The organism is Siminovitchia jepli (assembly GCF_047228825.1).
Classification (GTDB): Bacteria; Bacillota; Bacilli; order Bacillales; family Bacillaceae_C; genus Siminovitchia.
Genome location: NZ_JBFEGN010000013.1, coordinates 1 through 57,671, shown reverse-complemented (window position 1 = coordinate 57,671; position 57,671 = coordinate 1). Strand labels below are relative to the sequence as shown.

Sequence of the window (57,671 nt, the reverse complement as noted above, 5' to 3'; positions counted from 1 at the left end):
TGTAGATCTGTCGCACTCTTCGTGAGTGCGTGGATTGAAATCCGCTGAAACTCATACAGTTTCCACGTCAAATGCGTCGCACTCTTCGTGAGTGCGTGGATTGAAATTGAAAATCTTTTGTGTTTAGCCGGGAAACCAAACTGTCGCACTCTTCGTGAGTGCGTGGATTGAAATATTTGTACCTCTTATTTACGTAGGATACGAGATAGTCGCACTCTTCGTGAGTGCGTGGATTGAAATCACTACTATACAAATCGTCAGGCCTGTTCGGTACGTCGCACTCTTCGTGAGTGCGTGGATTGAAATGCTTTAAACCGTTCAGCGTTCGATTATCATTTGTCGCACTCTTCGTGAGTGCGTGGATTGAAATAAACTAAACAATCCCCTGTCGCTTGATGTTATGGTCGCACTCTTCGTGAGTGCGTGGATTGAAACAAAGATATGCACGGATGTCGGTTTCCCCACCGCCAGTCGCACTCCCATGAGTCTGTGAATTGAAAAGTTCTGAAGCTTTTAGAGACCACACGTACCTCGAAAATTAAAGCGTGGATCCTGGAATAAATCCCCTCCCCCATTGACAACTCCCCTCCCTCTATGTTATTTCAATAGTGGATTAGCACTTTTGCTGTGAGAGTGCTAAAATGTCATCAGTACGAGGAAAGGGGCAGATGCATAATGGTGAAGCAGGCGTTTAAGGCGGAGTCGAAGCGGTTGTTGGAGATGATGATTCATTCGGTTTATTCCAACAAGGAGATTTTTTTGCGGGAGCTGATTTCCAATGCGAGTGATGCGATTGATAAGATTTATTATAAAGCGCTGACGGATGATTCGTTGACGTTTGATAAGGACCGTTATTTTATCAAAATTACGCCGAACAAAGATCAGCGGACGCTAACGATTGCAGATACCGGGATTGGCATGACGCAGGAAGAGCTGGAGTCGAATTTGGGGACGATTGCGAAGAGTGGTTCGCTGGCGTTTAAACATGAAAATGAGGTGAAAGACGGGCATGATATTATCGGCCAGTTTGGTGTCGGGTTTTATTCGGCGTTTATGGTGGCTGATCATGTGACGGTGATCACGAAAGCGTTGGGAAGCGACCAGGCGTACAAGTGGGAGTCGTCCGGGGCAGATGGGTATACGATTGAGCCGGCGGAAAAAGAGTCCGTCGGAACGGAGGTAATTTTAAAAATCAAAGAGAATACCGAGGATGAACAGTATGACGAGTACCTCGAAGAGTATCGTTTAAGGGCGATTATTAAAAAGCACTCGGATTTTATCCGCTATCCGATCAAAATGGACGTGACCGAACGCAGGCTGAAGGAAGGCAGCGAGGATGAGTACGAAGACTACATAGAAGAACAAACGATCAACAGCATGGTTCCGATTTGGAGAAAAAACAAAAGCGAGCTCACCCCTGAGGATTACGAGAATTTTTATCATGAAAAACATTACGGTTTTGACAAGCCGCTTAAGCATATTCATATTAAAGTCGATGGAACGGTCAGATATAATGCCATTTTATACATCCCCGAGAACATTCCTTTCGATTACTATACGAAGGAATTCGAAAAAGGGCTGGAGCTGTATTCGAATGGTGTCCTGATTATGGAAAAATGCGGGGACTTGCTTCCGGACTATTTCAGCTTTGTAAAAGGAATGGTTGATTCCGAAGACCTGTCGCTCAACATCTCGAGGGAAATTTTACAGCAAGACAGGCAATTAAAATTTATTGCAAAAAATATTAAGAATAAAATGAAGCGGGAACTGGAAAGCTTGCTGAAGGACGATCGGGAAAAATATGAGAAGTTTTATGAGGCGTTCGGCAGACAGCTTAAATTCGGCGTATATAACAATTTCGGACAGGATAAAGAAGTCTTGCAGGACCTGCTATTGTTCTATTCGTCCAAGGAAAAGAAACTTGTTACGCTGGATGAGTATGTATCCAGAATGCCGGAAGACCAGAAATATATTTATTATGCGACGGGTGAATCGAAAGAAAGAATTGCCAAGCTGCCGCAAACCGAGCTTGTCGCAGATAAAGGGTATGAAATTCTGTACTTTACCGAAGATGTCGATGAATTTGCGATCAAAATGCTCATGAGCTATAAAGAAAAAGAGTTTAAAAACGTATCCAGCGGTGATTTGGGCCTAGAAGAAGATCAGGATAAAAAGCAGACGGAATCGGAAGAAAAAGAGAACAAAGAGCTGATTGATTATATGAAAGAAGTGCTTTCCGGAAAAGTGAAGGACGTTAAAATTTCAAAACGTTTGAAATCCCACCCGGTCTGCTTGACGGCTGACGGTGAAGTGTCCATCGAAATGGAAAAGATCCTGAATGCCATGCCGAACAACGAACAAGTGAAAGCAGACAAGATCCTGGAGATCAATGTAGATCACGATGTATTCCAATCATTAAAATCGGCCTTTGAGCAGGACCGTGAAAAAGCTTCCTTATATACAAACCTTTTATATAACCAGGCACTCCTGATCGAAGGACTGCCAATCGAAGATCCGGTTGAATTTACGAATAATATTTGCAAAGTGATGGTCTAACAAATGGACCTCCCAAGTAGAACAAGGGAGGTCTTTTTATACATAATAAAATCTTGTAATGGGGTAGGAAGCCATGGGGAAAGAGCTGGCTACCCGCCTCCTTAGAGCTTGGAGGATGGTGGTTGTAGACCGTGATCCTTCCAACAAATCGGATAAGCAGCGTACGCCCGAACTGCGGTGGAAAAAACGTTAAGCCTGGTTCAAGACGTCGAAATCCGTTGGAAATCGTGTCATGACTGATTCATAATGATCGAATTAAGCTGAAAATCCTGTCGTGGTAAAAATCATTTTCCCGGTCTGAATGTTTGTTTCACAATCCACTGCCAGTCAATGGACAAAAATACACATGCAATAAATAAGAAAAACCCGGCAAAAAGGTACTGCACCCCAAAAGTTTGGTTTTCACTCTAACTTTGGGGGTCACCACCAAACCGCCCGGTTTTTCTTATTTTTTTTGAGAGGAAAGTTTGGCATAGAAGTCTGATAATAAGAGCAAATTAAAGGCAAATCATGACGGGAAGGGAAACGAACCAATGGATGTGTACAAAAAAGACAGAGCTGCAGCAGCGAACTCTAAAATACAGCAAAACAAAACAATGGACATATATAAAATCGTGGAACACAGGCCTTGGCCATTGCCCGTGAACAGATGGATTATGCGGCAAACTTGGCGCAACGTATTGTTTCTCCATTGGCCAATCCAGCCCGGGTTATTAAGACCGCATATTCCACCCGCTTTGGAGATTGACACATTTAAAGGATGTGCCTGGCTGGGGATCGTGGCGTTTACGATGAAGGGAATTTATTTTCGGGGGCTGCCTTTCTCCGTTGTTCCGTCTTTTTCGGAGGTGAATGTACGTACATATGTCACATACAAAGGGAAACCCGGCGTATTTTTTATGTCTCTGGATGTAGACGACTGGGCTTCCCTGAATATAGCAAAAAGATGGTATCGCTTGCCGTACCATCCGGCAAAGATATCAGTTCAGGATTGTGGCGGTGTTATCCAATATCAAAGTGTCCGCAAAGCCGGAAACCCGGTAGCATTTAAAGGAAGCTGCATCCCATCGAATGATGTTTACTTTCCTGACAGGGGGACATTGGATCATTGGCTTACCGAAAAATACTGCTTCTATACAACCCGAAACGGCAAGGATATTTATCATGGCGACATACATCACCCTCCATGGCCTTTGAAAAAAGCGGACATTCAAATTGATCAACATACGCTTTTTTCCCCTTGGAATATTAATATTTCCAAAGAGGGGCCAATTGCTCATTTTTCGGAAGGGGTGGATTCGCTCATGTGGAATGGAAAACCATTGAAATTAGATTCATGACAATAACGAAAATTGAAGGAAGGGGAACCGGCTTGATTCGAAATGTTTAAGAAGAAACGAAAAAAATGCGTAAATTCCTGGTTGAAGGCTCCCTGCAGTTAAAAAAATAACGGTGCATGCTCCGCTGCATTGGCCTATCGTCTTTTTTAAAGTTAAAAGTATAAATTTAGACGAATCTGATTCTGCTCTGACTTCCTAAGAAAGAATTGCGTTAGCGTTTTTTCTTAAAAAACTCCCGTACGAGGTAACCGGATTGGGGGAAGTGAAGTCCGAGCTGCCACGCGCCAATGCCTCTAATCCGGTATTGGACTGCCAGCTGAAACTTGGCGGCCCGCGCCCTAACGTCTTCAAACCAAACGACATGCCTCCTGCCTGATTCATCCCAATAAGTGTAGTGCGGCTGCTCGAATTCGGCGGAGTATTGGATCGGGACCTGGTATCTCATCGCGGTTGCAACTGCATCGGATACGGAAAAAGCCCTTTGCCCTCTCTATTAGAAATAATAGAGTAATTAAAGTTGCAACTGCATCGGATACGGAAAAAGCCCTTGCACTTATGACATCCCCGTTGGACATCGTCCAGTTATAGCCGTACCGCGGAACCCCAAGCACAATTTTATCCCTTCCCATTTTGGTCAGTGCATAATCCAGCGTTCTTTTTACTTCTGTAATGGGTGCAACCGGGCCCGGAAGACTGCCCGCTTCGTGAAAGTCATAGGCCATGATGAAAACAAAATCAACCGCGGCGCCGATGCCTCCGTAGTCAAAGCCCCGGAGCCAGGGAATATCGTCGGATGTTTTTGGGGGGACGGCAACGGAGAGCTCGTATCCCTCCGGCTTTAAACGGTCCCGGAGTGCTGCCAAAAAGCCTGTGTACAAATCCCTTTCACTTTCAAGGATCCTTTCAAAATCAATATTGACACCAGCATAATTTTTTCTTTTGACCAAATTGTAAATATTGTTGATAACCCGCTCTCTTAATTGAGGATCATTTAACACTCTTTTCGTCAGCTCGGGGCTGAATCCTGTTTCTGTCAAATTGGTGATGACGACGATGGGTCGGGACTGGTTTTCCCAAACAAGCGAGATAAGCTGCTCATCGTTTAAGGTGCTTAAACTCCCATCCGGTAAAATGTGATACTCAAAGATGCCAAAGTTGGAAAGGACCGGTGCAAAGGTTTGTACGTTTATCCGGTTCCTCTCGGGGGTGGAAGGCGTCAAATAACTGAGCCCTTCTTCAGAATATTTTTCCCGAGGAGGCAAGTATAGCTCCATGCCGACCGTTAATGCATCAGATTGAAGACCGTTAAAGAGACGGATCGTTTCCGCCGGGATGAATGCCAGCCGGGCAATCGAATAGAGACTGTCCCCGGGCTGGACAATATACAAATTGGAGGGAATCAACAAATCTTGTCCGGGAACCAGCTGGTCCGTTCTCAATCCGTTTGTAATCCGCAGGCTCTCTATGGTGATCCGGAACTTCGCGGCGATTGAGAATAAGGAATCTCCTATTTTTACCACATAAATAAACATATGGCACCCCATTTCGTTACAATCGGTACTTGTGTTATCAACATATATATTCGTCCGTATTTTTCTTATGAACAGAATGAAGCGATGAAAGGTCCGGGAATCAGGAAGCCCTTCTTCAAGCAGTCTGCAAGGGGTTGTCCAAAAGACTGAAAAAAGACAAAGCGGGCGTGGGCCCGTTTTTGTCTCGATTAAAATGATAAATCTCGCACCTGTTAATCATTTGTGATCATACTGAGGCTTATATTTTTCTCACAATAAATTGATCCTCAAGCAAGAGCCAGTTTTGCGGAAAAGGATAGCCCAAAACCCAGTAGCTGATGCCCCGCAGTCCATATTCTTTCACCAGGTTAAATTTGGCCTGGGCGCTCCGGGCGTCTTCAAACCACACTTCATGACGCCGTCCCTGTTGGTCTGTATATCGGAAAAACGGACTTTGCGCCCTTTCGTCGTATTGAATGGAGGCACCTTGTGCCAGTGCGCGGCGCATGGCCTCCTGCATGTCAAATGTTTCCGCTTCCTGTCCTTGAACGTGGGGGAGAAGCCAGTCCCGGGCGTAAAGCTGGAAGCCCATCAATATTTTATTTCTTGGAATGACCGTAACGGCATAATCAATTACACGGCGCATTTCATTGAGAGGCGATATGGCCATCGGCGGCCCAAGCCGATAACCCCATTCATAGGTCATGAGTATGACAAAGTCGACAATTCTTCCGTGGGCGGGATAGTCGTGCGCTTCGTATAAAAGCCCTGTTTGTGTCCCGCTCGTTTTGGGGGCGAGGGCCGTCGAGACGAAATAACCAAGCGGATGCAGGCGATTCACAGCCCTTTGTAAAAATTGATTGTATAATTCCCTGTCTGTCTGCCTCACATTTTCAAAATCGATGTTCAAGAGGCGGTATCCCTTATCATTCATGATTTGAATGACATTGGTTAAAAGGCGGTCCTGAAGTTCCGTGTTGGACAAGATCGTATGTGCCAATGTCGTTCCGGGGTCCCTGAAAGTAAAATTTGTAATACACATCATCGGAGCAACGCGATTTTCTATAGCAGCTTGAATGGCCGGCGCATCGTTGATGGATTCAAGGCTCCCGTCAGCCCTCATAATATAGGCAAAAGGAGTCATGTAGGTAAGATGTTCGCCGACTTCTTGAACTTCCCGCGCACCGGTTTCGCCCATATTAATAATATAGGCATTCACATCAATCACCGGTTTTGGAAACGGAATCGTCAGGACTGTGCCGACAGTAATCAGATTCGGATTTTCAATTTGATTTTGCCTGACAATTTGCTGTACAGTCGTCCCATACCGTTGGGCGATCTGCCATAAAGTTTCTCCGGCCTGTACTGTGTGCACCCGCGCAGGAATGATCAGCACCTCTCCCACTTGAATGGCGGAAGGATCGGCCAATTGATTTGCACGAATGATGGCATTCAGCGGAACCATATACCTCTGGGCGATTTGCCAAAGCGTTTCACCCCGTCGAACGACATGTTGAATGGACGGAACCGGTATCACAATTGCCTGGCCGACTGCGAGCCGATCCGGATCCGGCAGCTCATTCGCGGAAGCAATTCGCGAAACAGTACTCCCATAGCGACGGGCAATCTTATTTAACGTCTCCCCTCGTGCAACGACATGAATAATCATACATATCCACTCCTCAACAAGTTCATATGAATAATGTATGCGGAATGAAGCCCGGCAAGAATAAAAAGAACAGCAGCAAGGAGATTGCACGGCTGTTCTAAACGTGGCATCCCGCGGATAACGGAGGAGTACCCGCGGATAACGGTGGAACCCGCGGATACCGGAGGAATACCCGCGGATAACGGAGAAATACCCGCGGACAACAGGAAATACCCGCGGACAACAGGAAATACCCGCGGATAGCAGGAAACACCCGAGGATAACGGTGGAATACCCGCGGATAACGGAAAATACCCGCGGATAGCAGGAAATCCCCGCGGATAAACGGAAAATCCCCGCGGATACCGGAAAATACCCGCGGATACCGGAAAATACCCGCGGATACCGGAAAATACCCGCGGATACCGGAAAATACCCGCGGATAACGGAGAAATACCCGCGGATAATGGAGAAATACCCGCGGATAACGGAGAAATACCCGCGGATAGCAGGAAATACCCGCGGATAGCAGGAAACACCCGCGGATAACAGGAAATCCCCGCGGATAAACGGAAATCCCCGCGGATAAACGGAAAATACCCGCGGATAGCAGGAAATCCCCGCGGATAGCAGCAAAAGCGCACGGCTCCCAAGCCGTGCGCTTCCTTATGAATCAGTCCTTATCTTATACTCATATAGACGACCATGATCACCGTTGCCAGCAATATTCGGTAAATGGCAAAAGGAATCAGCTTTATCCGGTTAATGAGCGCCAAAAAGAAGCGGATGGAAATCCAGGCGAAAATGAATGCGCTGATAAAACCGACTGCAAAAAAAGGGATGACATCCGCTGTCAGCACGTCCATTTTTTTCAATAAAGAAACGGCGCTGGCCCCGGCCATGATCGGTACGGCCATAATAAAAGTAAAATCTGCGGCAGCCCGGTACTTTAATCCGAGCAGCACCCCGCCTGAAATCGTTGAACCGGAACGGGAAAAGCCTGGCCACAGGGCGATGCACTGAAATAAACCGATCAGAAAAGCCTGTTTGTAATTGATGCCGTCAAGTGGAACACCTTCATAGGCTCCTTTGGTCCGAACCTCCCGCCGAACTTTCAAGTCCGCAAGGATCATCAACACGGCGCCTCCGACGAGCCCGATCAGGACCGTTTCAACCGAAAACAAATATGTATCGATGAAATCTTCGAACAGCAGTCCCAAAATCATCGCAGGAATTAATCCTATAATTACATGCGTCAAGCGCAGGCGCCTTCCCTCTGTCGGCACTTCCGATGAACCACTCGTCTGAATGCCGATCAAACTTAACAGCCGCGGCCAAAACACGATGACGGCCGCCATGACGGAGCCAAGCTGGATCACGACTTTAAATGTATTTGCCACTTCCTGGGAATTCAGCAATTCTGCAGATTTTAATAACATATCATCCACGATGATCATATGGCCCGTCGATGAAACAGGTGCAAATTCTGTAAGCCCCTCCACGAGACCCAATATCAATGCAACGATTAAATCCCAAATATTCACGGCATAAATTCCTCACTTTCTGCACGGATTCTATCATTATATCATTCTACACTTTAATATATGGTGACAAAAAGGGAAATTGTCTATAAGGTTGATAAACTTGAAATGAACAGAGTATGATGAAGAGGACAACAATATTCGGAGGTGCAAGAAAAATGAGATTGTATTTCGATCTGTTTGAAAATGACCAGCCGACAAACTATTCATCCTGAGTCGAGGGGTGAATAGGTTCGGTCCCATTCAAGCCTCCTCGTCTCGGGAACCCATTTTCCCATTAAAGAGACGGAGGTATTGAAACGATGAAGAAAAGTGTCATTGGAGCGATCTGTTTATCACTGGCCGCAAGCCTGTGGGGCGGCATGTATGTCGTCAGCAAATATGTGCTCGATTTTATTCCGCCGTTTACGCTTGTCTGGCTTCGTTACATCATTGCGTTTCTCTTTTTGTATACAATTCTGCTTGCCGTTCGAAAAAAAAGCGGCCAGCCCCGAGCGATGGCAAAAAGGGATTGGCTCTTGCTCGTCTGGATTGGTTTTATTGGCTACTTTGTCTCGATCTCTTTTCAATTTATCGGGACAAAATTATCCGACGCCCATACGGGGTCTTTAATCACTTCGGCTACGCCGGCGTTCATCGTCATTTTTGCGAGGTTCGTTTTAAAGGAACCAATCACGCTGCGAAAAGTCATTTCCACGTTCCTGGCTACATTGGGCGTCATCATCGTCATTGGCTGGGATGTTCATGTCGGCGATTATTTCTGGGGCAGCCTCATTCTCGTTGGAGCTGCCGTTACGTGGGCATTGTTATCGGTTTATGTAAAAGTTGCGTCTGAACGGCTGTCGTCATTGGCCATCACAACCTATGCGATTTTTTTTGCACTCGTTTTGACTACACCGGCCATGCTATGGGAACTTCAGTCCCATGGGATTTTTTACGAAAGCCCGCTCATTATTTTCGGCATCCTTTACTTGGGAATTGTTTCGACTGCCGGCGCCTTTTTTCTTTGGAATAAAGGTTTGGAACTGATGGATGCGGGAATTGGTTCACTGTTTTTCTTTTTCCAGCCTGTTGTCGGATCTTTCCTCGGCTGGCTGCTCCTAAACGAACAATTAAACGCAAACTTTTTTATTGGCGGTGCGTTTATAGTGGCGGGTGTAGTTATCGTCAGTTTCCAAAAAGAAGGGTGAAGCCGATCACGGTTTCCCCTTTTTTACAATTAAATAAAGTATAACTTGCTAAGAAATTTTTTCTGCGCCTAGCCCCTCGAGGTCAGTAAAAACACTCCAGAGGCTGGGGCCTCCTGCGTGTTTCGCCTTATGCTTGTCGGGGCTGAAGCAAGGCACGTGCGCTTTTCTTTAAAGTTAAGCGTATAATTTAAGGTCTGCCCACGGTCATTTAGACTGTGGTATTTTAGGAACATACGATCCAGTTTTGCAAAAATACGATCCGGAAACCCCGAAATACGCTCGAGTTTTAAATACGATCCGTGAACCTCAAAATACGCTCGAGTTTTACGCAAGTACGATCCGGGAACCTCAAATTCTATTCCATTCTAAGCTTGCACCGACAACGCAGTACCCAGCGCATCTCCATAACAACGTGTGGAACCGTCACATATCTCCGTTAAGATATTTTGCTCCGCTTTGATGCCGCTAAACAGGCACTTTCCTTTTTTGTTTTTTTTGTAAAAAAACCATTTGTTGAAAAAGAAAAATGATATATTTATAAAAACGGAAATGGAGGCGTTACGATGTCGGAGAATTGGGAAGTTTATTTTGGTTATATTGAAGATCGGTTGGCTTCGGTTCTTTTGGATATGGATATTTGGCAGGAAATTGATACGGAAAAATTCAGGCATGCCTCCTGCCTCAGGGTGAAGTTGAAGAACCCGAACGAAGATGGTTTTCCGATGGATGCCGAAGCGGAACGGTTAAACAATATGGAGGATGACATCATTGAATGTCTGGCCGGTAAAAATTTTATCCATGTTGGCAGGGTTACAACTGACGGAGCAAGAGATATCATTTTTTATTCAAGCCAAAAGGAAATGGACGACTTAATCGATGCGACGGAGCGGTTTATGAAGCCGGCCGGATACGAGTTTGACATTTTTGAGATTGAAGAGGATGAAACATGGGAATTTTATTTCGAATTCCTTTACCCCGATCTATATCAACAGCAGCACATGGGCAACCGCCAGGTGATCGATGCTTTGGTGGAATCCGGCGATTCGTTGACAACCCCGAGAAAAGTGGAGCATTGGCTTTATTTTGAAAATTCAAAAATGATGAAGCGGTTTGCCAAAGCGGTTAAAAAAGAAGGTTTTTCCATAGAACAGGAAACAAAAGACATGAATGAAGACGGAAAATATGAAATAACCATTTCCCGGGAGGACCGTGTCGATTTCGATTCAATCAATGAAGTAACTGACCTGTTGGTTGAGATCTCTGAAAGGTATGAAGGGGAATATGATGGATGGGAAACGTTTGTCGTCAAAGCATGAGGAGCGTGTCCCTAAAGCTTGGAAAAAGAATTTTTTTTACAAAATAAATCATAAAAATGCAGATGTTTTCCATATTCATAGTATAATATATGTATTAAGAATGTGCGGTTCACGCCGGACAAAATTTTAATAATCAGGAGGTGTACACCTTTCTTTGAAAGGTGATCCATTTGGACGTTGTCAGTTTATTGTTGATTGCCATTTTGATTGGATTAACCGCATTTTTCGTTGCGACGGAGTTTGCCATCGTCAAAATCAGGAGTTCACGGGTTGATCAGCTCGTTGAAGAGGGGAAACCGGGGGCGAAGGCGGCCAAGCATGTGGTCTCGCACATGGATGAGTATTTATCCGCATGCCAGCTCGGCATTACGGTCACGGCTTTGGGAATTGGCTGGCTGGGCGAACCGGCGGTTAAAGCATTATTGGATCCGCTGTTTCAAAAAATGGCGTTCGGAGCTTACGTTTCCCACGTTTTATCGATTACGATCGCGTTTTTGATCATTACTTTTTTGCACGTTGTCGTTGGGGAGCTGGCGCCAAAAACCTTTGCGATCCAAAAATCCGAGACGGTCACGCTGCTTGCTGCCAAACCGATGCAATGGTTTTACAAAATCATGTTCCCATTTATTTGGGCATTGAATGGATCGGCCCGACTATTGGTGAGGATGTTTGGACTGAAGCCTGTAGCCGGACACGAAGTGTCCCACTCCGAAGAAGAACTGCGAATCATTCTTTCTGAAAGTTTTAAAAGCGGTGAGATCAATCAGACGGAACTGACGTATGTAAATAATATATTTAAATTCGATAACCGGATTGCAAAGGAAATCATGGTTCCCCGAACGGAAATGATCTCGTTTTCAACGGAAGATCAAATGGAAGATTTGCTCGGGGTCATCAAGGAAGCCAAATTTACCCGTTATCCCGTTTATGAAGGCGACAAGGATAACATTATCGGGATTATCAACATAAAAGATATGCTGCTTGAGCAAATCAAACACCCCGAGAAGAATATGAAAGCGGATATTACGCAGTATATAAAGCCTGTGATCGTCGTGATCGAGACGATCCCGATCAGTGAGCTGCTGTTAAAAATGCAGCGGGAACGCACGCATATGGCAATTTTGCTTGATGAATACGGCGGAACGTCAGGTCTCGTCACGGTCGAAGACATCGTCGAGGAGATCGTCGGCGAGATTCGGGATGAATTTGATGCTGACGAGGTTCCAGACGTGACACAAATTGCGGAAGATCATTATTCTTTTAGTGGAAAAGTGCTCATTCATGAGGTAAATGATTTACTTGGAATAAATCTCTCGGATGAAGAGGTGGATACGCTCGGCGGCTGGATTTTATCGCAAAAATTTGATGCGCAAGAGGGCGAAGTGCTTCATTTTGAAGGCTTCAGCTTTAAAATAAAAGAACTGGACGGGCACCAAATCCAGTTGGTCGAGGTACTAAAAGAAAGTGCCCCGAAACTGGAAGCGTTGCAATACCAAAATGAAGGTTGATCACATTAAAGGAAAACGATGTTCAAAAGGCGTTTTCCTTTTTTGTTGTTAAGCGTACTATGTCAAATACTTTTTTTACCATTTTGAGTATAGGTAATACCCTACCACTACTGGTTACCAAAAAATGGACTAGTAAGTAGCAACTGACAGTGAACTTTATATTCATTAACCACACTTTCTCGGATCTGAAGTGGAAAATGCCTCGTTTTCAATTTTGCAGAAAGTACATCCTGGCATAGTACAATTTTCATTTAACGTGCTGCTCGCATTTGCAGGACGAGGTGGATAATGCTAAACACCGAGGTCAAAGAGCCTCCAAGGAAACTACCGATCTCACCTCGACCCCAGAAAATGTGGTTAACTCTTGTAGGCTTGACATGGAGCCTCTGCAGGCAGATTTTCTGGCAAAGCGGCAAGGGTAAACGATTTGCCACGCCGGCCAAGGCTATCATGCCCGCCACTCCATATAAAGCCGGTGATCTAGCGTTTGTTTTGTGGAAAACCTACCTTAAGCAACAGACTTACTTTCTACCGTTTGAGAGCTCATATTATTGTGCAAAAATGGCTTCTTATCACGTAGCATTGCAAAAGCAATTTTAATGAATTTGTTCCCAGTGCGGAGTCATAAGTTAAAACATCCAGGAGGCGGGGGACCTCCTGCGTGTTTAACTTATTTTCCCGTAAAAATTTAGACCAATCCGGCTTAACTAGAAAGAACGCGCCAGCGTTTTTCTAACCCATCATGGCCCGTTCGTATACTAGCCGGTATGCCTGCTGCTGCATCGGCTTATTCCCTCTTTCCTTTTCCGCCCGAGGCTTGAAATGTGAACGGTATGCCGATCATTCTCGCGGTCAGCTCGTCGTAAGAAGTTAAATCCTTCCTGGACAGCTCTCCCAGTGACCGTTTCCCCATAGCCCTCAAAGCCATTTTCATTTCTTCGGCACTTGAGGTCAGAAATTTCTCGGCAGTTTTCGTTCCTTCTTCGATGTTGAATTTATTTTTGAATTTCCCTTCATGCCAAACGACCTGTGTCGGCGGTTCGAAGGGAAGGGCGTTGGTGACTTGAGTATGGGCAACGGTGAATAAAATGGCCGAGCCAAGGTAAACAGCGTCGGCCCCCAATGCAAGCACTTTTAAAAAGTGCCCGGGAACCAACAGGCCGCCTGAGACAATGAGGCTTACCCGGCCGTTCATTTTTCTTCTTTTTAAATGATTGGAGGCCCGGACAACTGCATGCAGCGTGGGGATGCCGAAATCGTCCGCCAAAATGGGCGCGCCCGAATGGGTCGCCGCCTGGGCGCCGTCCACTGCAATATAATCAACACCCATCTCCAGCAAATGATCAATATCTTCTTCAATCTTCCCGCCAGCCCCCATTTTAGCGCCGATGGGAACTCCGCCTGACAAATCACGCAGCTCCCCGACAAGCTCCTTTAAATCTTTCAATGTCTGGTTTTCAAAGAAATGCTCATGGATGACGGCATCATCTTCTTTTTTCAGCCCCATGATATCTCTTGCCTTGCCCGTCAGATTTTTCGGAGAGATCTTTGCGCCCATTCCCATTTTCGCACCTTGCCCCAGTTTTATTTCAATCATGTCCGCGCGCTTGATGAATTTTTCATCTTTCCCCCATTCTGTCTTGGAAAATTGCAGAATATACTTTCCAGCCGCGTCCAATTCCTCATCCATAATGCCGCCTTCACCGGAATTGATGGCGGTTCCCGCCTTCTTTGCTGCCCCTGCCAGCGCCACTCTAACCTGCCGGCTGAGCCCGACTCCATAAGCCATCCCGCTGATCATGAGGGGAATGTCGATTTGCATCGGCTTTTTCGCTTTCGGTCCGATCGTGACACTGACATCCACCTCATCCTCGGCGGAGGTAGGAAATGGCGAGGTCTGTGCAGGCAAAAACGTGATCGGATCCAAATGCGGCCAGGATTTTGAGGAACCAAGGGGACGGTGAAGCACACCGCCGGTTTCGGCGCGCAAATTATTCTCGAGCGTGTGCTGTACTCCCATATGCTTTAATCCGGGCAATATTTCAATGATGTTTTCCTCATAGCTGTCGGTAAAAATAATTTTCCCCGCCTGTTTTACAATCAGCTTCATGATCCGGCGCCATCCAAATAACAGAAACAAAAAGACGATCAATAAAAAAACAACGATTCCAAAAGTAATATAGGACAAAATATCCGCCATGCGCTTGTCCTCCAAATCAATTTTATTCTGGCTTGATTGTATTGTTTCCCAGATTCCAAAAAACGATGTTTACTCAATCGTTCCGGTACTTCTGATTTTCACATTCACGGACACATCAAACACCAGGTTCGGGTATATCTTCTTCCATTCCTGATATCTTTTTCCGTTGTCTATTCTTGTTGCTTTATACCGCAAACCAAAACCAAGCGGATCCGCTTTCTCCCTCTGCAAGTGCTTCAAAACCTTCAAGACCTCTTTTTTTGTATGTTTGGAGGTCATTTTACTATAAGTATCAAGGTTCGCGGGCGACATATTAAAGTTTGCCTCTTCAACGATACCGGTAAACATAATATCCATTTTTAAAACAGGCTTTTTTCGCGGGGCTGTAATGATTTTATATTTTACTTTTGCAGCTTCCACTGCCATTGTGAACCCTTTATTTTTGTTCTGCACTTCTATGTCCAGCTTCTCTGTCTTATTGGCCAGCAAGTTGTAAAACTTTGTCCGCTTCGGCCCGAGTTTCAAAGCTTTTTTATGCTCGGTAAATATATATGACCGGTTCACAATCAGCTTAGTACGATCTTTATCCGACCTGATAATGGGAAGAATGGGGTCAATTCCGGCTTCCAATATTCTTCTTCTTGCATCAAACAGATAGGTGGAAACGATATAGGCGTTTTCCACACCATTATTTGAAAAAAGGTTGGAAAGAGCACTGGAGCCGGACATTTCGGACTTGGGCTCAACTTTTAGCACTTTTTCTGCAGACGGCCTGCCAACCGCTACCCATGAGATCATTTGAATGTCCCTTCTTCTGAAAAAAAAGTCCATTGTATCTTTGAAATCCCGCTTCAAAATACCTTCCCCGAAAATGATCAGTTTTGTATGGCCAAAATCCAGTTCCTTGTCTACATGAGTTTTTAAAAAACGGATGGCACCGGCCAAAGACGATTCTTCCTTTGATAAATAAACATATTTGGTTCCCGTTTCTTTCAAAGAACCGGAAGGGACAGCCAGTTTTAGCGTAACCTTATACGGTTTCTTTTCATTGCCGGAGTAATCTACCCCGATCCCCAATACAAAAATCCGTTTATCGATATCTTTAAAGCCGCAGCTCGATAAGAAAAGAAAGGCGATGCCTATCATGAATGCTTTTAAAAACCGGGCTGTATTCATCATTTTGCCCTCCTTTTTATAAACCAAAGGCTAATAAAGAAAAGAAGACTAAAGGGCGGGATGAGATTATAATAATACTTGGAATATAAAAGCAGAGTATGCTCCGAAAGGGACCTTACCAACATTAAAGTGAGCATCCAAAATACAATTAAATAAAGATAAGGGGTCAAGTTTGTTTTTTTCCATTCAAACCGTTTAAACCAAATGATGTTCTTGCATGACTCAATGGCTACATGCCAATGGATCAAAAGATTCAGGAAAGAAATCGCCAAAAACAAAGGCAGGAACAGATACAGCAGACGTTCAATGATCCCGTACTTCATCCGGAGTGTATCACTGGTCGTAATGGCGGGATAGACAAGATCGTCTATATTTTCAAACCCGTTCAATCCTATCGGGACAAAATAAAGGGTTGCCAGGACGGCTGTCCCGATGGTGCCAATCAAGAACAAGTGCTTCCAGGTAACACGCGTACTTTTATGTGTAAACGCACGGTTTAGAATCACGATATTTGACATGCCGACAAATACAAAGGAGGCTGCCGAAAAAGCGTTATAGTTGGGAAGATGATTAAAATGCATGACAGCCTCCCTGACAAAATCCCATTCGAATTGTTCGCTAAAAAAGGCTTTAAATACGATAAAAATGACAATGGGCATCGTAAAAAAAATGACATTTTCCATTGTGTACAGGACACTTTTTGTGTTCATCAAAACAGCGAAAGAAACAATGATCAAAAAGCTGACGGCAATCCACGTGACCGACATGTCCGGTGTCAAAAATCGCTTAAGCATGAATGAATAGGTGACTAATGTCATAAGGCCGGCTGCAAACCAGATAAAGGCGATCAGCATGGTAAATGGCAGGTACATCCAGCTAGGAGTGTATTCCTTCAGCAATGCAGGAAGATCCTTGCCCGGAAATTGATTGAAAAAGTTTCCGTTAATGTAAATAAGGATCAAGCCGAAAAAAATGGCCAGAAGCATGGAAACGACCGCGCCCTTCATGCTTTGATCCAAAAGAATTTTCGGAACGGCCGAGATCATGTTTGCGGCCATGTTGATAAAAATCGAATAGTACAAAAAACGGTTCATGTCTCGTTCCCCTTAATCTCTTCTTGCCGCCCTTTATAGTAAAATTTTAAATAGGGCTCCCCGAAGCTCCTCTTATTCGTCAAATACATGACAAATCCGATGAAGCTCAGCATTAAACCGGCCATTCCCGAGATTGTGGAAAAAAAGAGAATAACATATCTGAACACCCTGATGGCAAGGCTCATCTCATTAATGGGAATGACGAAAGTGGAAATGGCTACTGCGGAAATCAGGATAATCATGACATGTGACGTTAAGGCAGCTTCCGTTACCGCAGTGCCCAGGATCAGCCCCCCAACCGTGGTGGCCGTTGCACTGACCGCTTTTGGGAGCCGGATACTCGCTTCTGTCAGCAGTTCCATAATGATCAACATGAATACAACCTCGACATACGAAGGATAGGGGACCCCGATCCGGCTGCCGGCTATGGACAGCGCCAATTCCGTTCGAAAGACATCAGGATTATAAGAAATGACGGCAACATATAAACCCGGAAGGGTCAAACAGTTGAACAGGCCGATATAGCGGAGCATGACGGCAAATCTGGACACCCAGTACGTATGATAGCTGTCTTCCGACGATATCATAAAATCAAAAAACACAGCTGGAGCCATGATCCCGTTAGAATCGCCGTCAAGAAGCAAAAGTACTTTTCCGCCGGTCAGATTATAGATCATGCGATCTGTCCGTTCTGTCATCATCATGCTTGGAAACAAGGAAAATCTTTTGTTGTTCAGCATAAACAGTAATTCCGAACTTGATTGAATGATATCCCTGTCAAGTGACTTGATTCTTTTTTTGATCTCTTTAAGAACCTTTTGCTTTACATCATTCTGATCATAAATCACCGCCAGTGATTGGTTTGATTTTTTTCCAATCGTCAGCATTTCAATCCTGAGGGACGGCTGATGGTAGCGCTGCCGGATCAAATTCAGATTCGTCATGAGGCTTTCACTCAAAGCGAGCTGCGGACCTTGAATCGTCGGTTCAATATTGCTTTCCAAAATCGTGTCATTACTTACAAGGTTCAAATCAAACAAAAGCAACGAGTCATTGACGTGGATCAAAACGCTGCCTTTTGTAAGCTCCAGCAAAATTTGCTCCTTGGATTCAATGTCGATCTGATTGGGCAGGGAAGTCAAATAAGCTTCCACATCCCCCATGGAAGGCAGCTCGAAAAAAGGCTTGATAATGTCTTGTTGCAGCCTCTGAACATCTACTACCGTCTTTATATATATGAGCATGATCCTTTTATTGTTGATTTCGAGCGGCTTATGTACAAAATCAAACGATGTGATCTTTTCCTTCACCCATTCGATCGTTTCGGAAGCAGTGTAAATAATCGGGATTTTTTTGCGCATAGATGTTTAATCTCCTTATGTTCAGCCCGTGATTGTGTATAAAAAATCCTGCGTGATTTGCGAACTGGTTTGCCGAAAGACCGGCTTACCATAGTTTGTCACGTCTCGGCATTATATATGCACGGACGAGGCGTGGGCAAATATTTGCGGACAGATATGATAGGGATCGTACAATGCATGAGGCGGATCGTATTTTGCATGAAGTGGATCGTATTATTATTGCATTTGAAGCGGGAAAAGCAACGGCCCTCCCAAGAGGCGCTTCCCTTTTCTCAAGTCCCGGGGCCTCGGCATTCGCCTCTTGTATGTTGTCAAACTGTTTTCCATTGACATCATATATGATTTTAACTATGATAAAAGTATGATGAAAAAAGAAAATAAACAACAAAGAGCCTATCGAATTATTAAAGCGAGAATTGTGGAAAAGGTTTATGCACCGGGCCAGAGAATTGTCATTGATCAACTGGCAAGGGAACTTGCGACAAGTTCCATTCCGATCAGGGAAGCGCTCCGCCAACTGGAAGCAGAAGGGCTGATTGAATACAAGCACAATATCGGTCCGGTCGTTGCGCCGATCAATGAGTCGGAATATTACGACAACCTCAAAATATTGGGCGTTCTTGAAGGATATGCTGCGTCATTGAGCGCTCCCCATTTTCCGGCGGCGAAAATCATGAAATTAAAGGAATTAAATGAGCGAATGAAGGAGGCGCTCGAAAACTTCGATATTTATTTGTTTGCAAAGCTGAATGCCGAATTTCACAAGCTGATCACCGAGGAATGCCAAAGCAAAATTTTATACGACACGATTGCCGGGGTTTGGAAAAAGCTCGATTCGATCAGGGGAATTGGTTCGACACTATATTCGGTTCGGGTGAAAGAGTCGATCGGGGAACATGAAACGATCATTTCCTTACTGGAAAAAAAATCGGATATAAAGGAGTTGGAAATGTTTGTTCGTGAGCACAAATTTAAAACAGCGGACGATTTCGAAAGACGCCGTTCGCTGAGAATGGAAACGGCCGGTGAGAATTAAGGAGCATGGGGATGCTCTTTTTTCCAAAATGGTAATGTAAGCGCTGCCAGTTTGCCGGCAAAAATGATTAAAAAGCATTTGACATAATATATGAAATCGTATATGATTTGATTGTTCAGAAAAATAATCCATAAAAAGCAGGAGGATGGGAAAATGTCTTATGAAGAAGCCCGATTAAGATTAAGAGGATCCATGGCTCCGGTTGTGACTCCGTTTCATGAAGATGAAAGCCTTGATTTGGAAACGTTTAAAAGTTTGATTGATTGGCAAATTGAAAATGGCAGCCACGGTATTTCCGTTACAGGAACAAGCGGGGAACCGAGCTCATTGACAGTGGATGAACGCCTGATCGTTATGGAAACCGCTCAAAAAGCGGTTGCGGGGAGAGTGCCATTCGTTCCGGGTACGGGCTCCGTCAATCACAATGAAGCATTGAAACTGACAAAAGCGGCACAGGAAATGGGTGCGGACGCAGCGCTTGTCATCGTTCCCTACTACAACCGCCCGAATCAGCAGGCACTTTACAACCATTTTAAAACAATTGCCGATTCCGTCGATATTCCGATCATTCTGTACAATATTCCGGGCAGGACAGCCGTCAATCTTGAAGTGGAAACGATTGCCCGCCTTGCGGAAGATTGCCCAAACATTATCGGCATTAAGGAATCAAACAAAGACTTTGAGCACGTTAACCGTGTTTTATTAAGAGCGGGGCGCAACTTTAATTTATATTCGGGAATCGAACTGCTTTGCTATCCGATGCTGGCCATCGGCGGTGCGGGCCACATCAGTGCCACATCGAACGTAGCGCCGAAGCAGGTTGCCGAAATTTACAACGCCTGGGCAGCAGGTGACGTTAAACGCGCGCAAGACATGCACTTTGAAATGATGGAATTAAACGACGTGCTGTTCAAAGATACGAACCCGGCTCCGGCAAAAGCGGCGCTTGGCATGATGGGTAAAATCAAGCCGGTATTGCGGAAGCCGATGGCCCCTCCTTCCGAAGAACTGCAAAAAGAAATTCGCCAAGTGCTGAAAAACTACGGAATTGCGCTAAAAGACGAAGTAAATGCCTGAAACGGGACGCCAATCGTTTAAAGGAAGGTGAAAATCTTGGAACAAAAAACAGCGGAAAAATCAGCTATCCGGAAACATGAAAAACAGCCTGATATTCAACAATATATCAATGGGAGATTCACAGAGTCGGAGAGCGGCGCCTGGTTTGACAATCACAGCCCATTCACGAACGAAGTGATCAACCGGGTTTCAAAAGGAAGCAAGCAGGAGATCGACAAGGCAGTGGCTGCGGCGAAAAAAGCGTTTAAAGAAGGCCCGTGGGGAACAATGAAAGTTTCCGAACGGATGAAATACATTGAACGAATTGCCGATCTCATCGACGAAGAAGCGGAAGAACTTTCATACCTGGAATCACTGGATACCGGGCTGCCCATTGCCCAAACACGAAATATGGCGGCCCGTGCGGCGGAAAATTTCAGGTTCTACTCCCGCATGGTACAAACGAGAATGCACGGCGAAGCCTTTATGCAAGACAGCGAGTTTGTCAATTACACGGTGTACAACCCGCTTGGCCCGGTCGGATTAATCACGCCTTGGAACGCCCCGTTCATGCTCACGACATGGAAAGTGGCACCGGCACTCGCAACAGGCAATACCGTGATATTAAAACCGGCGGAATTGTCACCGCTTACTGCGAACAAACTTGCCGAAATCATTCATAAGGCAGAACTTCCGGAAGGCGTTTTTAATATCGTCCATGGATTCGGGGAGACAGCGGGTGCTGCGCTTGTAGCCCACCCCGATGTGGAAGCGGTCTCATTTACGGGGGAAACGGTAACAGGTTCAACGATTATTAAAAATGCGGCGGATACTTTGAAAAAAACCTCCATGGAGCTTGGCGGAAAATCTCCGCTCATCGTCTTTGACGATGCCGATTTTGACCGTGCCCTCGATGCGGCCGTCTGGGGAATCTTCTCCTTTAACGGCGAGCGCTGTACGGCGAACTCAAGAGTGTTCCTGCACAAAAATATAAAAGATAAATTTGTCGAAGCGCTCAAGGAAAGGGTGCAAAACATTCAGATCGGTGATCCGATGGATCCCGCAACGCAGTTGGGACCGCTCATTGACAAAGGCCATTTTGAAAAAGTGAAAAGCTATATCGAAATCGCCAGGGAAGAAGGCTGTGAAGTCATCCAGGGGACTGTCCCCGAGGAACTGAAAGCCGGAAACTATGTGCCGGCAACACTTCTTCTTAATGCTACAAACGATATGAAAATTGCCCAGGAAGAAATTTTTGGCCCGGTCATGGCTGTTATCGAGTTTGAAACGGAAGAAGAAGTGATTGAATATGCAAACGACGTCAAATACGGCCTTGCCGGCTATGTCTGGACAAATGACATCAAACGGGGACATCGTGTTGCCCAGGCGGTCGAAGCCGGAATGCTTTGGATTAATGCGCAAAACGTCCGCGACCTCAGAATTCCGTTCGGCGGCATGAAAGCAAGCGGAATTGGGCGTGAAGGCGGACATTACGCCATCCTCGAATTTTACACGGAACCGAAAGTTATCCATGTTGCGATCGGCGACCACCGCATTCCCCAATTCGGAAAAAAGAAATAAGGAGAGTGAAATCCCATGCCAGCAAAAACAGGCAAACAATATATCGAGCGACTCAAAAAAGCAAACAACAATGTGTACATCCACGGGGAGAGAGTCGATGATGTCACCGAGCATCCCGCTTTTAAAAATGTCGTGCAATCAATGGCTTACCTGTACGATCTGCAATATGAAAAGCCGGAAAAAATGCTCTATACTTCCCCGACGACAGGAAATAAAGTGGGCATGACGTTCAAAGTGCCGGAAACAATTGATGATTTGATTGCACGCCGGGAAGCGATCCAGGAATGGGCCCGCACGTCCGGCGGCATGATGGGACGCTCCCCGGATTATATGAATGCCGAAGTCATGGCAGCCGGTGCGGCAAGCGACTTTTTCGCAGAAGGCGACCCGATGTTTGCAGAGAACGCCAAGAAGTATTACGAATATGCCCGTGAAAATGACTTGAGCTTGACCCATACACTGATTCATCCGCAGGTAAACCGCGCCAAAGCACAGGCGGAGCAAAAAGATGCGAATGTCGCTTTGCATCTTGTGGAGAAAAAGAGCGACGGCATCATCGTAGACGGTGTGCGCCTGCTCGCGACCCAAGGCGGCATCACAGATGAAATCATCGTCTTCCCGTCAACCGTCAACAAATCCGGCGCACAGGACGATCCGTATTCATTGGCTTTCGCCATCCCGAACAATACGCCCGGCCTGAAATTCCTTAGCCGCGAGGCATTTGATTATGGCAAAAATACGTGGGATCATCCGCTTTCCTCCCGCTTTGAAGAAGGGGATGCGGTTGTATCGTTTGAAAATGTGTTTGTACCTTGGGACCGCGTCTTCGTGTGCGGAAATTCTGCCATCTGCAACCGGACGTTCAAAGAAACAAATGCGGTTGTCCATATGTCACACCAGGTTGTTTCCAAAAATATCGTCAAAACGGAATTCATTCTCGGGGTCGCTTTAAGCATCATGGACGCGATCGGAATCGATCAATTCCAGCACGTACAGGATAAAGGCGCGGAAATCATGCTTGTTCTGGAAACGATGCGCTCCCACATGTATAAAGCAGAACACAATGCCAAGATTGACAAATGGGGCGTAATGACGCCGGACTTCGCGGCGCTTGATGCAGCACGCAACTGGTATCCGCGCATCTACCCGCGGCTTGTGGAAATTGTCCGCATCCTTGGCGCTTCCGGACTGATGGGCATTCCGACGCAGGCTGACTTCAATCATGAAGAAATCGGGCCGATTCTGGACCGGGGACTTCAAGGCAAGCATTTGAACGGCTATGAGCGGGTCCAATTGTTCAGGCTCGCCTGGGATTTGACACTGAGCGCGTTCGGTGCCAGGCAGATGCATTATGAATACTATTTCTTCGGAGATCCGATCCGGATGGGAATGACTTATTTTAACGGATATGAAAAAGAACCATATAAAAATTATGTAACAGAATTCCTGAAAAAAGATCAATCAGCCAAGCCGCATTTTATAAATGCTTAAGGGGGGAATATCATGAATTTTAATATCATTCGTTGTGCGAGAACGGTTTTGCACGTGACCGATCTGGAGGCATCCAGAAAGTTTTACGTCGATACATTGGGATTTATTGAAACGGAATCGGATTCCGGGAACCTTTATTTGCGGGGATTGGAAGAACACAACCATCACAGCATCCATTTGAAAAAAGCCGAAAAGCCCGCTGTGGAGGCGCTCGGCTATAAGGTGGCATCAGATGCCGACCTCGATGTCCTTGCGGACTTTTACACAGAAAAAGGATATAAAACGAAGTGGATCGAAGAAGGCGGGCAACGTGCCCTTGGCCGCGCCCTTCGCGTGCAGGACATATCCGGACTTCCGATTGAATATTTTGCCAAAATGGATCATGTCGAGCGCCTGCTGCAGCGCTATGACCTGTACAGGGGTGCACGCGTTCAAAGAATCGACCATTTTAACTGCGCGGTGCCGGATGTACAAAAAGCGCAAGATTTCTATATGAATGAGCTTGGATTTGCCTGCTCCGAGTATACGGATACGAAAGAAGGACAAGTGTGGGCAACATGGCTTCACAGAAAGCAAAATGTCCACGACCAGGCGTTCATGAACAGTGTGGGGCCGCGCGTCCACCATATCGGCTTCTGGCTTCCGGATCCGCTGGCACTCATCCATGCCTGTGACGTCCTGGCTGCTTCGGGTTACAGCAAGAGCATTGAAAGAGGACCGGGACGCCATGGATTGTCCAATGCCTTCTTCCTCTACCTGCGTGATCCGGACGGTCACCGCATTGAGCTATACAGCGGCGACTATTTGACGAGCGACCCTGATTTTAAGCCGATTCGCTGGGACATTGACGATCCGATGCGCCAAACGTTCTGGGGGCATGCGGCGCCTGACAGCTGGTTCAACGAGGCATCGACTGTTTTGGACGTCATCAGCGGGGAAGAAGTGCCGACAAAGCAGCCGACGCTTGAAAAGCGCAAGCCCGAATTCATCATATAAAGAATGGAAGTATTTGAAAAAAGGGGGAGTGAACGTGGAAGATCGCCTTTTTAGGACAGCCATGGGAAAATTTGCAACTGGTGTAACCGTTATCACCACAAAGGTGGGCGACACCGTTCATGGAATGACAGCGAACGCCTTCATGTCCGTTTCGCTGAACCCGAAGCTTGTCCTCGTTTCCGTCAGTGAAAAAGCAAACATGAACCGCCTCATCAAAGAGTCCGGGACGTTTGCCGTCAGTGTTTTGAATGAGCAGCAGCAAGATTTGTCCGCCTACTTTGCCGGCCAAAGCAAAGAAGAAAAAAACATCCGCTTTGACACCTTCAACGATATGCCGGTCATTCCGGACGCATTGGTGAATGTGACGTGCAACGTCCACCAATCGGTCATCGCGGGAGACCATACACTGTATATTGGTGAAGTGACCGATTTGCGCGTACAGGACGGAGAACCGCTCGGATTTTTTGAAGGCAAATATAAAAAAGTCATTTAACGCAGGATCCCGCCCGTCTTCCGCAAGACGGACGGGATATTTCTGCTGTAAAAAGGCGCTAGTCGCGAGTATCCGTTTTGAACTCGCAAGTAAATCGGAAAAGTTGCGAGTATTCGTATCTAACTCGAAAGTAAATTCAGAAAGTCGTGAGTAAACCGGAAAAAGTCGCGAGTATCCGTCTCGAACTCGATAGTAAATTCAGAAAGTCGCGAGAAAACTGGAAAAGTTGCGCGTATTCGCATCGAACTCGATAGTAAAGTCAGAAAGTCGTGAGTATCCGTCTCGAACTCGATAGTAAATTCAGAAAGTCGCGAGTAAATCGGAAAAGTTGCGAGTATTCGCATCGAACTCGATAGTAAATTCAAAAAGTCGCAAGTGAACCGGAGAAGTCGCGAGTATTCGTCTCGAACTGGATAGTAAATTCAGAAAGTCGTGAGTAAACCGGAAAAGTCGCGCGCATCGGTCTTGAACTCGATAGTAAGTTCAGAAAGTCGCGAGTATCCGTCTCGAACTCGATAGTAAATTTAAAAAGTCGTGAGTAAACCGGAAAAAGTCGTGAGTATCCGTCTCGAACTCGAAAGTAAATTCAGAAAGTCGCGAGTAAATCGGAAAAAGTCATGAATATCCGTCTCGAACTCGATAGTAAATTTAAAAAGTCGTGAGTATCGTCTCGAACTCGATATTAAAATTCAGAAAGTCGCGCGTATCCGGTTCAACCTGGAGAGTAATGGAGAAAATTTGGCCAGTCACCGCTGGCAACTTTGACAATGCAGGGTTTTTTTTCGGAATGAATGGATGCGGCTTTTTATATGAAATAAATATTTTTTTCCCAAAACCGAGGAGTGAGAACATGAGTTTTGTAAAAGCAAGCCTTCAAGGGCTTGGCGTTTGGGATGAGGTACAGGCTGATCTGGCCGGGGCAACGGTTGAACTGCACGGGAAGAAGCAGCCGGTTTCCAACGTATCCTGGAACCCGCCTGTTAATGGTACTGTCTACGGCGTTTTATTGAACTATCAAGGTAAGTACGATGAAGTAAAAGATCAATTCAATGAGCCGCCGTACAAACAGCCGCCCAAAGCACCGATCCTTTATATTAAACCAGCCAATACATTAATCGGGTGCAACGGTAAAATCCTGATTCCTGCCGGCGAAGAACAGCTTGAAGTGGGGGCAGCGCTCGCTGTTGTGATCGGAAAAACGGCGACCCGCGTTAAAGCGGGAAATGCCATGGATTATATTGAAGGCTACACGATTGCCAATGATGTCAGCATCCCGCATGAAAGCGTGTACCGCCCGGCGATTAAGCAAAAAGCCCGGGACGGATTTTGTCCGATCGGCCCATGGATCGTTGCCAAGGACGATGTTGCGTACCCCGGACAGCTCGACATTCGTGTTTTTATAAACGGCGAGCTGAAGCAGGAAAATAATACGCGCAATCTGATCAGGTCGATCCCGCAATTAATCGAAGACATCACGGATTTCATGACTTTGCAGCGGGGAGATGTATTGCTTGCCGGTGTGCCGGAAGGAGCCCCGCGGGCACGAAAAGGCGACCGTGTCCGCATCGAAATTGCGGGAATTGGCGTCTTGGAAAATAAGATTGTGCCGGAGGAAGGGGAAGAGGCCAAATGAGAAAAGCAAGAGTAGCATGCTTCGGTGCGATCCATGAAGCAGTTGAAAAAGATGGCAAGCTTGAACTGTTGGACGGCCGCCTTGTTTCGCAGGACGAGGTCGTTTGGCTGCCCCCGGTTGAACCGAGAACCGTATTTGCCCTTGGCTTGAACTATTCCGACCATGCCAACGAGCTGGATTTTAAAGCGCCTGAAGAACCGCTCGTCTTTTTAAAAGGGCCGAATACATTCATTGGCCATAACGCCCAAACACGCCGTCCGAAAGATGTCACGTATATGCACTATGAATGCGAGCTCACTGTTGTCATTGGAAAAAAAGCGAAACATGTAAAGCGTGAAGACGCCTACCAATATGTAAAAGGCTATACCATTGCAAACGACTATGCCTTGCGCGATTACCTGGAAAACTATTATCGTCCGAACTTGCGCGTGAAAAATCGCGATACGTGCACCCCGATCGGTCCGTGGTTTGTTGACGCTTCGGACATTAAAGATCCGATGAACCTTGCCCTCCGTACATATGTAAACGGCGAGCTGAAGCAGGAAGGATCGACGAAAGACATGGTTTTTGATATACCTTTTCTGATTGAATACTTGAGCAGCATCATGACACTTGATGAAAATGACCTGATCCTGACAGGCACGCCAAAAGGAACGGTCGACGTTGTTCCGGGAGACGAAGTCGCAACCGAAATTGAAGGACTCGGGCGGCTCGTTAATACCATCGTTGGCGATGAAGCTTTTTCGCTGTAAAGGGGGAGAACATCCATGCCTCACGTCACTGTGGAGTATACGGACAATATAAAAGGAGAAGGACGCATTCGCGAACTTCTGGAAAAAATCAACCAGTCTCTTCTCGAAAATGACGGTTTGTTCCCGATCGGGGGGATTCGAACGAGGGCGGTCGAGCTGAAAGATTACGTCGTTGCAGACGGATCAGAGGACGATGCCTTCGTCCATGTCACATTCAAAATCGGCGGAGGCCGTTCCGAAGAGCGGCTTTCCGCCGCCTGTGACAAGTTATTTGCCGTCATCGTGGATCATTTCGCCGCTTTATTTGAAAAAAGATACCTCGCCTTGTCAATGGAAGTCTCCGAATTTACAAGGCCGGCGTATAAAAAGAACAATATTCATAAACGGTATAAAACATAAACGAATCCCGTCCCGGTCCTGGGGCGGGATTCGTTATAAATCGTCATGATTGCCATGGCTTCCGCTCCTTTGATTGCTTGGCTTTTTCTGAAAAAGCACCTCCAAAATGGAAAAAATGCCTTTGGTGTTTAACCATGGGCCGATTGTGATACAGGATGATTGCACGGATTTTTCACCAGGAGGGCCTTTATGTTTACGTGGAATGATATGGTTACATTTGTTTGGGCATTTTTCCTGACGATGCCGGTTGTCGCATTCATCCATTCCGCCGGCCATCTGTTTTTCGCAAAGCTATTCGGGGGAAAGGTGAAAGTGGTTCTGGGCCGGGGCCGATTGCTCTTTTCGTTGGGGATTTTTAAAATGAGGATGCTGTACTTCGTTGACTGTCAAAGCTATTACGAAGATTTAAAGGTGAGCAACCGGATCACCCGGACGCTCGTTCATGCCGGCGGGGTCATTTTTAATCTGCTGTCCATTATGTTGGTGAATTCCGCCATTTCCGCAGGATACTTGCCGAAGCATATGTTTTTTTATCAATTCGTCTATTTTTCCCTGTATTATATTTTCTTTGACCTTCTGCCGGTCGAATATGGTGAAGGAAGGTACAGCGACGGAAAGGCGATTTGGAACATTTGGAAGGAAGGGGTAAAAGAAAAAGAAAAGAGCCGCTGATGCGGCTCTCTAACTTGCTGTTTTTTTTGATTCAATCAGATCACCAATCAGTATATATCGTTCCGGCGCGTCCCCGATATAACGAAACGGGTAGCAGGTTGTGACGGTTAAGGTCGGACGCGGCTTCGGAACGATAACCGTACGGTCGTCGGCATCCACGATGCGGACTTTTCGTATTTTATAAGTAAACTCGCCGGCGGATGTAGTCACGATCAAGAGATCGTCTTTCCCAACTTCGCCGAGTCTGCGAAATACCGTATCACGATGCCCCGAAAGCACGGAGTTGTCGTTTTCGCCAGGAAGGACACTCCCGGCATAATGGCCGACGCCTTTTTCCAGTTCGTCCTCATCCGTACCGTGGTAAATGGGCAAGGTTGCCTCCAGCTTGGGAATGTACAGATCTCCGATCTTTTCACCGGCAGCCGGCCGTTCATGATAAACGACTGTTTTTGTTTCTCTTTTTTTTACCACAGGCGCGGGCTTTTCAGGTTCTACCGCATCCGGCTCGGACCCCGCTTTTTCTGCCTGAAACAACATATACCCCGCCGTAAACTTGAAGGCATTTGTTCCGGAAAGCCATACCCCAAAACCAATCATGCCGACAGCGGCAGCAAGCAGAATGAAGCGTTTCATGTTCATTACACGCCTTTTGCTTTAAATCTGCGGAATAAGAAGGCTCCAAGAATAATGAAGGCAAATCCTGCAAGTGCATTCGGAATATAGTCGGAAGCTGTGTTTGGAAGCTTTCCGCCTTTCACTGTACGGGCAACCGGTGCTTTTTTGGCTGGAACCTTTTTGGCTACAGTTTTAGCAGCCTTTTTCGTTTTTTTCCCTGTTCCCTTAATCAAATCAGACCCGAACATTTCTTTTGTAATAAGCACGTCTGCAAGAAACTGGCCATCATAGGCAGAATATATTTTAATGAGCAAATCGGCTCCGTTAATATCGTCCATTTTGATTAAAGCGGAAAGCGAAACAGGTGTTTCAACTCCGTCTTTTACCAAGAAGTATTCGGCTTTCACCTGGAACGTGTTCAGCAGCTCCTCCCAAATGCTGAGCAATTCGGCAATTTGGGCGGCAGACAATTCACTGGCGCTTTCAAATTCGGGGAAGGCTTCCAATCTTTCGGCCAGGCTTTCCAATTTGGCTAAAAATGCCTCTTCACCTGTTTTTTCAATGACTTTGTCAAGATGGTTTCTTAACCGGTCAGCCTCGGCTTTATCAATACCGAAAGCGGAAAATGCCATAAGGATCTCTTGTTCCATTTCCGCAAGATCCTCTTCAGTCAACCCTTCGTCAAGCAAATCAGACACGACGAAGTCAAGGTCGTTGATAAACGTAAATTCATCCAATGACATGCCGTTTTCCTGAAGCAGCTGTTCCAATTCGGCTTTTGTTAACTCAAAGTCGGCAAGCAATTCTTTTAAATTTTCTTCATTGAGCGGGTCGCCAAGATAATCTTTTAAATCGGCAAGATCTGTGAAATCCTCCAGCGTATAATCATGGAATTCTTGCAAATATGTAATGAATTCTTGCTCGGACATGCCAATCTCTTTTAAATAGCTTTGAAACTTTGGATCTTTTGCATCCACGGCGGCAAAAGCGGCAAGCGGCAGCAAATTTGCAGCCAAGACCAGTGCAAGAATGACAGACAACCATTTTTTCAAGATATTTCCCCCTCTATCTATGAATTCAATTAATTATATTCCAAAAATCATTTGCTGAACAGCCCCAAAATATCGGAGTTTGGAACATTTTTTTAGGCCTTAGCATCAAATTAAAACAGATATATAACAGTTGTTGACAAACAAAAACTGTTATAATACAATATGATTAACATTTAAAAGGGAGGGCATATAAAATGATGCCAATCGAATTTTACAGAAACATTCCGGCCAAACAATGCTGTCAATGCGGAGAAGAGATGCACGAAATGCATGAATGCTATTTTAACGAGTGCGAGCGGTGCCTAAGCAAAACAGAGGAGTAACAGATGAATAAAACGATATTTGAAGAATAACAATCTGCCAGTTTCATAGATGGGCAGATTTTTCTTTTGAAAATGAAAAAAGCCGGCAGCGGAACATTCCGAAAGCCGGCTTTTTTTGCAAAGAAAGCACTTGCTAAGAAAATTTTTCTTCAAAAGAAGTTTTTCTGTTCCAGCCCCGACGGACAGGACGTCCTAGTACCGCCGGCGCCACAGAACGTGGCGACCTAAGGCGGACAGCGCCTAGCCCCCCGAGGTCATAAGTCAAAACATCCAGAGGAGGTGGGCTCCTCCGTGTTTCCCTTTATTTTCCCGTGATGGGCAAGGCACTTGCGCTTTTCTTATTGGCAATGTTTACAAGCGTTTCCCCCAGCCGTTTGACGTCCTCCCCGCTCGTTTCCCGCCCGAAAGAAATCCGGATAAATTCCTTTGCCTCTTTTCCGGCAATGCCCATGGCCGTCATCGTTTTCGACGGAGTTTGCAAGTTTACCGAGCAGGCGCTGCCCGTGGAGATCGCAAATCCGCGGCGGTTGCATTCCAGCATGACAAATTGGCCTTCAAGTCCTTTCACCCGCATGCCGACAGTGGAAGGCAAATCGGCATTGTAGACGATAAAAGTTGATTCAGCGGGTGCGAGCGATTGCATAAAAGTTTGCCGTAAATGGGTAAAGTGCTTTGTCCGCATTTCCATCTGTTGTATTGCTTTTTTGGCGGCAACAGCCATGGCGGCAATCCCGGGTACGTTTACCGTTCCCGGGCGGAACCCGTTTTCGTGTGTCGTCCCGGGATAAAAGGGTTTCCAGGCCAGGGCCGGATTTACGTACACGGCGCCAACCCCCTTTGGCCCGTAAAACTTGTGTCCCGAAATCGTCAGGCTGTCAACGAAAGGGGAGATTGTTGTTAAATCTGATTTTCCAAATGTTTGCACGCAATCACTGTGAAAAAGAATTCCTTTTTCTTTGCAGAGTCTCCCGATTTCTTCGATAGGCTGGATTGTGCCGATCTCCGGGTTCCCGTGCTGGATGCTTGCAACAACCGTGTCATCGCGGAGTGCGTCCCCAAAACAGTCCGGATCGATTCGTCCATCCGGCCGAAGCGGCAAATACGTGACTTCGTAACCGGCCTGTTTCAATTTTTCCATCGTATTTGCAACAGACGAATGTTCGGCCATGCCTGTTACGATATGCTTCCCTTTTTTTGGAGAGGCGGATAGCAGGGCCTGAATACTCAGGAAATTACCTTCGGATCCCCCGCTTGTAAAATAAATTCCATTTTTTGAAACACCGAAAAACCGGGCGAATTCCCTGCGGCAGTGTTCCAAAAGCTGACGGGCTTTGTCTCCGGCATCGTGAAGACTGCTTGCATTTCCGTAATATTCGGCGGAAGCTTTTAGATATGCTTTTTCCGCCTCTCCATCCAGGGGACAAGAGGCGGCGTAATCAAAATATTTCACGATTTTCCCGCTTTCTGTCATTATTTTAAAAAAGAGCTTGTCATAAGTGTAAATCTATGTAAATATATGTGTCAAGACAACTGTAAAACTAACAGGAGGAACCTCTCGGTGCGTTTTGTACCGTGAGCGAAGCGAAAGGCATGGTTATCATGATGAAAAAATCGGACGTCTTGGTGATCGGCAGCGGGGTCGCCGCTTTCAGGCTGGCGAAGAAAATTCGCGAGAATATGAATGTGATAATCATCACAAAGTCGACACTGAAAGATGGGAATTCTAACTTGGCCCAAGGGGGGATAGCGGCGGCGATCGGCAGGATCGATCATCCAAAGAAACATTATGTCGACACTTTGCAAGCAGGCCGGTACCACAACAATCGTGAAGTTGTCCGCGAGATTACGGAAGAAGCGCCAAGACTCATCCGCAGCCTTCTGGATGAGGGCTGCCCGTTTGACCGGGATGAACAGGGAGAGCTTGTGCTCGGAATGGAAGGTGCGCATAGTGAAAAAAGAATCGTTCACGGGGGCGGAGATGCCACCGGGATGACGGTTATGGAGCACTTTGTCTCCAATCTGCCGAAAAATCTTATCGTCTATGAAAATATGTTTGCTTATGAATTGATGATAGATTTAACAGGCGGGAAATGTGTGGGAGTAAAAGCCAAGGACGCAAACGGAAAAGTCGTACATTTTTTTGCGGAGCATGTGGTCATTGCAACGGGCGGTTGCGGACGGCTGTACAGCCATACATCGAACGCCAAGACCGTTACCGGCGACGGCATTGCGCTTGCTTACAGGGCGGGAGCCGAAATGACCGACATGGAATTTATCCAATTTCATCCGACGCTTTTATATGTTGGCGGACAGACGCGGGGGCTGGTGTCTGAAGCAGTCCGGGGGGAAGGCGGAGTCCTCGTCGATGACACCGGCCAATCGATTATGGATGGCGTCCACCCGCTTGCAGATTTGGCCCCGAGGCATATTGCCGCCCAAACCATTTATGGCTATTTACGTGAAGGGAACCCTGTTTATCTTGATGTGTCACGTGTAGAAAATTTTTCAAAAAGATTCCCGACTGTGGCAGCTCTTTGTGAAAGAAACGGAATCGATTGGAATGATCGGATTCCCGTTGCGCCGGGAAGCCACTTTCTTATGGGCGGCATTATGACTGATCCGATCGGCAGAACGAATATTGACGGACTGTATGCGATCGGAGAAGCCGCTGCCACCGGTTTTCACGGCGCGAACCGGCTAGCCAGCAATTCATTGCTGGAAGGACTTTTTATGGGACAAAAACTGGCCGAATGGATTAATGCGCAGCCTTTGGAAAAAGCAGATTTTTTATATGAAGAGCAGGAATCTGATCTGCCGCCTGATTCCCTTCCGGAAAAAGCAGATATCCAGCGGTCCATGATGAACCATGTCGGTATTGCCCGGACGGAAACCGGCCTAAAAAAGCACATTCGTTGGCTGGAAAGTTTTCAAATAAATCACTGGATGGAAGCCAATTTGGATCACCTGAAGGCAGAAGAAATAGAGCGTGTTTTTATGGGGATTGCCGCTTGGCTGGTGGCGGATTCCGCTTTAAAAAGAACCGAAAGCAGGGGCGGCCATTTTCGGCTTGACTATCCTTGTGAAAATAATCACGTTTGGACAGGAAAGCAAATCATACAACGCAAAAAAAGGATGGAACGAGATGAACAAATTAAAACTTCGGTTGCTACTTGAACAATTTTTTCTGGAGGATATTGGCGACCGCGATGTCTCGAGTCAAATCTTCGGAAACAAAAAAGGCCAAGTCGTTTTTATCGCAAAAGAAGATGGCATCTTTTGCGGAGAGGAAATCATCCGGACCGGGTATTTTCTGTTGGATCCTGCCATCGACGCGGACATCAGGGTGCGGGACGGTGCGCGTGTTGAAAGGGGGCAAGTACTGGCTGTCGCCTCCGGACCTGCCGAAAACCTGTTAAAAGGCGAGCGCGTCATTTTGAACCTCGTCCAGCGAATGAGCGGCATTGCAACCAAAACGGGCAAAGCCGTTGAGACCTTGCACGGGACAAGGGCAAAAGTATGCGATACGAGAAAAACAACCCCAGGCCTGCGAATGCTTGAAAAATACGCCATCCGTTGCGGCGGGGGTTCCAATCACAGATATGGCCTGTACGACGGGGCGATGCTCAAAGACAACCACATCGCATTTTCCGGATCCATTAAACAAGCGGTCGAAGCCGTCAGGGCAAGTGCTGGCCACATGATCAAAATTGAAGTCGAAACCGAAACGAAAGAACAAGTCATCGAAGCCGTCGAAGCAAAAGCCGACGTCATCATGTTCGACAACAGGGCCCCGGATGAAATCCGCGAATGGATCGGGCTCGTCCCGGACGGAATGATTACGGAAGCATCCGGCGGCATCACGATGGATAACCTCAGGGCCTATGGAGAAACAGGAGTGGACTATATCTCCCTTGGCTTTTTGACCCATTCGGTTTCCGCGCTTGATATAAGCGTGAAGGTATTGTTATAAGTATTGACCGCATTTCCGGCCGGAACGTAAACACCGCTGCCGAGCAAAATGCCCTACAATTTATGAATCGTCAATCAGTGTTTATTATTCGAGAATCGCAGCATGAACCGTCAATCAGCGTTTATTATCCGAGAAGCGAAGTTTATAATCCGAAAGACCACTTTTATTATCCGAGAAGCGAAGTTTATGATCCGAAAGACCACTTTTATTATCCGAGAAGCGAAGTTTATGATCCGAAAGACCACTTTTATTATCCGAGAAGCGAAGTTTATGATCCGAAAAACCACTTTTATTATCCGAGAAGCGAAGTTTATAATCCGAAAAACCACTTTTATTATCCGAAAAACAAAGTTTATAATCCGAAAGACCACTTTTATTATCCGAAAAGCGAAGTTTATAATCCGAAAACCCGCTTTTATTATCCGGACCGCATTTTGCCCGGACCGTCTGTAAAAATATCCGTATAGTTGGGAGGAAAAAAGTATGAGCATTTTCGAAACGTTAGAAAAACAGTCAAATGCACTGCCGGAAAATTATAGGAATATGTCAACGAAAGAGCTGGAGGAGCGAGTGCGGTCCGTTAAAGCCGAGCTGGGAAAAAAACTGTTCATTCCCGGCCACCACTATCAAAAAGATGAAGTGATCCAATTCGCCGACGCGAGAGGCGATTCCTTGCAGCTCGCGCAGATATCGGAACAAAACCGCGATGCGGAGCACATCGTATTTTGCGGCGTTCATTTTATGGCAGAAACGGCCGATATTTTGACAGCCGAAAACCAGAAAGTGTATTTGCCGGACATGCGGGCGGGCTGTTCAATGGCAGATATGGCCGATATTTATCAGACGGAACGTGCCTGGGAGAAGCTGACCGGCATATTTGGCGATACAATCCTGCCGCTCACCTACGTCAACTCAACAGCTGCCATTAAATCCTTCGTCGGCCAAAACGGTGGAGCGACCGTCACATCTTCCAATGCCGAAAAAATGGTTCAGTGGGCCTTCAGGCAAAAAGAAAGAATCCTCTTTTTGCCCGACCAGCATTTGGGGAGAAATACGGCGTACAATCTTGGCATCAGCCTCGATGACATGGCGGTTTGGAATCCGGTCACGGATGAATTGGAATATGATGGGCCGACTGAAAATATAAAGGTACTCCTTTGGAAGGGGCATTGCTCCGTTCACGAAAATTTTACAGTGAAAAATATAGAAGAAGTCCGCAAAAATCATCCGGACATGAACATTATCGTCCATCCGGAATGCAGGCGCGAAGTGGTCGCCCTTTCGGACATGGCAGGGTCTACGACCTATATCATTCGTACAATTGAAAAAGCGGAGCCTGGGTCAGCCTGGGCCATTGGCACCGAAATGAACCTTGTCAACCGCCTCATTCAGGAACATCCGGACAAGCGTATCATTTCGCTCAATCCCCACATGTGCCCGTGTCTCACGATGAACCGGATCGACCTGCCGCACCTTGTTTGGTGCCTCGATACGATTATGGATGGCAAAGAGCATAATGTCATTAAAGTGGACGAAAAAACAGCAGCCTTCGCCAAAATGGCCCTTGATCGGATGCTGGAACGGTCCTCATAAGAAAAGCGCAATCGACGTACAGACTGGAGTGCCTCTAACCGTGATAAAGGAAACATGGCAAGGAACGCAGGCTCAGGCAGCGACGTTCTCGAAAAAGCTTACGCTTTTTCTTCGGTGCGATGACGATGGTGTCGAAGCTTTTCTTGTCCTATCGCTTCACCATGTACTAGCACATCCTGTGCGTCGGAACCGATGTTGACTTATCGTAGGTAAGCCGCTTCTTCGAGTAACCATCCTGCAGCGTTGCGACGAGCCGAACGAAGCTTCCTCGAATATGCTTTGGGGCAGGAGTACTGAGGTGCGAGTCTCTCAGTCGATAGGCGCTTGCTGCCTTAGGTCGCCACGTCCTGTGGCGCCGGCGTGTACTAGGATGCCCTGTCGGCCGGAGCTAGGAATATCAATGAATGTAAGAGTTTAACACGCAATCATTTTAGACGATCGGTTCATTATGAATTGGCCCGGCAGGCCAATGCCATTGCCCGTGCTGGCGTTATTTCGCTGAAAACAATCAAAGGAACGGAATCCCATTACCGATCTTTTCGCGTATAGAATACCAATAGTCAAAAAGATGGGAGATCAATGACTAGACGCAATGGCTTTTTTGTCAGATTTTAACGTTGCATTCAAAAGTTCATTTTATGTAGCAAGTTATATTTTCTTTACACGTCAAAAAAACGCCGGATTCCGGCGTTTTTTCAACTAGGAAAACAAACGCGATAACGAAAAGGATGACGAAGCATGCCGATTTTTGCATGGTTGTCAATCCAGCCATCCATATGAAGATTTTTGACAAAGGGCTTCCCGTATATTAAGATAGCGTATTATTCGCAAATTTTTTAAACTGAGAGGAAGAATGCGGTGGGCAACCCCTTAATATTGCAATCTGATTTTGGTTTGGCAGATGGTGCGGTCAGTGCCATGTACGGTGTGGCCAATTGTGTGGACCCGTCCATTAGAATATTTGATTTGACACATAAAATTCCGCCATTTGATATATGGGAAGGTTCCTATCGGCTGCTGCAAACGATCGCATATTGGCCGGAAAACGCCGTGTTTGTATCGGTTGTGGATCCGGGAGTAGGAACCGACCGCCGCAGCGTCGTCGCCCGAACGGCTTCCAACCATTGGATCGTGACGCCCGACAACGGTACGCTGACTCACGTTCATAAAGACATTGGAATTACGGAATTAAGGCTTATCGATGAAACGGTTAACCGCCTTCCGAATTCCGGTGCCTCCCATACATTCCATGGCAGAGACATTTATGCTTATACCGGGGCGCGTCTCGCTTCAGGAAAAATAACATTCAAAGAAGTGGGTCCCAAGCTGGACCCAAGCGTTATTGTCATGCTCCCTTTTATGGACGCATACCGAAAAGACGGCAAAATTTATGGAATGATCGATGTGCTGGATGTCCGTTACGGCAATCTCTGGACGAATATAAGCAGGTCTGCCCTGATCGGCCTGAACATCGAGTATCAGGAAAGGGTATATGTAGCCATCAAACACAACTCCATCCTGGTATATGAAGAAAAGATGATTTACGGGCGCTCATTCGCGGCGACTAAAAAGGGAGAGCCGCTCGTATATATTAACTCGCTTGATAACGTGGCCGTTGCCATCAACCAGCAATCATTTGCCAAAAAATTTGGAATCGGAACGGGTATTGATTGGCGAATTGAAATAGAGAAGGTTTAGTTTTTTATAAACATCCGCTGTCTTGATCCTGAGTCCGCCCGGACAGGAAATACGCTCCGGAAAGCAAAGTTTACGCCCCGGTCTTCTGATTTTACGATCCGAACCATGGGTTTTATGCACGGGCCTTCCGAATATACGATCCGAACCATGGGTTTTATGCACGGCCTTCCGAATATACGATCCGAACCATAGGTTTATGCACCGGCTTTACGAATATACGGTTCGAACCCCATGGTTTTACGGACCGGCCTTCTAAATATTCGATCCGAACCATGGGTTTTACGCCCCGGTCTTCCGATTATACGAACCGAAAATCCGGCAGGCCCCAATAAAGCTCATTCATTCAAAAGGGGATGGCCCCTCAAAGGCCATCCCTTTCCTTATCTCTCCTCAAATATCTTTTTCACTTTATTCACGGCAATTTCCGAACCGCCCCGGCCTTCAACGTCTTCGACCATCAAGGCGACGAGCAGCTCGGGATTTTCGGGGTTGTAGGCCACGAAAAAGCCGTTTTCTTTTCCTTTCTCTCCTTGTTTTGCTTTTAACTCGGCCGTTCCGGTTTTCCCGGCGAGCGGATAACCCGGAATCCGTGCCGAACGTGCTGTTCCTTTCGGATCCTCGACGACTTTCACGAGCGCTTTTTGCAAATCAGCCGCCGTTTGTTCACTCATCACTTTTTCTTTCCAGACGGTCCCCGCTTTTTCCCCTTTGACCAATACCGGCTGAATCATATTCCCTTTGTTGGAAAAAGGTGTGTATGATGCGGCCAAATGGACAATGTTCATCTGGATCTGGCCTTGTCCGTACGCGGAGTCTGCCAAAGCTATATCAGAATTGATGCTTCCGATTTTCGATTGTTCCAGCGGGTATGCATAGGAAGGAATGTCTTCCTCAAACCCGAACGATTGCAGCCCGTCCGCAAACTTGTCTTTTCCGAGGTCAAGGGCCGCCCTAGCAAAATAAATGTTGTCCGATAAAATGAGTGCTTTTTCCAGATTGACCGGGCCGTTCACTTCCGTGACCCTGGTTACCGAATAGCCGCCCCAGGAAGAATCCTTTTTCCAGGACTTTCCGTTTATATCGTACGTTTTATTCCAGTCGATTGCACCTGCTTCAAGGGCGACCGCCGCGGTCACCGGCTTCATGGCCGAACCTGGTGCAAACCCCGCTTTAAACCGGGTGAGGAGCGGCTCCTTGTCGTTTTCTTGCAAAGCTTTCCACTCTTTTTTACTTGCGCCCAAAGACAGTACATTCGGATCAAAGCTCGGGCTGCTCACCAAAGCGAGTGTTTCCCCTGTCAACGGATGCAAAGCCGCGGCCGTTCCCGCTTCATCTTTTAATTCGTTATAAACGGACTTTTGCAAGCCGGCATCGATCGTCAATTGCACATCTTCCCCGTCTTTGACAGGCTTTTCCCCGAGTACGACCTCAGAGCCGTCTTCCTTTTTGATCACGATTTGGACGCCGTTTTCGCCTTTCAGCCGCTTTTCAAAAACCTGCTCCAAGCCCCTTTTTCCAATCACGTCGGTTGTCCTGTAGCCGGAACCTGCTTTTTCCAGCTCCTCCGCCGTAATTGGGCCGACATAGCCGATCAAATGGGCGGCAGCTTCTCCAAGCGGATAAACCCGCGCCTCAACGCTTCGGTTATCGACAGAAGGAATGCTTGTCACTTTTTCCAGCAGCTTTGTATCGTCTCCCGGTATTTTTTTCAATGGGACAAAATGTTCCGGCTGGACCCAGGATGCTGACAGCTCTTTTTCAATTTGCTCAGGTGCCATTTTCAGCAAATCAGCTACTTTTTTAATAATTTCCTCTTCCTTGCCTTCCATTTTTCCTGGAATGATCCCGACCTCTGACACTTTTCCCGTAACCGCAAGGCCGATGCCATTCTTGTCCACAATATCCCCACGCTTCGCCGGTGTCATGGCAAGGCTGATTTTATCGCCCTCTTTAAGTTCTGGAAAAATAAACGTCGTATCCCAGTTTACATACCAGTTTTTTTCGTCATCCCGTTCTTCTTTCGTCAGCACCGCTTTATGGTCAAAAGCAATCTTGCCTGCAATACTTTCCATTTTAACGGAAAAAGGAAACTGGACTTTCCCGTCTTTTTCCTCGACCTCTTCAGGCGGCGTAAAGGTTACTTTTACATTTTTAATCTCCAAATCTTCGTATATTTTTTTATATCGATTCGTAAAATCCTCCTTGGAAACCTTTTCCTTGGCATCTGCAGAAAGATAATCATACATCTTATCAAAATGCTGGCCGTTCCATTCATCAACATACGCAGCAAACCGTTCCTCCGGCTGCGGTTCCTTGTTGCAGGCTGCCATGACAGCGCCGGCCAGCAATACAAACAACATCACGATCCATTTTTTCATCACGCATTCGCCCTCCCTACTGTGTCATTTTAACATTTTAGGGGCTCGAAAGCAGGGAAAAATGATTTCAATATGTTAAAATATATAATATTGATAAAAGAAAGTAAGGAGAAGAGCCATGGAAAAAACACTCATTTTCGGACATAAAAACCCGGACACAGATTCTATTTGTTCAGCGCTTGTCTATGCCGACCTGAAAACAAAGTTGGGCGAAAACGTGGAGCCCGTCCGCCTCGGCGCGATCAACGGCGAGACGGAATATGCGCTCAACTACTTCAATGCCGAAGCGCCTCGTTTGGTTGGCACGGTGGCCAACGAAGCCAAAAAGGTGATTTTGGTCGACCATAACGAACGCCAGCAAAGCGCGGACGACATCACAGAAGTCCAAATCATGGAAGTCATCGACCATCACCGCATCGCCAACTTTGAAACGAGCGACCCGCTCTATTTTCGTGCGGAACCAGTCGGCTGCACGGCAACGATTTTGAAAAAAATGTACGAAGAAAACGGAGTGGAAATTGAGCAGAAAATCGCCGGACTCATGCTGTCTGCGATCATTTCCGATTCCCTGTTGTTCAAATCCCCGACATGCACGGAGCGTGATGTCGCTGCCGCAAAAGAGCTTGCGGACATCGCGGGTGTCAATGCAGAAAAATACGGTATGGAGATGTTAAAAGCCGGGGCGGACGTGAGTGGAAAAACGGTGGAAGAATTGCTTTCATTGGACGCGAAGCAATTCCAGATGGGACAGGCAAAAGTGGAAATTGCCCAAGTCAATGCCGTTGGCGTGGAAGACGTGCTTGCGCGCAAAGCGGAAATTGAAGCAGCGCTGGAAAAAATGGTCGCAGAACGTGAGCTTGACCTTTTCCTCTTTGTTGTAACCGATATTTTAACAAACGACTCAACTGCCATTGCCGCAGGCAAGGCAGCCAAAGCGGTGGAGCAGGCCTTTAACGTCTCCCTTGACCAAAATCAATGTGTGCTCAAAGGCGTCGTTTCCCGGAAAAAACAAATCGTTCCATCTTTGACCGACGCACTCAGCAAATAACGGCTGGATAAGCGGGCTTTGTTGTGGGGTCAAAAGATCTTATACACAATTCAACTTAAAGGGGTAAGTTCATTTTGAATGTAGCTTATTTAGGGCCGAAGGGAACGTTCTCGGAGGAGGCAGCCCTTCGTTATTTTCCGCCCAATGGCATGGAACTTGTCATGTACGACAGCATCTTTGACGTGATTGAAGCGGTGGCGGAGGGAGAAATGGATAAAGGAATCGTCCCGATTGAAAATGCGATTGAAGGGACGATCACTTTAACAACCGACGGACTGGTCACAAACGACGTTTGGATTGAAGGGGAAGCGATTTTGCCTGTCGCGCTTCACCTGTTAACGGTCGAAGGAGCGGATGTGGACGAAATTCGCGAAGTATGGTCCATCGCCCCTGCACTGGCGCAATGCCGGAATTTTACAAGAAAAATCAATGCGAAAATCAAACATTACAGCAGTACGGCCAATGCGGCCGAATCGCTTTTAAAAGCAGGCGACAAACACGCCGGTGCGATCGCATCCGAGTGGGCGGCCAAAACATTCGGCCTGGAGATTGCCAGAAGAAATATTCATGATTTTGAAGGGAACTCGACAAGATTTATCATCATTTCGAAAGAACATGCCGAAGTGCCCGATGCCTCGAAATCGATGCTTCTGATTACGCCGATGGAAGACCGTCCTGGGTTGCTGGCCATCATCTTAAATGTCTTCTCGTCGCTTGACATCAACTTGTCCTGGATTGAATCCCGGCCGACGAAGAAAAAGCTCGGGACGTACCGGTTTTTTGTGGAAGCGCAGCTGGGCGCGCACGAAGTCAACTTGAAAAAAGCCATCTCCATTTTAAAAACGTATGGCCATGACGTCCGGGTGTTGGGCAGTTTTCATTCCAAACAACTGTAAAAGAGGTGCTCTGATGAAAATTGAAGTGTGGTCGGATTATGCCTGTCCTTTTTGCTATATCGGAAAGCGCCGCCTGGAAAAAGCTTTAGAACAGTTTCCCCGCCGCGAACATGTAAAAGTGGCGTTTAAAAGCTATGAACTCGATCCGGAAGCCCCGCGCGACACTGAAAAAAGCAATCATGAAAGGCTGGCCGAAAAATACGGAATGAGCGTGGAGAAAGCGAAAGAAATGGAAGAAAATATCCGTCTGCAGGCAGCGGAAGAAGGCCTGGATTTCCGGTTTGATACATTGATTCCAACCAACACGTTCGATGCCCACCGTTTAACCCACTTTGCAAAGACGAAAGGAAAAGATCAGGCGCTTGCGGAAAAGTTGTTGCACGCCTATTTTACGTCCCAACACCTTGGCGACCATTCTGTTCTGGCGGATATCGCCGCAGCATCCGGCCTTGGCCGCGAAGAAGCGCTGGCAGTGCTCAAGGATGAATCCGCATACGCGGAAGAGGTCCGCCACGATGAAAGAACGGCACAGCAAATGGGTGTGCGCGGTGTGCCATTTTTTGTCATCAATCAAAAGTATGGCATATCGGGAGCACAGCCAACAGAGACCTTCCTGAACGCCCTGCATAAGGTGTGGGAGGAAGAACAGCAGGTCCCTGTGCTTGCAGGATTTGGGAGATGAAGGTGCAGCTTGCCGGGATGGCAGCTGTGACATGCCCGAAAAATAACATGAAAACCGGTTCTCTGAAGGGAAAACCGGTTTTTTGGCGGATTAAAACATAGTTGACGAATCGGAATTATATGATTTATGATGAGATCACAAATAAAAAATTCAAAGGGGAGAATTCAAATGGCTCAGGCAGCGAAAAGCAGACGCAAAGAATTAATAGATCAATTGACGGCCATTGGCATCTTAAAAAAAGAAAACCTTTTAGAATTATCCTTATCGGAATTGGAAAACGAATACCGAAATATTCATCCGCACAGCGGTATCAATTCAATTCGTTGGATCCGCAGGAAAAAGTAGGCTAGGCTTTTTTTTCCCGAATCCTTGAAGCAAGCTGGACAAACACCTCGGCAAAAACGAGGCCCATCGCGATCGCTCCGGAAATGATAAAGGCTTTGGAAGCAAGCGGAATCGCGCCCGAATAATCGTTGCTCACGATATGGCGCATCGCGTCATAGGCCGCGCCGCCCGGAACAAGCGGGATAATGCCGGCAACGACGAAAATAATGATTGGTGCCCTGTAATACTTCGTCATTCCATGGCCGGCAAGCGCTACCGCAAAAGCCCCGGCGAACGATGCCTGCACCGCATCGATTCCCTGATCGGTCATGATGCGAAAAACCATCCATCCGACCGTACCGCAAACGCCGCACGAAACCAAAGATTTTCTCGGGGCGTTAAAAATGATCCCGAAACCGGCCGCCGCGATAAAACTCATCACAAATTGCGTTAACATATATGACATCGAAAAGACACTCCCCATGAAAAACGTACAATATCACCAGTCGACGCAGCCCATAAACGTCATCGCTAAAATCGGCCAACCCTATACGAAAAACGAAAATACGACCGCGACGCCGGCGCCTATGGCAAACGCCGTCAAAAACGCTTCGGCTCCTTTGGAAACACCCGCCATAAAATGTCCCGCCATTAAATCGCGGATGGCATTCGTAATCAGCACCCCGGGAACGAGCGGCATGACGGAAGCGATAATGATTAAATCAAGATCACGGCCTAGTCCAAGCCGCACTGATAAAACAGCCAGCCCGCCAATGACAAATGCCGCGAAAAACTCGGCAAACAATTTTACTTTCGAAAAATAATGCGCAATCAGCAAAATGATAAACCCGGCTCCGCCAATGAATGCCGCGGGGAGATAGTCATTCCACGTCCCCTTAAACATGAGCAAAAAACTGCCGCTTGCCAAAGCGGCTGCCACAACTTGCAGCCAGGCAGGAAATGACAAACTTTTTTCATCGAGTTTTTTGAGCATTTTATGTGCCTCATCCAGGTTGATCTCACCTTCAGCCATCCGTCTGGAGATGCTGTTGACGAGGGCAATTTTTTCCAGATCAGTTCCTCTTTCATTCACGCGTGCAAAATGCGTTGAAGACATCGCTTCAAGATGAAACATGACAACGGTCGGCGTTACGAAGCTTTGGCTGTTTGGAAATCCCGATGCTGCCGCCATCCGCGTCATTGTATCTTCCACGCGGTATGTTTCCGCTCCGGCCTGCGCCATCATGCGGCCCGCCAAAAGACAAACATCAATGAGCATTTGTTCTTTTCCCATCAACGCATTCCCCCTATTCCCCGCCTTATTTTACCATACGCATCAAAAAGTATTGACAATGCAAAAAAATTTTTATATGATCAAATACAATCATAATGCACGGCAATGAAGAAGAATAGTACCCTGCGTGACACTGAAGAGAGCCGGTGGTTGGTGCAAACCGGCGTGAATGCGCAGGGGAATGGGCTTCCGAGCTTCCAAACCGAACCCTGCGGGGCGTAGGCTTTGGCGAAAATCCCGTCGTTACAAGGGAAAAGGCATGAGATAATCATGCTGTGGAGAGAACTGTTTATCAACAGTTAAAAAAGGTGGCAACGCGGTCCCTCGTCCTTTGGATGAGGGGCCTTTTTGTCTTCTGGATGGCAAGGAATAACATATGGCAATCGCGTTGAGCAAGAAGAGTACGTTTGGGCACTTTCGGTACAGAGAACCGGTGTTGGTGGGAATCCGGTACGAAAGTCCAGACGGAATGGGCTTGCGAGCTGTTTCCCGAACGTCAGTAGGGAAACACGGGGATTCCGCCGTTACATGGATAGGGCATCGGAAGTTCACTTCCCGTGCCTGAAATGAGATGGAAAGCACGCTTTCCAATACGAGGTGGCACCGCGGCGAATGTTCGCCCTCGAACAAGCATTGATATGCTTGTTCGGGGGCTTTTTTGTTTTAAAAAAATGGAAAAGGAGAATCGGCATGAACAAAACAATTCAAACGGGAATGAAAATGAAAAAGTTGAACGGAGATGTTTTAACGCCCATCACGGTATTTTTACGATTGGAAGGCACGAAGAAATTTTTATTGGAAAGCTCCCTGAAACATAACGAGCAGGGCCGCTATTCTTTTATTGGCGTCAATCCGATTATGGAAATCATCGGTAAGGGAGATCAAACAAGCATCGTTTCAGGAAAAGGGGAAGTGGTGAAAATAGAAACGGGGCTTCCGCTTCAGGTTCTGCAGCGTACACTGCCAAAAATAGAGCTCGATGTTCCGTTTCCTTTTTACGGAGGTGCAGTAGGCTACGTCGGCTATGACGTCATCCGGCAATATGCCGAAATCGGCGCAGAATTGGAAGACGAAATTGGCATGCCGGACATTCACTTTATGGCGTATGAAGACGTCATTGTTTTTGACCACCTCGCTCAATCCATCTATATTTTGGCCATCAATCTGGATGGAAGCCGTGGGGATGGACAGTTGGAAGCGAGAATCGGGGAGCTGGAAAAGCAAATTTTCCAAGGCCATGCCGATGAAACATTGGGAGAGTGCTACATCGATTTCACACCGCAGATGGAAAAAGAAGAATTCATCCGGCGCATCGAAGCGGCAAAAGGTTACATCCTGAAGGGCGAAGTGGAGCAAGTAGTCCTTTCACAAAGAATGAGCGGGGAAGTCAAGACCGATCCGTTTCATTTTTACAGAGTGCTGCGAAACTCCAATCCTTCGCCGTACATGTTTTTCGTTGACTTTGAAAAGTACGTCGTTCTCGGATCCTCTCCGGAAAGCTTCCTCAAATCAAGCGGCAACAAAATTCAAACGAACCCGATTGCCGGCACAAGACGGCGGGGACGCACGGAAGAGGAAGACCGTGCACTTGCGGAAGAACTCATCACGGATGAAAAAGAACTGTCCGAACACCGCATGCTTGTGGATTTAAGCCGGGAAGACATGGAAAAAGTATGCGTCCCCGGAAGCTTTGACATTAAAAGTTACATGAAAATAGAATACTATCGCCACGTCATGCACATCGTCTCGGAAGTCGAAGGCATTTTGACTGCGGGCCATTCCGGGCTGGATGCCTTAATCTCCCTGCTTCCCGCAGGAACCGTGTCCGGCGCCCCGAAAGTGCGGGCCATGCAAATCATCAACGAACTTGAAGACGCAAAGCGGGGAGTATACTCCGGCGCCCTCGGCTACGTCAACGCCAACGGCGACGTCGACTTCGCCCTTTCCATCCGCTCGCTCGTCATTAAGGAAGGGCGTGCCTACCTTCAGGCCGGCGCCGGCATTGTCCACGATTCCGTACCGCGGCTGGAATATAAAGAGACGATCAATAAAGCGCGGGGATTGCTCAGCGCAAAGCCTGTGTAAAGAGGAAGGGAGCGTTCTTGCCGCTCCCGCCTTGGTGGGAATTTTTATTTTTCTGTTATAAAATGATCCTGCATGAAAAAATTGATCGGGGGGGAGTCCAGTGAGCTACAAAAATACTTTTATTGCCATTTCTGAAGATTCAACGGCCCATTCAGGTGTTGTGCCTGTTCCGAGGAATGGGAAGCCCACGATTGCTTCCATTCAATATGATTTGATCAACAATAATCCCTACAAATATACACAAGAAGATGTACAATTCAAAACGTATTTGGTCAAGAACCAAATTGAATTAAATGAAACGGAAGAAATGCGAAAACAATTTTTCGCAAAGCCGCAGGCTTGTTTCAGGGCCTCTCCATTAGTGAAAAAGTACGGGTGGGGAATTCACTATGATGAACAGGGAAAAATCGCCTTATTCAGCGTGAACAGTGAAGAATATAATAGATTTCTTCAATTGGAAAATGTGACCGTCATCAAAGGCATGCGCTCGAAAAGGAAATAACATCGCGGACGATCCGGGTCTTTCAAAATATGATCCGGAACCCGCGGAATCCGCTCCGGCACCGCCGAAATACGACCCGGGTCTTTGAAAATATGATCCAGAAACCCGCAGAATACTCTCCGGAATTCCCGGAATCCGCTCCGGTACCCCGGGAAATACGCTCCGGCTCCCGCGTAATACTCTCTCTCCAGAACGACCGGAAAATACGCTCAGACCGCACATAAAAAGGGAGCGATCCAAGTCCCGCTCCCAGCCTTATTTAAACGAGGAAAAACGCCAATACCGAAATCAAAACAGAGGCAACGCCCATGGCCATGAGCGGCTTCAATGCCTTTGTCATTACATCCTGCAGACTGACGTTCAGGCCGAGTCCGACCATGGCTGCGGTCAGAAGCCATGTCGTTCCGCTTGAAACAAAGCTCATGACGCCTTGCGGCACCACGACGACAGATCCGAGCACATAAGTCCCGATCACGCTCATTGCGATAAAGCCAATAAGGAATAACGGAAAATCCACTTTGGCGTTCCCTGTTGAATCTTTTCCCGATCTTGACTTGACCCAATATACCAATATGAAACATAGCGGCACAAGCAGGAAAACCCGTCCCAATTTGGCCAATAGGGCCATTGCCAAAGCTTCCTGGCCACCTGGGGCGCCTGCCAGCACGACGTGGGCAATTTCATGCAGGCTCATGCCGGTCCACGCTCCGTACTCCGCGCCGGTTAACGGCAAAATTGGCCGCAAAACCGTATACACAATGCCGAAGACCGTTCCGACAAGCGCAATGATGCCCACGCTGATCGCCGTGTCTTCATCCTTCGCTTTTATAATCGGAGCCACCGCCGCAATCGCGGCCGCCCCGCAAACTCCCGTGCCAACACCCAGAAGAAGCGAGATGACCGGGTTTGCCCGGAGCCGCTTCGCGAACCATACCGTGAGCAAAATGGCTGCCGTAATAATACCCGCATCGCGAATCAGCAAACCAAGCCCATCCTGTAAAACGGTATGGATATTCAATTTTAATCCGTATAACACAATGGCTGTCCGCAACAGCACTTTTGAGGAAAAAGTAATTCCCGGACGCAATGCTTCCGGGTATCCGAATATTTGCCGGAATACGATGGCTATGATGATCGCGGCTGCCATTTGGCCAACCAAACTGAAACCCGGAATCTTGGCAAGCAAAAACCCGAGCAATGCGATGAAAAACGTAAAAGCAACTCCTCCTGCCCACAATCCGAAGGAAGATCCTGTCTCCTTCCGCTGTTGCAGGGGATCTTGCATTTTTTCCAAACCCATATGAATCCATCCTTCCTACTGATCTCCTAATGTAAGGATAAATGAATATTGTGCATAAGAAAAATAAATGATTATAATAACGATAATAAGGATTTTATATAACATGGGGGGAGTGCGAGATGGATCAGTTGTTGGAAGTATTTGCCGCCGTTGCCGAAAAGAAAAATTTTTCACGGGCGGCTGAAGAACTGCATATGACGCAGCCTGCCGTCAGCCAGTACATTCAGGCGCTCGAGCGGGAGATCGGAACGCGGCTTCTGGAGCGGACGAATAAATACGTGAAGCTCAATAAAGCAGGTGAAATCGTCTACGACCACGCGGTGGAAATACTCGGCCTTTATACGAAAATGCAGCGTCTCGTCGATGATTTGACGAACAAGACGAGCGGGCCGCTGACGATCGGTGCGAGCTACACTTTTGGCGAGTATATTTTGCCCCATGTCATTGCCAGGATGCTTGAACAATACCCGCTTGTCACGCCCAGCATATCGATCGGCAACACGCGTGACATTGCAGAATCCGTTTTGAGACACCAGCTGGATGTCGGCATCGTCGAAGGCGATTTCCACCATCATCAGCTCGTGATTGAACCGTTTGCCGAAGATATCATGCACATTGTCACGGCGCCGTCCCACAAGCTTGCCAGGCTGGAAAAAGTCACGCCTGCCGATTTGGAACACGAAACATGGATCGTCCGGGAAAAAGGATCCGGAACGAGAACCGCGGCGGATAACATGCTCGAATCCCTGAACATCTCTCCCAAAAAAATGATGGAATTCGGAAGCCTTCAAATCATTAAAGAATCCGTAGAGGCAGGTCTTGGCGTCAGCCTGCTCTCCCAGTGGGCGATCCGCAAGGAACTTGCCATGAATACCCTGAAAATCGTGGGCGTCAACGACCTTCCTTTTAAAAGAACATTTTCGATCGTAACGTCTTCCCCCTATAGAACAAAAGCGTTGGACACGTTTTTGCATTTTGTCCGGGAAGTATCCGGAAAAACAGCAATATAGACAAATGTCTCCATCATACGACCATTGTTGATACACAGAAACATGGTATAATAAAAATTGGTTTCAACCTGCCATGAAATGAATGGAGTTTAACATGTCAAAAAAAGTGGAAGTTTTAGGCGTTGAATTTGAAAATGCCACCCAAAAAGAAATGGTGGATTGCATAAAAGACCGCATAAAACAAAATAAGAAAACATTCATTGTTACAGCAAATCCCGAGATTGTCATGCATGCCCAGCGGGATCCCGAATACAAGAATACGCTCCGGTCAGCCGACTTCATTGTACCGGACGGGATCGGGATCATCATGGGAGCGAAAATGCTGAAAAAGCCGCTGCAGGAAAGGATTGCAGGTTTTGACTTGATGTCTGATTTGCTTGGAGTCGCCAACGAGGAACGCCTGAATGTTTTCTTTCTTGGTTCCCGGGAAAATGTCATTGAACAGGCCATTGCCAATGTAAAAAGAGATTACCCTCATGTGCAAATTTGCGGCTTTCATCATGGCTATTTCCAAGGGAATGATCCCCGGGTCGCAGAAATGGTAAAAACGTCAAACCCTGACCTGGTTTTTGTGGCCCTTGGCTTTCCGAGGCAGGAAAAATGGATCCGGACATATTTAGATACTTTTGAAAAAGGCATCTTCATGGGTGTCGGCGGGAGCTTCGATGTGTTGGCAGGCGCCGTCAAACGTGCCCCCAGCATATGGAGAAGGCTCAACCTGGAATGGCTCTACCGGCTTATCAAACAGCCGTCCCGGTGGAAAAGAATGGCCTTTTTGCCCCTATTCATTTTAAAAGTCGCAGGCACAAAAAGAAGCCGCTGAAAACCGGCCATTTTATTTAAAAACTATCAAATTCAAAGATTAGTTGAAATCCGAATCATATAAAGATATGATATACTGGAATGAAATGCGTATTTTGCTGAAAAGCAACGATAAAGGAGGGGTGCCAATGGAAATGCTCTATGTAATCCTTTGCTTGATTGCTTCAATCTTTTTAACCCCTTTTGTTAAAAAGCTGGCGTTGAAATATCATATAATTGATAAACCGAATGAACGAAAAATTCATCAGACCAATATGCCAAGGCTTGGCGGCCTGGCCATATATGCCAGTTTTATCATCGGGCTCCTCATATTCAGGCCGCATGATGAAAACATGATTTATCTTGTCATCGGCAGCTTGATCATCGTTGCAACCGGCATACTGGACGATATTTTTGATTTGGCGCCGAGGTACAAGCTTTTGGGACAATTGCTGGCAGCCGGGGTCGCGGTAAGCGGAGGCTTCGATCTTGAATTCATCAACCTTCCGTTTGGAGGAGAGCTTGAATTTGGCATTCTGAGCGTTCCGATTACGATTCTTTGGATTGTCGGCATTACTAACGCGATCAACCTGATCGACGGCTTGGATGGCCTGGCGGCAGGTGTTTCATCCATTGCCCTTGTCACCATCAGCTTGATGGCCTTCTTGCAGGGGGACATTTTTGTACTTGCGATCGGTCTCATGATGTTGGGAAGCACACTCGGTTTCCTCGTGTACAATTTCCATCCGGCAAAAATTTTTATGGGAGACACGGGCGCGTTGTTTTTGGGTTATATGATTGCCCTGCTGTCTTTGCTCGGATTTAAAAACATTACCTTTTTCTCATTGATTATCCCGGTCATTATTTTGGGGGTGCCCATTTCAGATACATTCTTTGCGATCATCCGCAGAATTATCAACAAAAAACCGTTGATGGCACCCGACCAGCTGCATTTGCATCACCGCCTGCTGAATTCCGGTTTTTCACACCGCCAGGCCGTTCTGGTCATTTACGGGGTAGCCGTCATGTTCAGCCTGGCAGCCGTCATTTTTTCGATGGCAACGGTTTGGGGATCGTTGCTGTTAATCGTTGTTCTGTTGATCGGTATTGAAATATTGGTCGAAATTATCGGGTTGGTCAGCAAAGATTACAAACCACTCCTCCGAATTATCGGAATGAAACAAAATGATCGTCCAATCGATCGAAAAAGAGCATGAGGCTGATGGTATGTAATCAGAATCATGCTCTTTCTGTTTGATTGACGAAAAGGGCGAAAACCGGCGTATCGGACACCGGATTCAATGCAGTAAGACTCCCGCCTTCAATTTCCAGGCGGGAGTCTTACTGCTGGCAAAAAGCCCGATTGATTCGGCCAGACAGGATGTCGATCACTAAGGCCTTCGTTTTATTGAGGTTCGCAGACGATGAGTGCGGCAACTTCTGCCAAAAGCTTCACTTTATTCCTCTGAATTTTGCGCCGGTGGATTGGCTACTCCGGTCGTTTTCGCCGGTCCAAGATCCAAATGGGCTCTCAATTTTTCTTTGACTTCAGCCAGATTGGTTTCATCCAATTGATAATAGTAAATGTTTTGGCCGCTATTGTTCATAATCCGGGTATCCTCGCCGGACAGTGTCAGCGTTTCTATGTCCAGATTGCCGGATACACCGTAATCAATCAATGCCTTGATTTCATCAAACGTCAAATCCGTTTTCATGTTTTCCCCGATCGCATCAATTACTTTGCCGTATTTCGTAACGGAAGCTCCCGAAGCAGCCTTTTTTGCGATCGCCTTCATGATTTCCTGCTGGCGCTTTCCGCGCTCGATGTCATTATCAAGCTTTCTCGTCCGCGCCAGGGCAAGCGCCTCTTCCCCATTCAGCGTTTGCAGGCCTTCTTCCAAAGTAATGGCATCAGCTTTGTCTTTTGAATCTTGCTCGCTGAAGGCATACGGAACATCCACTTCAATGCCGCCAAGGGCGTCAACAATTTGCATAAACGCATCAAAGTCAAGTCTTACGTAATAATCAACCGGAATACCGAGCAAATCCTCGACCGTTTCGATCGTCGCCCGTGGTCCGCCATATTTGTGGGCATGATTGATTTTCGTGGAATAGCCGACTTCTTTAATGTATACATAAGAATCACGTGGAATTGTCAGCAGCTTCACAGACTTTTCCTTCTCATTCAATGTCGCAAGCATGAGCGCATCCGACCGGGCATTGTCACTAAAGCCGCGCTTGCTGCTGTCATCAATTCCAATAAACAAAATCGAAATATTATCAATATTCGGGTCCACCTTTTTGTCCCGCAAATCCGACTTTCCCCGGGCATCGAAAAAAGACGCCCCCATCATATTCTCCGCTTTTTTATATAAATATGTACCATACGATGCGCTAATCGCTGCAATTAAGAGCAGGGGAAAGACTATAAACCAAAATACCCGCCTTTTCCGCACTTTCTTCCGATTTACTGTTGAATGATGTCGTCCCATATGGGTAGAACTCCTTTTTCATTGAATGGTTAAAATATGCCTAAACTATATGATACTATTTTTTTCTTTATACGTAAAATGTATTTTGGCGATGATGATTTCCTTTATTGGCAAAAACATTGCTAGAATAGCAATGTTTTTGTCGAATTTTATATGATAAAAAAAAGAAAAGACCGGCTTGGTAACCGCCAGTCTTCAAAATGATTGTGCTGTTCTTTTTTCCTGTCCATACAGAACGCCGATTAACCGTTCGCTTGAATGTCCGCCCGAATATTCATTCCATTCATCTGCAAAGCCCCGTATCCGGTTATAATCATAATCCCCATTTTGTATAACCTTCACGATTTCCGCTGTATGTTTAACGATCGGCCCCGGAACAAGCCCCTCATACGGCTCCCAAAAACCGCGTGATTCCGCATATTTTTCCAAATCATAGGCAAAAAAAATCATCGGCTTTTGGAGAAGTGAGTATTCAAACGGAATGGATGAATAATCCGTAATCAGTATATCCGTCACTACTAACAATTGCTGGACGTCAGGGTATTCCGAAACGTCGAATACAAAATCCGGATATGTATTGGCAAAATCAACACGTACGGCAGGATGCAGCCGCAGCAGCAACACGTAATCTTCTTTTAGCTCTTTGTACATTAGTTCAAGATCCAGCTCAAGCCGGGAAACATGCAGCTCATCGTCCCTGTAGGTGGGCGCATATAAAATCACCTGTTTCCCGCGGATTTCCGGGAAGTTCATTCTAATGGAATCTGCTGCTTTCTGCATGGCCGTTTCATTGAAAAAGAAATCCGTGCGCGGAATACCCGTCCGTAAAATCCTGTTATCATCAATGCCGAAGCTTTCACAAAAGATGTCCGCCATTTTCTCGCTTCCGACGACAACATGGGTGAATTGGCCATACACTTTTTTAAAACGTTTTAAGGCTCGGGGTGAACGACCCGCTATGGAAGGATCCTTCAGACCAAACTGCTTGATGGCGCCTGCGGCATGCCAAAGTTGAATGCAAGTCACATTTCGCCTAAATGGTGCAGCGGCCAAAAATCCGAAATAATTATCCACAAAAATATGGGTTGACGTGGCGAGGTGATAAACGGAGCGAACCCAAGCCATTAAATTCCTCGGCTCAAAATCCAAAACAAGTCTGTCTGGCCGATCTTCAAAATCCACTTTACACTGCGAAGTTTTTAAAATCACAACGGGATGGGCCGTTTGCTTCTCAAGCGCATGCAACGCAAACAAAACATTGTCCCCAAACGAAGCAACGAAAGTTGTTTTCTTCTTTTGGGGACATAAAAGAAAGATGGAAAATAACGTGCGAAATACGAGCAGGTAAATCGTAATCGCTGCTTCTCTAACCATTATTCACTTGATTCAAATCGTTCTTGATCTTCGTTGTAGAAATCCCGACCGTCCGCGGAAGATAAACCACTTCGCAATACTCCTTCAAGAAGTCAAACTTTCCTTCCCAGTCATCCCCCATTACAAACACGTCGACATTGTGCTTCTTTACGTCTTCCACTTTCTGCTCCCAATTATGCTCGGGAATCACTTCATCCACATACCGAACCGCTTCCAAAATCGCCTTGCGCTGCTCAAACGTGTAATACGCCTTTTTCCCTTTCAGGGCATTAAATTCATCCGTCGAAATCGCTACGATCAAATAATCCCCGTACTCCTTGGCACGCCGCAAAATGTTAATGTGCCCGGTATGAAGCAAGTCGAACGTTCCGTAAGTAATGACTTTTTTCATTATGGAAACCTCCGTAAAATAATAACAGTCCTTTGCAAATATATACTTTACACTTTACATTAATAAACTTGACCTTTTCAACATTTATTGATAAACACAAATTTTATTATACTAGATTCAATCATAAAAAAACACCATATGTTCCAAATCGATTGAGAACATATGGTGTTCATCTGAACTTATTTTACATCTATAAATTCCGCTCCGTCTTTTCCGCCATTTACCCACACTTTTTGATCTTTCCAATACACTTGTAACCATTCATCTTGACGAACAATCTTGTGATCCTTGTCCAGGACGGCAGCTATGAGACGATCGCTTATTTTGCCTAAAATTTGTCCATTGGGTGTTTCGTGGGCATAGAGATGTTTTGACGTAAGCTCCAAAAGATTCAGTAACTCAACATATTCTCCATTTACCCAGCCTTCTTGTTCATCATAGTTAACCTTATACCAGCTATCACTGGCTTCAAGAATTTCCAGTATTGTATTACTTGGGATTGTTAATACAATAATGTTGCCATCTTTTGTATCAGGTGAACTCTTTAGGCTTACGTTGATGTCTTCGGCTGTCTTTATAACACCATATACTTTATCGGGCACCTGATTTTCAAGGTTACTAGAAAGCTCTTCATCAATAGAAGGCTCTTTATCGTCAGAAGGCCCTTCAGTATCAGAAGTCTCTTCGTCATCAGCAGGCTCTTCAGCATTAGGAGACCCCTCAGTGTCAGCAGGCACTTCAACATCAGCAGGCTCTTCGGCCTCAGCAGGCACTTCAACGTCAGAAGGCTCATCGTCATCAGCAGGCACTTCAACGTCAGAAGGCTCATCGTCGCCAGCAGGTACTTCAACATCAGCAGGCTCATCGTCGCCAGCAGGCACTTCAATATCAGCAGGCTCTTCGGTATTGGAAGGTTCCCCAGATTTTTCTTCAATGCCTATTTTTGTACCATCTTCTGATGATGGAACATCCTTATGATTAGGAGATTCTGTGACCATTTTGTCATTATTAAAATCAAAGGTTTCAATCGAATGCGAATCACGTAGAAGTGAACGATTGAGTAATCGTGTTGCAGGCTTTTTCGTTGGTCCTGGCTGGTCAATAAAGGCAGGTACATCAAATACCAAGGTGAAATGATCCAAAGTATCGTATATCGCTGCAATTCTGCCCGTTTGAAGAACTGCCCATTGCACGTGTGTAGCGTACTGGGGATGTCCCGGGCTGACGGGATTCCATTTCATTTTGTAAAGTGTATCCTGCCCGCGGCTTATATAGGTATATATGCTCGATGCACCGCCGATAATCGAAGCAGATTGTGAAAACCACCCTTGATCAAACGCATACTTTGCTCCGCAGTCGATAGGGCATGTGTCATTAGCGCCATAACCATACATATTATATACCGTATGGGCGGTTTCAGCCGTTTTGGCAATATTACCGTTTTCATCTCTCGTTACTTTTCCATTCTTATCAACCGGTATGCCATTTGCCAATGTTGATCTTCCATTTCCTGTTTCATGTAACGCGTGAGCGATTAAATAGGCCTCATTTATTTTATATTTTTTGCCTGCTTCAATAAATGCTTGGGCCTGTCCTTCCAAATTCCCTTTGCCCTTCAGTATTTTTTCATTTACTTCTTTTGCATTTAATCCAACTGGTTCCGACAAAACCAAAAACTGATAATATTCCGTAGTACCCCTTGAGAAATTTGCGGGGTTGGCATAGTATTCAACTTCCTCACGGGTTGCATTAATCAATCCGGCCCCATCCGATTTTGCCCTTCCAGGGTACATTTGAACATCTGTCATGTGCTTAAAAGAATAGTTGTATTTCGTTGTTATGAAAATATCTTTCGTCGTGACATCATTCACATGTATATACCCGGTACTTTGTTTGCCATTTACATAAACTGTTGCCTCATACCAGTTTGCAGAAAAAGTCTTAAACTTTAAGTTTGAATGTTTAGGATAACTTTTAAGTGCAGCTGATTGGGCAGAAACATTCGAGTACACTTTTGTCGGGCTTTTTAAAGCTCTTCCCTGTAAACTTTTTGGATTGGCCACGAGCTCATCCACGTCATTTTTATGTATATATCCGATAGTAGCTTTTCCTTTAATATACACTTTTGCCTGATACCAGTTATTGGAAAATGTTTGATATTTCAAAACGGTACCAAGTGAATAGGATTTCAGTTTGGATGAACTGGTTGAAGCTTTTGAGTATACAGCAGTTGGACTTTTTAATCCGACGCCTCTCAAGCTTATTTGTTTTTGGTTCGCATTTTCAACGTGGGATTTATTGATGTAGCCATTTTGGCGTTTGCCGTTTACGTAAACAGTGGCTTCGTACCAATTCGTTGAAAATGTTTTATACTTTAGGATGGATCCTGCAGGATAAGTCTTCCAGGCAGCATTGGTCGAAGCATTTTTATAAACAGCAGTTGGATTTTTTTGTGCAATCCCATTTAAGGCCTCTTGATTTCCAACGGCATTTTCAACCTGCTTTTTTTGAATGTAACCCGTTTTGGGCTTACCTCCAATATAAACAGTTGCTTGATACCAATCACTGGTAAATGTCCTGTATGTCAGGACAGAACCTGCATTGTAAGATTTTAGCGGCTTTGAGCTTGTTGAAGCCGTCGGATATACATGTGTTTGATTTCCAAGTGCAATTCCTCTTAAACTGGCATGATTGGATACAGCTGTTTCTACATCACTCTTGTGAATATAACCGGCATTTTTTTTGCCGTTTATATAGACTACCGCACTGTACCAATTTCCGTTATATGACTGATACTTTAAAATCGATCCTGCAGGATATGATTTTAATATATTGGAAGTTCGGATGGTACTTTTATATACGTGTGTAGGGCTTTGAATGGCAATTCCCGACAAATTGCTCTCAGCATGCGCCGTGTTTGCCTTAGCTGCTAATATCATGATCACCATGCACAGGGACAGAAAAACAGGAAAAGCAATAAATCGTTTGTAGTAATAAATAACTATAATACCTCCTTCCAAAGTAATGGATGAATCGTCATTTCATGAATGGTTCACATATATTTATCGGACTATTTCCCCGGAACTTAAGTTGTTTTTAAAAGTTTAATAGTTCTTTTTAATTTAGTAATATTTAACGCAGGACTATTGTTTGATCCGGTTTTTGGAACCTGGAAATCGTTATAAGGTAAGCGTCAAATAATCCCCACCTGTTTTTAGATGGGGATTTTATATATGCTTTATTTAGATTTATTTGGAACACGGCATTCCTGAGGGAGTGTCGATGACCATGGG

General features: G+C 46.2%; 48 protein-coding genes, 1 pseudogene, 1 CRISPR repeat array and 2 other annotated features (1 of these 52 running past the window's edge). Of the genes and pseudogenes, 31 read left to right on the top strand and 18 right to left on the bottom strand.

Annotated features, from left to right (window positions below; all coding sequences use genetic code 11):
• Nucleotides 1-435: direct repeats of the CRISPR family, unit length 32 nt; unit sequence GTCGCACTCTTCGTGAGTGCGTGGATTGAAAT (it extends 916 nt beyond the left edge of the window).
• A gap of 240 nt (nucleotides 436-675) precedes the next feature.
• Both htpG and AB1L08_RS07660 read left to right on the top strand, forming a co-directional pair.
• Entirely contained in the window at nucleotides 676-2,556 is a 1,881-nt protein-coding gene (gene htpG / locus AB1L08_RS07665) for a molecular chaperone HtpG (RefSeq protein WP_413064079.1), read from the top strand.
• Nucleotides 2,557-3,089: 533 nt separating this feature from the next.
• Nucleotides 3,090-3,896 carry a YqjF family protein gene (locus AB1L08_RS07660; protein WP_413064078.1) on the top strand — a complete coding sequence of 269 codons (807 nt, stop codon included), beginning with the start codon at nucleotides 3,090-3,092 and terminating at the stop codon, nucleotides 3,894-3,896.
• Between the two features lie 377 nt (nucleotides 3,897-4,273).
• On the opposite strand, the gene AB1L08_RS07655 is transcribed toward AB1L08_RS07660, so the two are convergent.
• The 3 genes from AB1L08_RS07655 to AB1L08_RS07645 form a co-directional block, all read right to left on the bottom strand.
• Nucleotides 4,274-5,428: a glycosyl hydrolase family 18 protein gene (locus AB1L08_RS07655; RefSeq protein WP_413064077.1), complete on the bottom strand. Its 1,155-nt coding sequence runs from the start codon at nucleotides 5,426-5,428 to the stop codon at nucleotides 4,274-4,276.
• A gap of 238 nt (nucleotides 5,429-5,666) precedes the next feature.
• Nucleotides 5,667-7,076 carry a glycoside hydrolase family 18 protein gene (locus tag AB1L08_RS07650; protein ID WP_413064082.1) on the bottom strand — a complete coding sequence of 470 codons (1,410 nt, stop codon included), beginning with the start codon at nucleotides 7,074-7,076 and terminating at the stop codon, nucleotides 5,667-5,669.
• Between the two features lie 659 nt (nucleotides 7,077-7,735).
• The gene (locus tag AB1L08_RS07645; RefSeq protein WP_413064076.1) at nucleotides 7,736-8,599 is read right to left on the bottom strand and encodes an undecaprenyl-diphosphate phosphatase; all 864 of its coding nucleotides are present in this window, start codon (nucleotides 8,597-8,599) and stop codon (nucleotides 7,736-7,738) included.
• A 299-nt stretch (nucleotides 8,600-8,898) separates the two neighbouring features.
• Between AB1L08_RS07645 and AB1L08_RS07640 the strand changes: the two genes are divergently transcribed.
• The 3 genes from AB1L08_RS07640 to AB1L08_RS07630 all read left to right on the top strand — a co-directional run bounded on the left by AB1L08_RS07640 (nucleotide 8,899) and on the right by AB1L08_RS07630 (nucleotide 12,610).
• The gene (locus tag AB1L08_RS07640; protein WP_413064075.1) at nucleotides 8,899-9,786 is read left to right on the top strand and encodes a DMT family transporter; all 888 of its coding nucleotides are present in this window, start codon (nucleotides 8,899-8,901) and stop codon (nucleotides 9,784-9,786) included.
• A 563-nt stretch (nucleotides 9,787-10,349) separates the two neighbouring features.
• Nucleotides 10,350-11,102: a DUF695 domain-containing protein gene (locus AB1L08_RS07635; protein ID WP_413064074.1), complete on the top strand. Its 753-nt coding sequence runs from the start codon at nucleotides 10,350-10,352 to the stop codon at nucleotides 11,100-11,102.
• A gap of 170 nt (nucleotides 11,103-11,272) precedes the next feature.
• Nucleotides 11,273-12,610 (top strand): hemolysin family protein, encoded by a 1,338-nt coding sequence (locus tag AB1L08_RS07630; protein WP_413064073.1) that lies wholly within the window; start codon nucleotides 11,273-11,275, stop codon nucleotides 12,608-12,610.
• A gap of 787 nt (nucleotides 12,611-13,397) precedes the next feature.
• On the opposite strand, the gene AB1L08_RS07625 is transcribed toward AB1L08_RS07630, so the two are convergent.
• The 4 genes from AB1L08_RS07625 to AB1L08_RS07610 form a co-directional block, all read right to left on the bottom strand.
• Nucleotides 13,398-14,810, bottom strand: coding sequence for an FMN-binding glutamate synthase family protein (locus AB1L08_RS07625; RefSeq protein ID WP_413064072.1), 1,413 nt, complete (start codon nucleotides 14,808-14,810; stop codon nucleotides 13,398-13,400).
• Nucleotides 14,811-14,879: 69 nt separating this feature from the next.
• Complete coding sequence (locus AB1L08_RS07620) at nucleotides 14,880-15,986, bottom strand: Ger(x)C family spore germination protein (protein ID WP_413064071.1); 1,107 nt, start codon at nucleotides 15,984-15,986, stop codon at nucleotides 14,880-14,882.
• Nucleotides 15,986-17,080 (bottom strand): GerAB/ArcD/ProY family transporter, encoded by a 1,095-nt coding sequence (locus tag AB1L08_RS07615; RefSeq protein ID WP_413064070.1) that lies wholly within the window; start codon nucleotides 17,078-17,080, stop codon nucleotides 15,986-15,988. The genes AB1L08_RS07620 and AB1L08_RS07615 overlap by 1 nt, the downstream gene beginning before the upstream one ends.
• Nucleotides 17,077-18,441 (bottom strand): spore germination protein, encoded by a 1,365-nt coding sequence (locus tag AB1L08_RS07610; RefSeq protein WP_413064069.1) that lies wholly within the window; start codon nucleotides 18,439-18,441, stop codon nucleotides 17,077-17,079. Before AB1L08_RS07610 ends, AB1L08_RS07615 begins: the two co-directional genes overlap by 4 nt.
• Before the next feature lie 364 nt (nucleotides 18,442-18,805).
• Here AB1L08_RS07610 and AB1L08_RS07605 point away from each other — a divergent pair, with 364 nt between their 5' ends.
• From AB1L08_RS07605 to AB1L08_RS07560, 10 genes are all read left to right on the top strand, one after another.
• Entirely contained in the window at nucleotides 18,806-19,477 is a 672-nt protein-coding gene (locus AB1L08_RS07605; protein WP_413064068.1) for a GntR family transcriptional regulator, read from the top strand.
• 153 nt (nucleotides 19,478-19,630) lie between these two features.
• Nucleotides 19,631-20,554: a 2,4-dihydroxyhept-2-ene-1,7-dioic acid aldolase gene (gene hpaI, locus AB1L08_RS07600; RefSeq protein WP_413064067.1), complete on the top strand. Its 924-nt coding sequence runs from the start codon at nucleotides 19,631-19,633 to the stop codon at nucleotides 20,552-20,554.
• Between the two features lie 36 nt (nucleotides 20,555-20,590).
• The gene (hpaE, locus tag AB1L08_RS07595) at nucleotides 20,591-22,114 is read left to right on the top strand and encodes a 5-carboxymethyl-2-hydroxymuconate semialdehyde dehydrogenase (protein ID WP_413064066.1); all 1,524 of its coding nucleotides are present in this window, start codon (nucleotides 20,591-20,593) and stop codon (nucleotides 22,112-22,114) included.
• Between the two features lie 15 nt (nucleotides 22,115-22,129).
• Nucleotides 22,130-23,605 carry a 4-hydroxyphenylacetate 3-monooxygenase, oxygenase component gene (gene hpaB / locus AB1L08_RS07590; RefSeq protein ID WP_413064065.1) on the top strand — a complete coding sequence of 492 codons (1,476 nt, stop codon included), beginning with the start codon at nucleotides 22,130-22,132 and terminating at the stop codon, nucleotides 23,603-23,605.
• Nucleotides 23,606-23,617: 12 nt separating this feature from the next.
• Nucleotides 23,618-24,601: a 3,4-dihydroxyphenylacetate 2,3-dioxygenase gene (gene hpaD, locus AB1L08_RS07585; RefSeq protein ID WP_413064064.1), complete on the top strand. Its 984-nt coding sequence runs from the start codon at nucleotides 23,618-23,620 to the stop codon at nucleotides 24,599-24,601.
• A 34-nt stretch (nucleotides 24,602-24,635) separates the two neighbouring features.
• Nucleotides 24,636-25,094: a flavin reductase family protein gene (locus AB1L08_RS07580; RefSeq protein WP_413064063.1), complete on the top strand. Its 459-nt coding sequence runs from the start codon at nucleotides 24,636-24,638 to the stop codon at nucleotides 25,092-25,094.
• Between the two features lie 850 nt (nucleotides 25,095-25,944).
• Complete coding sequence (locus AB1L08_RS07575; RefSeq protein ID WP_413064062.1) at nucleotides 25,945-26,727, top strand: fumarylacetoacetate hydrolase family protein; 783 nt, start codon at nucleotides 25,945-25,947, stop codon at nucleotides 26,725-26,727.
• Nucleotides 26,724-27,479, top strand: a complete 756-nt coding sequence (locus AB1L08_RS07570; RefSeq protein WP_413064061.1) for a fumarylacetoacetate hydrolase family protein — start codon at nucleotides 26,724-26,726, stop codon at nucleotides 27,477-27,479. Before AB1L08_RS07575 ends, AB1L08_RS07570 begins: the two co-directional genes overlap by 4 nt.
• A 15-nt stretch (nucleotides 27,480-27,494) precedes the next feature.
• Entirely contained in the window at nucleotides 27,495-27,878 is a 384-nt protein-coding gene (locus tag AB1L08_RS07565; RefSeq protein WP_413064060.1) for a 5-carboxymethyl-2-hydroxymuconate Delta-isomerase, read from the top strand.
• A 189-nt stretch (nucleotides 27,879-28,067) separates the two neighbouring features.
• Nucleotides 28,068-28,550: a zinc metalloprotease gene (locus tag AB1L08_RS07560; protein WP_413064059.1), complete on the top strand. Its 483-nt coding sequence runs from the start codon at nucleotides 28,068-28,070 to the stop codon at nucleotides 28,548-28,550.
• Between the two features lie 9 nt (nucleotides 28,551-28,559).
• On the opposite strand, the gene AB1L08_RS07555 is transcribed toward AB1L08_RS07560, so the two are convergent.
• Together AB1L08_RS07555 and AB1L08_RS07550 are read right to left on the bottom strand one after the other, a co-directional pair.
• The gene (locus AB1L08_RS07555; RefSeq protein ID WP_413064058.1) at nucleotides 28,560-29,183 is read right to left on the bottom strand and encodes a class D sortase; all 624 of its coding nucleotides are present in this window, start codon (nucleotides 29,181-29,183) and stop codon (nucleotides 28,560-28,562) included.
• Between the two features lie 5 nt (nucleotides 29,184-29,188).
• On the bottom strand, nucleotides 29,189-30,217 hold the full coding sequence (locus AB1L08_RS07550) for a processed acidic surface protein (protein WP_413064057.1): 1,029 nt from the start codon (nucleotides 30,215-30,217) through the stop codon (nucleotides 29,189-29,191).
• A 194-nt stretch (nucleotides 30,218-30,411) separates the two neighbouring features.
• Here AB1L08_RS07550 and yhfH point away from each other — a divergent pair, with 194 nt between their 5' ends.
• Nucleotides 30,412-30,540 (top strand): protein YhfH, encoded by a 129-nt coding sequence (gene yhfH, locus AB1L08_RS07545; protein ID WP_413064056.1) that lies wholly within the window; start codon nucleotides 30,412-30,414, stop codon nucleotides 30,538-30,540.
• Nucleotides 30,541-30,606: 66 nt separating this feature from the next.
• Entirely contained in the window at nucleotides 30,607-30,768 is a 162-nt protein-coding gene (locus AB1L08_RS07540) for a hypothetical protein (RefSeq protein ID WP_413064055.1), read from the top strand.
• Nucleotides 30,769-30,841: 73 nt separating this feature from the next.
• Here the strand turns inward: AB1L08_RS07540 and AB1L08_RS07535 are convergent, their stop codons facing one another.
• On the bottom strand, nucleotides 30,842-31,990 hold the full coding sequence (locus tag AB1L08_RS07535) for an IscS subfamily cysteine desulfurase (protein ID WP_413064054.1): 1,149 nt from the start codon (nucleotides 31,988-31,990) through the stop codon (nucleotides 30,842-30,844).
• 122 nt (nucleotides 31,991-32,112) lie between these two features.
• On the opposite strand from AB1L08_RS07535, the gene nadB reads away from it, so the two are divergent.
• The 5 genes from nadB (at nucleotide 32,113) to AB1L08_RS07510 (ending at nucleotide 37,801) form a co-directional block, all read left to right on the top strand.
• Nucleotides 32,113-33,714, top strand: coding sequence for an L-aspartate oxidase (gene nadB / locus AB1L08_RS07530; protein WP_413064053.1), 1,602 nt, complete (start codon nucleotides 32,113-32,115; stop codon nucleotides 33,712-33,714).
• The gene (gene nadC / locus AB1L08_RS07525) at nucleotides 33,683-34,510 is read left to right on the top strand and encodes a carboxylating nicotinate-nucleotide diphosphorylase (RefSeq protein ID WP_413064052.1); all 828 of its coding nucleotides are present in this window, start codon (nucleotides 33,683-33,685) and stop codon (nucleotides 34,508-34,510) included. The genes nadB and nadC overlap by 32 nt, the downstream gene beginning before the upstream one ends.
• Nucleotides 34,511-34,587: 77 nt before the next feature.
• Nucleotides 34,588-34,977, top strand: coding sequence for a hypothetical protein (locus AB1L08_RS07520; protein WP_413064051.1), 390 nt, complete (start codon nucleotides 34,588-34,590; stop codon nucleotides 34,975-34,977).
• Between the two features lie 16 nt (nucleotides 34,978-34,993).
• A complete protein-coding gene (gene nadA, locus AB1L08_RS07515) occupies nucleotides 34,994-36,103 on the top strand; it encodes a quinolinate synthase NadA (RefSeq protein ID WP_413064050.1) in 1,110 nt (369 codons plus the stop codon).
• Between the two features lie 918 nt (nucleotides 36,104-37,021).
• On the top strand, nucleotides 37,022-37,801 hold the full coding sequence (locus tag AB1L08_RS07510) for an SAM hydrolase/SAM-dependent halogenase family protein (RefSeq protein WP_413064081.1): 780 nt from the start codon (nucleotides 37,022-37,024) through the stop codon (nucleotides 37,799-37,801).
• Between the two features lie 380 nt (nucleotides 37,802-38,181).
• Here the strand turns inward: AB1L08_RS07510 and AB1L08_RS07505 are convergent, their stop codons facing one another.
• Nucleotides 38,182-40,179, bottom strand: a complete 1,998-nt coding sequence (locus AB1L08_RS07505; protein WP_413064080.1) for a penicillin-binding transpeptidase domain-containing protein — start codon at nucleotides 40,177-40,179, stop codon at nucleotides 38,182-38,184.
• Nucleotides 40,180-40,297: 118 nt separating this feature from the next.
• Between AB1L08_RS07505 and AB1L08_RS07500 the strand changes: the two genes are divergently transcribed.
• From AB1L08_RS07500 to fbpA, 4 genes and pseudogenes are all read left to right on the top strand, one after another.
• Nucleotides 40,298-41,227 (top strand): manganese-dependent inorganic pyrophosphatase, encoded by a 930-nt coding sequence (locus AB1L08_RS07500; RefSeq protein ID WP_413064049.1) that lies wholly within the window; start codon nucleotides 40,298-40,300, stop codon nucleotides 41,225-41,227.
• 74 nt (nucleotides 41,228-41,301) lie between these two features.
• Complete coding sequence (gene pheA / locus AB1L08_RS07495) at nucleotides 41,302-42,123, top strand: prephenate dehydratase (RefSeq protein WP_413064048.1); 822 nt, start codon at nucleotides 41,302-41,304, stop codon at nucleotides 42,121-42,123.
• A 13-nt stretch (nucleotides 42,124-42,136) separates the two neighbouring features.
• Nucleotides 42,137-42,851 (top strand): annotated as a pseudogene (locus tag AB1L08_RS07490) (DsbA family oxidoreductase).
• A 122-nt stretch (nucleotides 42,852-42,973) separates the two neighbouring features.
• Nucleotides 42,974-43,150 (top strand): Fur-regulated basic protein FbpA, encoded by a 177-nt coding sequence (gene fbpA, locus AB1L08_RS07485; RefSeq protein WP_413064047.1) that lies wholly within the window; start codon nucleotides 42,974-42,976, stop codon nucleotides 43,148-43,150.
• Between the two features lies 1 nt (nucleotide 43,151).
• Here the strand turns inward: fbpA and AB1L08_RS07480 are convergent, their stop codons facing one another.
• Nucleotides 43,152-43,595, bottom strand: a complete 444-nt coding sequence (locus AB1L08_RS07480) for a threonine/serine exporter family protein (protein WP_413064046.1) — start codon at nucleotides 43,593-43,595, stop codon at nucleotides 43,152-43,154.
• 81 nt (nucleotides 43,596-43,676) lie between these two features.
• Nucleotides 43,677-44,423 (bottom strand): threonine/serine exporter family protein, encoded by a 747-nt coding sequence (locus AB1L08_RS07475; RefSeq protein ID WP_413064045.1) that lies wholly within the window; start codon nucleotides 44,421-44,423, stop codon nucleotides 43,677-43,679.
• Between the two features lie 96 nt (nucleotides 44,424-44,519).
• Nucleotides 44,520-44,758: a binding site (T-box leader), on the top strand.
• Nucleotides 44,759-44,802: 44 nt separating this feature from the next.
• Nucleotides 44,803-45,050: a binding site (T-box leader), on the top strand.
• Between the two features lie 63 nt (nucleotides 45,051-45,113).
• Here AB1L08_RS07475 and trpE point away from each other — a divergent pair.
• Nucleotides 45,114-46,508 (top strand): anthranilate synthase component I, encoded by a 1,395-nt coding sequence (gene trpE, locus AB1L08_RS07470; protein ID WP_413064044.1) that lies wholly within the window; start codon nucleotides 45,114-45,116, stop codon nucleotides 46,506-46,508.
• Nucleotides 46,509-46,608: 100 nt separating this feature from the next.
• Nucleotides 46,609-47,010 (top strand): DUF6157 family protein, encoded by a 402-nt coding sequence (locus AB1L08_RS07465; RefSeq protein WP_413064043.1) that lies wholly within the window; start codon nucleotides 46,609-46,611, stop codon nucleotides 47,008-47,010.
• Between the two features lie 259 nt (nucleotides 47,011-47,269).
• Here AB1L08_RS07465 and AB1L08_RS07460 read toward each other — a convergent pair whose 3' ends face one another.
• Nucleotides 47,270-48,310, bottom strand: a complete 1,041-nt coding sequence (locus AB1L08_RS07460; protein WP_413064042.1) for a YeiH family protein — start codon at nucleotides 48,308-48,310, stop codon at nucleotides 47,270-47,272.
• Between the two features lie 119 nt (nucleotides 48,311-48,429).
• On the opposite strand from AB1L08_RS07460, the gene AB1L08_RS07455 reads away from it, so the two are divergent.
• The 3 genes from AB1L08_RS07455 (at nucleotide 48,430) to AB1L08_RS07445 (ending at nucleotide 51,338) form a co-directional block, all read left to right on the top strand.
• Nucleotides 48,430-49,320 carry a LysR family transcriptional regulator gene (locus tag AB1L08_RS07455; RefSeq protein ID WP_413064041.1) on the top strand — a complete coding sequence of 297 codons (891 nt, stop codon included), beginning with the start codon at nucleotides 48,430-48,432 and terminating at the stop codon, nucleotides 49,318-49,320.
• 94 nt (nucleotides 49,321-49,414) lie between these two features.
• A complete protein-coding gene (locus tag AB1L08_RS07450; protein WP_413064040.1) occupies nucleotides 49,415-50,143 on the top strand; it encodes a WecB/TagA/CpsF family glycosyltransferase in 729 nt (242 codons plus the stop codon).
• A 127-nt stretch (nucleotides 50,144-50,270) separates the two neighbouring features.
• Nucleotides 50,271-51,338: a glycosyltransferase family 4 protein gene (locus tag AB1L08_RS07445; RefSeq protein WP_413064039.1), complete on the top strand. Its 1,068-nt coding sequence runs from the start codon at nucleotides 50,271-50,273 to the stop codon at nucleotides 51,336-51,338.
• A 240-nt stretch (nucleotides 51,339-51,578) separates the two neighbouring features.
• On the opposite strand, the gene AB1L08_RS07440 is transcribed toward AB1L08_RS07445, so the two are convergent.
• The 4 genes from AB1L08_RS07440 to AB1L08_RS07425 form a co-directional block, all read right to left on the bottom strand.
• Nucleotides 51,579-52,613, bottom strand: coding sequence for an LCP family protein (locus AB1L08_RS07440; protein WP_413064038.1), 1,035 nt, complete (start codon nucleotides 52,611-52,613; stop codon nucleotides 51,579-51,581).
• A gap of 195 nt (nucleotides 52,614-52,808) precedes the next feature.
• Nucleotides 52,809-53,987 carry a CDP-glycerol glycerophosphotransferase family protein gene (locus AB1L08_RS07435; RefSeq protein WP_413064037.1) on the bottom strand — a complete coding sequence of 393 codons (1,179 nt, stop codon included), beginning with the start codon at nucleotides 53,985-53,987 and terminating at the stop codon, nucleotides 52,809-52,811.
• Complete coding sequence (gene tagD / locus AB1L08_RS07430) at nucleotides 53,980-54,378, bottom strand: glycerol-3-phosphate cytidylyltransferase (RefSeq protein WP_413064036.1); 399 nt, start codon at nucleotides 54,376-54,378, stop codon at nucleotides 53,980-53,982. The genes AB1L08_RS07435 and tagD overlap by 8 nt, the downstream gene beginning before the upstream one ends.
• Before the next feature lie 179 nt (nucleotides 54,379-54,557).
• Nucleotides 54,558-57,317 (bottom strand): SH3 domain-containing protein, encoded by a 2,760-nt coding sequence (locus tag AB1L08_RS07425; protein ID WP_413064035.1) that lies wholly within the window; start codon nucleotides 57,315-57,317, stop codon nucleotides 54,558-54,560.
• Nucleotides 57,318-57,671 lie beyond the last annotated feature (354 nt).

Bases quoted from the DNA above. Each gene is read 5' to 3' on its own strand.
- htpG (WP_413064079.1), top strand. From the start codon at position 676: ATGGTGAAGCAGGCGTTTAAGGCGGAGTCGAAGCGGTTGTTGGAGATG.
- AB1L08_RS07660 (WP_413064078.1), top strand. From the start codon at position 3,090: ATGGATGTGTACAAAAAAGACAGAGCTGCAGCAGCGAACTCTAAAATA.
- AB1L08_RS07655 (WP_413064077.1), bottom strand. From the start codon at position 5,428: ATGTTTATTTATGTGGTAAAAATAGGAGATTCCTTATTCTCAATCGCC.
- AB1L08_RS07650 (WP_413064082.1), bottom strand. From the start codon at position 7,076: ATGATTATTCATGTCGTTGCACGAGGGGAGACGTTAAATAAGATTGCC.
- AB1L08_RS07640 (WP_413064075.1), top strand. From the start codon at position 8,899: ATGAAGAAAAGTGTCATTGGAGCGATCTGTTTATCACTGGCCGCAAGC.
- AB1L08_RS07635 (WP_413064074.1), top strand. From the start codon at position 10,350: ATGTCGGAGAATTGGGAAGTTTATTTTGGTTATATTGAAGATCGGTTG.
- AB1L08_RS07625 (WP_413064072.1), bottom strand. From the start codon at position 14,810: ATGGCGGATATTTTGTCCTATATTACTTTTGGAATCGTTGTTTTTTTA.
- AB1L08_RS07620 (WP_413064071.1), bottom strand. From the start codon at position 15,986: ATGAATACAGCCCGGTTTTTAAAAGCATTCATGATAGGCATCGCCTTT.
- AB1L08_RS07615 (WP_413064070.1), bottom strand. From the start codon at position 17,080: ATGAACCGTTTTTTGTACTATTCGATTTTTATCAACATGGCCGCAAAC.
- AB1L08_RS07610 (WP_413064069.1), bottom strand. From the start codon at position 18,441: ATGCGCAAAAAAATCCCGATTATTTACACTGCTTCCGAAACGATCGAA.
- AB1L08_RS07605 (WP_413064068.1), top strand. From the start codon at position 18,806: ATGAAAAAAGAAAATAAACAACAAAGAGCCTATCGAATTATTAAAGCG.
- hpaI (WP_413064067.1), top strand. From the start codon at position 19,631: ATGTCTTATGAAGAAGCCCGATTAAGATTAAGAGGATCCATGGCTCCG.
- hpaB (WP_413064065.1), top strand. From the start codon at position 22,130: ATGCCAGCAAAAACAGGCAAACAATATATCGAGCGACTCAAAAAAGCA.
- hpaD (WP_413064064.1), top strand. From the start codon at position 23,618: ATGAATTTTAATATCATTCGTTGTGCGAGAACGGTTTTGCACGTGACC.
- AB1L08_RS07575 (WP_413064062.1), top strand. From the start codon at position 25,945: ATGAGTTTTGTAAAAGCAAGCCTTCAAGGGCTTGGCGTTTGGGATGAG.
- AB1L08_RS07570 (WP_413064061.1), top strand. From the start codon at position 26,724: ATGAGAAAAGCAAGAGTAGCATGCTTCGGTGCGATCCATGAAGCAGTT.
- AB1L08_RS07565 (WP_413064060.1), top strand. From the start codon at position 27,495: ATGCCTCACGTCACTGTGGAGTATACGGACAATATAAAAGGAGAAGGA.
- AB1L08_RS07560 (WP_413064059.1), top strand. From the start codon at position 28,068: ATGTTTACGTGGAATGATATGGTTACATTTGTTTGGGCATTTTTCCTG.
- AB1L08_RS07555 (WP_413064058.1), bottom strand. From the start codon at position 29,183: ATGAAACGCTTCATTCTGCTTGCTGCCGCTGTCGGCATGATTGGTTTT.
- yhfH (WP_413064056.1), top strand. From the start codon at position 30,412: ATGATGCCAATCGAATTTTACAGAAACATTCCGGCCAAACAATGCTGT.
- nadC (WP_413064052.1), top strand. From the start codon at position 33,683: ATGAACAAATTAAAACTTCGGTTGCTACTTGAACAATTTTTTCTGGAG.
- nadA (WP_413064050.1), top strand. From the start codon at position 34,994: ATGAGCATTTTCGAAACGTTAGAAAAACAGTCAAATGCACTGCCGGAA.
- AB1L08_RS07510 (WP_413064081.1), top strand. From the start codon at position 37,022: ATGTACGGTGTGGCCAATTGTGTGGACCCGTCCATTAGAATATTTGAT.
- AB1L08_RS07505 (WP_413064080.1), bottom strand. From the start codon at position 40,179: ATGAAAAAATGGATCGTGATGTTGTTTGTATTGCTGGCCGGCGCTGTC.
- AB1L08_RS07500 (WP_413064049.1), top strand. From the start codon at position 40,298: ATGGAAAAAACACTCATTTTCGGACATAAAAACCCGGACACAGATTCT.
- fbpA (WP_413064047.1), top strand. From the start codon at position 42,974: ATGGCTCAGGCAGCGAAAAGCAGACGCAAAGAATTAATAGATCAATTG.
- AB1L08_RS07480 (WP_413064046.1), bottom strand. From the start codon at position 43,595: ATGTCATATATGTTAACGCAATTTGTGATGAGTTTTATCGCGGCGGCC.
- AB1L08_RS07475 (WP_413064045.1), bottom strand. From the start codon at position 44,423: ATGGGAAAAGAACAAATGCTCATTGATGTTTGTCTTTTGGCGGGCCGC.
- trpE (WP_413064044.1), top strand. From the start codon at position 45,114: ATGAACAAAACAATTCAAACGGGAATGAAAATGAAAAAGTTGAACGGA.
- AB1L08_RS07460 (WP_413064042.1), bottom strand. From the start codon at position 48,310: ATGGGTTTGGAAAAAATGCAAGATCCCCTGCAACAGCGGAAGGAGACA.
- AB1L08_RS07455 (WP_413064041.1), top strand. From the start codon at position 48,430: ATGGATCAGTTGTTGGAAGTATTTGCCGCCGTTGCCGAAAAGAAAAAT.
- AB1L08_RS07450 (WP_413064040.1), top strand. From the start codon at position 49,415: ATGTCAAAAAAAGTGGAAGTTTTAGGCGTTGAATTTGAAAATGCCACC.
- AB1L08_RS07445 (WP_413064039.1), top strand. From the start codon at position 50,271: ATGGAAATGCTCTATGTAATCCTTTGCTTGATTGCTTCAATCTTTTTA.
- AB1L08_RS07440 (WP_413064038.1), bottom strand. From the start codon at position 52,613: ATGGGACGACATCATTCAACAGTAAATCGGAAGAAAGTGCGGAAAAGG.
- AB1L08_RS07435 (WP_413064037.1), bottom strand. From the start codon at position 53,987: ATGGTTAGAGAAGCAGCGATTACGATTTACCTGCTCGTATTTCGCACG.
- tagD (WP_413064036.1), bottom strand. From the start codon at position 54,378: ATGAAAAAAGTCATTACTTACGGAACGTTCGACTTGCTTCATACCGGG.
- AB1L08_RS07425 (WP_413064035.1), bottom strand. From the start codon at position 57,317: ATGATATTAGCAGCTAAGGCAAACACGGCGCATGCTGAGAGCAATTTG.